The organism is Proteus sp. G2674, from assembly GCF_009915195.1.
GTDB classification, from domain to species: domain Bacteria; phylum Pseudomonadota; class Gammaproteobacteria; order Enterobacterales; family Enterobacteriaceae; genus Proteus; species Proteus mirabilis.
Window position 1 is genome coordinate 1 of record NZ_JAABLS010000031.1, and the last position, 57,671, is coordinate 57,671.

The window sequence follows — 57,671 nt, forward strand, 5'->3', positions numbered from 1 at the left end:
TTTGCGGTAAGAGAGGGAGACTTCGATAAGTTGCGTGAAGTCGGCTTTAGCCGGATCTTGGCAATGAGGCATTTGGCAATCGATGTTCACGATAGTCGCGTCAGTCAGTGTCGTGGTAAAGAAGTGCTCTTGTTTACCTTCTACCGAGGTGCGATACCATTTTAGCTCAACTTTTGGCAACATTTCGCCGGAAGCCAATGCGTTATATAGCAGGGGAACTGCTTTATTTAATGCCACGGTAAAACGAAATGGTTTATGCGCACGTTGGCCGGAAGGTTGTCCTGATTGCGGATCGGTCGGTACTGTCACCACATGAGAAAATGCTTGTACCAACATTTGGTCTTCATGACCTTGTACATAAATGTTGCCGACAGAATCTGCAGTAAACGCGCCTGCAGTGATGTTGCCCTGAGTTTTTCCTTCAATGGAAATATAGCAAGGAGTTGGCATAACAATATCCTTTTATCAAAAACGACAAATTAAATTAAATGATTGTCTTAAAAACAATCCGTTAGTCATGTCTGTCATCTTAGCCAGTGCGCACGGTAAGACTTCGGTAAAGGATAATAAAATCTTATCAATATGCTGTAAACAGCCCGTTTTTTTGTATCTCTCTAGGATAAGTCACTTAGCGTAAACTGGTTGAAATATCGCTATATCATGCTGTAAAAACAGTCATAAAAAGTGTTTATTAGCATAAAATATGATGAATAAATAGACAAATTGCTCGCAGCCCAAGAAACACTATGTACATAAAAATATATTTTGTAACAGAAATGTTAAATTAAAGATAGCAAATATAATCCATTGATTTTAAAGTATTAAAAATCAATTACATTGAATTATACTGTCCTTTTTCCATGAGCAGTCCAAATTGGTCAATATATTTAGCTGTTAAGCTCAATTTAATTAAAATATCATGCTAATTAAGCCACTATTTTTATTTAACACACTCGATATGCGTATATTTCAGTCTTATTTTTACGTACCAATACTCATTTTATGGAGGCTAATTATAAAACTATACAATGAACAAGTAGAAAATAAGGATAGGGAGACACAAAAGTTTTAGTTTAACTATCTTGGTCTTTACTTATTGATGATAAAGATATGCTGTTATTCCAGTATAAATTAAGAAGCGATGCTCATTACAGTAGCAATATTGAGAGAAGATTTTTCATATCATATTAGGGTAAAGATCTATTTGAGCCATATTAGTATTTATCCTTGATTGGAATAGGTCATTCTCTTATTTGATAACAATAAAGATATCTCTATAGTTATTTAGCTATTTATGGTTAGTCTTTTTTGGCTTATAGCACCATCTTCTTACTCACTATAAGAGATACATCGTACTAAAAAATTAAAAATCCATTTATTAAAGCAGAATATTTTTCAGATCATACCCTTAAGTTAAACCAAATATAGCTGTATTATGTTTGCAATTCTGTTGCCATAAAAAACTAATTCACACATAAATAGTTTCATTGCGTTTTTATTTTTTATCATATACTCGTTATATATATGTTATTTTTAATATATCAATATGTAGCGTCACAAAGGGCTTGAAAACCTATTATTCCCTCTGATTTTCTAACACGTTATGTTCCTATGAATAAATTGATATCCCAAAAAAACCTCTTTATTACTCCTAAATCAAGATTAACGCCTTAACTCAAAACACTATAACGCATTGAAAATAAAACAAAATATAAAATCATCGCCAATATCCTAAAAGGCTTGTTTAATATGTATCCATCATCGTGCTACAAATATAATGAGTAAAAGCTAACTTATCCTAAAATTGAAATAACCTTTCAAGCAAAATAGATAAAATAAGTAATTATGCTAGAAAAAGATGAAATTATATTACTAATTTTAAAATATGAACTTAGCTCACAGAATTTTATAAATCAATATATTCTATATTTATTAAATTGAGTTTAATTAATATTGCAATTAGCTGTAGCATTTAGATACTCATTATTAGAGTAACCACCGAATAAGTTAGCTTTCATAATTATAGTCAAACTTATTTCTTATCCCGATAAGGTGCCCTATCGATACTGCTCTCAGCTTATTTAATATAAAAATAAGAGCTCATATAATAAATTACCTATTGACCCTAAGTTAATTTTGTATATCATGACCAAAACTAAAAAATAAATTTTGTACAATATTAAACATATTTAAACACCTTACTGGGAAAAGAATTCTTAACGCAGAGCCTGTTTTGTTCTGTGTAGGGAAGTGCATGCTCTAAATTTATTATTAATTTTTAATTTAGGCATTTTATTTATGGAATTAAGAAGTTATTGCATACTCATACAAGGAGCTTAACTTAAATGAGTAAGAAAAATCTCGGTAGTGTTGCCCCTAAAGAAAGGATTAATATTAAATATACGCCAAATACTGGCGGAGCTCAGGCTGAAGTCGAACTTCCATTGAATATGTTGATTGTTGGGGATATGAAAGGTAAAACGGAAGAGACCCCCATTGAAGATCGCAAAGCGATTTCAGTCAATCAAAACAACTTCAATTCTGTTATGGAAAGTGCTGGCATTAATTTAAATATTAATGTTCGCAATACCTTAGAAGAAAGCAGTGATTCAGAGCTTAATGTTAATCTTGATGTGAAATCTTTACAGGATTTCTCTCCTGATAGTATCGCTCGCCAAGTGCCCGAATTAAATAAACTTCTCGAATTACGTGAAGCTTTAGTTGCATTAAAAGGTCCTCTAGGCAATGTCCCAGCTTTTAGAAAGCGTCTTCAAGAACTACTTGAAAATCAAGAAACTCGCGAACAGCTTCTAAAAGAGCTCGATATTGCTGCTAATCAAAAATAATGTTTATAGAGGATTATTTCATGTCACTAAATGCAGAAGCTCAAGAGCAACAAGCCCCCGCATCTACAGGCTCTTTACTTGATGAAATTATGGCTCAATCACGTATGTCTCCAGAAACAGAAGCATACGATATTGCCAAACAAGGTGTTGCTGCTTTTATTAGTAATATTTTCGCCAGTGAATCTGAAGACCAACAGATCAATCGATTATTAATCGATAAAATGCTTGTTGAACTTGATAATAAGCTAAGTACCCAAGTTGACGAAATTCTTCACGCGCCTAAATTTCAAGAAATTGAAGCTTCATGGCGTTCTTTAAAATTACTCGTTGATCGCACTGATTTTAGAGAAAATATTAAGATCAATATTCTTCATGCAACTAAAGAAGAGTTATTAGAAGATTTTGAATTTTCTCCAGAAATTGTTCAATCAGGCTTCTATCAACACGTCTACTCTTCAGGATATGGCCAATTTGGTGGTGAACCTGTTGCAACAGTTATTGGTAACTACGCCTTTAACAATACTGCGCCAGATATGAAGTTAATGCAGTATGTTAGTACTGTTGGTGCAATGGCTCACGCGCCATTCCTATCATCTGTTTCACCTAATTTCTTTGGTATTAATAGCTACGCTGAACTGCCGGCAATTAAAGATCTAAAATCTGTTTTTGAAGGCCCTGCACACACTAAATGGCGCTCACTGCGTGAAGCAGAAGATTCCCGTTATTTAGGGTTAACAGCACCGCGTTTCTTATTACGTTTGCCATACTCTCCAACAGAAAACCCTGTAAAAATGTTTAACTATTCAGAAAATGTTAAACAAGACCATGAGCACTATTTATGGGGTAATACCGCATTCTTATTAGCAAGCTGTATTAATGATAGTTTTGCAAAATATCGTTGGTGTCCAAACATTATTGGCCCACAAAGCGGCGGTACAGTTAATGATCTTCCTGTGCATATTTTTGAAGCGATGGGTGAATTACAAACTAAGATCCCAACTGAAGTTTTAGTTACCGATCGTAGAGAATTTGAACTAGCAGAAGAAGGCTTTATCACGCTGACCATGCGTAAAGGCAGTGATAATGCTGCATTCTTCTCAGCAAACTCGGTTCAAAAACCAAAAGTCTTCCCAAATACTCCTGAAGGCAAATTGGCAGAGACTAACTATAAGTTAGGAACTCAATTGCCATACATGTTTATTATCAATCGCTTAGCTCATTATATAAAAGTATTGCAACGTGAACAGATTGGCTCATGGAAAGAGCGTCAAGATCTGGAGCGTGAACTCAATATTTGGCTTAAGCAATATGTCGCAGATCAAGAAAACCCACCAGCAGATGTTCGTAGTAAACGTCCATTGCGTTCAGCTGAAATCAAAGTACTTGATGTTGATGGCGATCCAGGTTGGTACCAAGTCGCTATTCAAGTTCGCCCACATTTTAAATATATGGGTGCAAACTTTGAATTATCACTTGTTGGTCGTCTTGATAAAGAGTAACGGTGATGGCATCCAATTATGGCTGGCAGGCTAATGCTGGCGCCAGCTTATTTGAACGGATCCGAGGGAAAAACTTAGGTTTTTCCCATCGTTCGCGAACAAATACACTCATTGAATCAATAAAACAGAATTTAAATTACATCTTAAATGCTAGACCTGATGGTTGCCAAGGAACGCCACCCTTAGGGATCCCTGATTTAAATGATGCGACTCAATCTACGGTTGATTTTAAATCTCACCTAGAAGATAGCATTAGTAGTTGCATTATTGCGTATGAACCACGGATCAGCAAAGTTGTAGTGAAATTTATTGAAGAAGATGCAGATAGTTTATCTTTACAATTTAATATTAATGCTTTTATTGATTTAGAAAATAAGCAGCAACTTATTGAATTTAATGTGTATTTAGATAATAACCGTAGATATCAGCTTAAATAGCATTAATATGTCATCAAAATCCTACTTTACCAATGAATCAGAATACTTAAATGAGCTGACTGAGCAAGTTGCCAAAGAAAAACCGCAACTTGTTAATTTGCTTTCGCACAATGTTAAAGATCCTGATACTTCGCGGATTATGGATGGGCTATCTTATTTATCGGGTAATTTACGCCAGCAAATAGATAGACAATTTCCTGAGTTAACTAACAGTTTAGCCAATATGCTTTGGCCAAACTACGCGCGCCCTGTGCCAAGCATGACGATTGTTGAATATCATCCTAATTATGCTCAGTGCCAACACGCAACAAAAATTTCAGCAGGACAACCTTTTAGTGCCACTCCACTTTATGTGCAAAGTGAGGAAACAAACCACGAGACGTTATTTCAATGTCGATTTAGTCAAAGTCGCGACCTCTGGTTAATGCCGACAAAAATCAGTAACATTTTGCAGCAAACAACCGCCATTGAAATAACATTTGAGTTAGCAACAAAACAGCCACTTGCCAATATTGGCTTAGATAAATTGTGTTTTTACTTAAATGGTGCGCCATTTACTACAAATCAGCTCTATTTTTTATTAAGCCAGCATGTGCAGAGTGCCTCTTTAGTCACAGATGTACATACGCTACCTCTTACTCACTTTTCAGTTACGCCTGTTGGTTTTCAAAAGCAGGATGCCTTACTTCCATACCCGAAAAATAGCTATGATGGCTATCGTATACTGCAAGAGTTTTTCTGTTTTCCTGAAGCCTTTCTCTTTCTAGATATTCATGGTTTGGATGACATTCCTTTGGCTATCGAAGCAGAGCAATTCAAACTGGTGATCAATTTTGATCTAGAAATTCCTGATGGCGTTATTCTTTACGACGACAGTATTAAACTTAATTGCACCCCTATTGTGAATTTATTTCCTATTGATAGTGAAGCAATAAATTTGACGGGGAAAAGTGAGGAGTATGTTTTAAGTCCTAATTACCAACTTACTGAATGTTTTGATATTTTTTCGATTAATGAGGTTAGAGGGTTACGTTATCCTAATGATGCTAAACCTTATCCGATCACCTATACAGCATTTGAAAGTTTTTATCATCAAAACCATCAGACTCAAAATCATGGCTATTACCGTTTAAAGATAAGTCAAAATGAACAGTTATACGGCTATTCCCATCGACTTTCTTTTGTTCGTCAGCAAGAGCCTCAGTTACAACAGTGTGAAGAAACCGTTTCTGTTGCACTCAACTGTACTAACCGCTATATCGCTTCCCAGTTATCGACGCGTTCTATCGATTTAGATAGTGCATCAATTCCTTATGGGGCTTTATCTGCTAAGAATTTATTCGCACCAACACTGCCTTTATATCCATTATTAGATAAAACATTATATTGGTCTGAATTAACTAATTTATCTTTAAATTATCAGTCTTTGCTCAATCTTGATTCATTAAAAAAAATATTACAACTCTATGATTTACCGTCTGTTTATAACACACAGGTTGCAAGGCAATCACAAAAACGCCTAGATGCATTAGTTGATTTACATTCAGAGCATATTGAGCATATCTACAAAGGCCTTCCTGTTCGCGGTCTGAAGACAACGTTAGTTGTTCATCAAAATGCGTTTCTTTCCGAAGGAAGTTTATTCCTATTTTGTACCGTTATCGCTCAATTTTTCACCTTATATACCAGCATTAATATGTTTCATGAGTTGGAAGTTATTAACCTTGATAATAAGGAAGTTTATCGATGGCCAGCACAAATCAACCAGCACATACTGAAGTAATCGATCGTTGGCTGGAACAAGCTGGCTCATCGGTAACAGAGTATAATTTTTATCAACTCGTTGAATTGTTAAATAAAATAATTCATCAAGATGTCAACTCGATGGAGGATGACAGCGGTATTCTTCGCTTTAAATCTTATTCAAATATTGCATTTCCGACGCGAGATGTCATTTCCATTGAAAAAAATAATGTCGAACAATATGAATTAGAAGTCGCTTTTTTGGGCTTACAAGGAAGTCAGTCCCCCCTACCAGGCTATTATCTGGATGAGTTTGCTTGGGAAGATGCACAACAGATAGAAGGTATCTCCGCTTTTCTCGATATCTTCAATCATCGTCTGATAGCGTTACTTTATCGGATCTGGCGCAAATATCGTTACTACATTTGCTTTGAAAATGAAGGTCAGGATTCATTTTCACAATATATGTTTTCTCTCGTTGGATTAGGTAATGGAGCTAATCGCGGTCGGATCAAAATCAACCATAGCAAAATGCTTGCTTATGCTGGTCTTTTGGCGAGTCCAAGTCGCTCTTCTGATGTGATTAGTAGTCTTATATCTCACTGTTTCGACTTAGAAAATGTAAAAGTAATTGGTTGGGAGACACGCCGTGTTCCTATTCCTGAATCACAACAAAACAAGTTAGGTACGATTTCTCATCAATCCGGACAAAAATCTCGCCCACGAATGTTATTAGGGGAAAATTTTAGTCTGGGCTCACACATATATGACTGCAATGGAAAATGCACCATCGAAATCAGTGAATTAAGTTTAGAACGCTATATGCGTTTTTTACCTAACGGCAGTGATTTCGCACCATTAGTTGCCTTTGTTTCTTACATTTTTCATGAGCAATTAGCTTGGGATTTACGTCTTAGCATTGCTGAAAAGCAAGCCGAAGGGTTCCGTTTGGGTCACCAACAACACAACCAATTAGGCTGGCAAAGCTTTTTAGGTCAACCCGCAAAGAAACCGGATGTCACCATTACGGTATTGGAATAAAGAGATGGATAAATATCAGCCAACAATTTCTTTTAGCATCAAAAATAGTGAACAGCTAGAAAGTGGTTATCTGCCAAATGCGACTTTAACTCAAAGTGGCGGACAGATTGGTAGTGGCAATCAATGTGACTGGAAAATCCAAGATAATGAAGGTGCTATTGCCGATCGGCAATGCACGGTGTTTTGGAAAGATCAACACTTTTGCTTAAAAGTAAATTCAGGTCCTGTTTACATTAATAATGCGATTATTCCATTGCATCTTGATGCCGTTAGGCTGACCCAAGGTGATCAGATAAAAGTGGGTAAATTAGTTATTGCCACCAATATTAGTCTTACCGGAGAGCCGGTACAAAATATGATGGCGATGACGCCTCAGTCTATTATCGCAAAAGATCATAATCCGCTAGATTCATTATTTGATGTTGATACAACAGTCAAAAATGAGCGGAAAGAGCCTCCGTTTGTACCAACCGTTCAGGGTGCATTAACAACAGACCCACTACAGGCTTTAGAAAACGAAAATCTAAGCTTAATTTCTAAAAACACACAAGCTACTTCAGACGATCCTTTATTGAGTGACCCCCACTCGTATTCATCTGCCTTTCCGACATCAGATAATCAAGAGAATACTATGGTCCAAGAATTTATTGATTTACCTAAAATCACACCTAATGAAAACGAACATATGACCGATGTCGATCATGTGGCGGTTAACCCTCTGATGAAGGGATTAGGTATCCACCTTAATTTAACAAATACACAGCATGCTAATGATTTTCTTGTTGAACTGGGTAAAACCGTCAAAGCGGCTATTGAAGGTTTACTGATTTTGCAACAACAACAAGAAAGCTTACAAGATAAGCAATTACGCCCAATTGAAGATAATCCTCTACGTCTTAATAGTGGCTATGAAGAGACAATGAAGTTGATGTTTACCGATGAACGTAGCCCTGTACATCTTTCAGCACCAGCGGCAGTAACAGAAAGCTTGCACAACATCCAATTGCATTATCAAGCGAATCAAGAAGCTATTTCAACCGCACTATCAACCATGTTGGCAGCATTCTCTCCTGAACATTTATTAAACCGCTTTTCTCAGTATCGACGAGCTTCAGATAACACACCAATGAATGATGGCTGGGCTTGGGAAATGTACAACAACTATTACAAAGAACTCTCTTCATCTCGGCAACAGGGTTTTGAAAAATTATTCTATGAAGTATACAGCCACGCTTATGACAGAGCGCTGAGAAAAGGAATAGAGGAAGCTTAATATGCAGCTTAGAACTTTCTCAATATTACTGTTATTTAGCTCTTTTTTAATATTGAGTGGATGTAGTAAACCTTTTGAAGCCGCGGGTAAAATGGGGAAAATCTTATTAGATCCCTCAACTCCTGTTGGGCAACCGAAAGATCAGCCCTCTACCGTTGCATTAACCATCCTTGCGGAGCCCTATATTAATCCTAATCAGGAAGGTGAAGCTGCGCCGATAAATATCCAAGTTGTTTATCTTAACGAAGATTCAGTATTTGGCTCTGTTGATCATGATCAGATAGATGCAAAAGAGGGTGACTTAGAGAAAGTTCTAAAGAAAAATTATATTGACCATCAAGACTACACCATTTTACCTGGCCAATATAAACCCTTCCCTACTATGACGTTAGACCCATCTAACCGTTACATTGGCATTATTGCCTATTACTCAGATCCTGATAAAGCAGAATGGAAGAAAATAGTCAAAGCGCGTGGTAAAGGACGCCACTACTTCCTATTAGTGCACATTAGGGAAAATGAAATCGAATTTAGACAAGAAGAGGATGATTAATATGTCAACTAAAAATAGAGTGATCTGGCGTGAAGGGCTATTTATCAAACCTCAACATTTTCAACAACAACAACGTCATCAAGATTATATGACGGTGAGTATTTTAAATAACTTTTTTTCACACTTTTGGGGATTTAGTACCTTAAAATTGAGTGACGATTTATATGCTTTAGGTCGTATTGGTATTAAAGAAGCTTCTGGTGTTATGCCAGACGGCACCATTTTCTCTATACCAAACCAAGATTTACTACCACAGCCTATTGATATAACGAATATTACTGATAGTGACAGCAGTATTATTTATCTGGCTTTTCCTTTAATGAACGAGAATGTCAGTGAAATTTCCACTGAACATAACGGTAGTCGTTTACTTTCTCGCTACAGCGAAAGCACCGAAAATATTCGTGATTTACATACTGAAAATGGTGATATCAGTGCTATTCATGTTGCACAGCTCACACCAATACTCAAACAAGGTAAACATGGTTTAGATGCCTATGTTGCTTTACCTATCTGTCGTATTAGAGAGCGTAATGCTAATGGTAATTTAACGCTGGATAATGATTATATTCCTAGCCTATTAAATATCCGTGCCTCAACATTATTGAGCCAATTTCTCACCGAGCTTGAAGGAACGCTATATGAAAGAGGAAAACAAATTGCCTCTCGCATTGGTGCCCCGGGTCAGCAAGGTGTTGCGGATGTGGCAGAATTTATGATGTTACAAGTGCTTAATCGCACTTATCCACTCTATTCGCATTATGCTCAAGAGCCGGTGATCCATCCTGAAAAACTATTTCGAGATTTATTAGAGCTTTGTGGTGAACTACAGACATTCACGAATACTTCACGTTTACCTGAAAATATTGCAAAATATCAACATGCTAAATTAACAGAAAGTTATATTCCATTAATAGCCAGTATCCGCGAAGCACTCAGTGTTGTCTTAACACCAAGAGCGATCCCAATCCCGCTACAAGTTCAAGAGCATGGTATTCGTGTAGCAACCATTCATGACAAACAACTGCTACAACGAGCTGAATTTATTATTGCGGTGAAATCACAAATGCCGCAAGAGCAACTACGTCGCCAATTCCCACAACAAACTAAGGTGACAACAATCAATAACATTCGCAGCTTGGTTAGTGTGCAAATACCGGGTGTTCCTTTATCACCACTTTCGGCTGCACCAAGACAATTACCTTATCACTCGGGATATAACTATTTCCATTTTGATCAACAAGGCAATGAATGGAAAGGGATCCAGCAGGATGGCAACATCGCATTCCACGTTTCAGGAAACTTCCCCGATCTCGATATTCAGTTATGGGCAATAAGAGATGGAGCACTCTATGACTGATGATATTTTACTGAATCATGATGATGAAGAGCGCATTACAAAGAAAAATTACCAACTGCCGCTAAGAGGAAACAACATCAATCCAATGATAGATGCGGCTACACCTTTATTAGGCATGGTATTGCGCATGAAAGCGATGTCTGAAACCCCACTTTCAGAAAAGCTTTACCAACAAGTTGTCATGGATATTACCTCTATTGAGCAACAATTACAGATCCAAGGTTACGAGCCAGGTGCCATTGTTTCATTTCGTTATGTGCTATGTACTTTTATTGATGAAACCGCCCTTGGATTAGGCTGGGATCAAGATAATGGTTGGGTAAAACAATCATTACTGGTTCATTTTCATAATGAATCATGGGGTGGTGAAAAAGTCTTTGTCTTAATTGAAAGATTATTAGGTGAACCTAAACGTTACCTCGATCTGATTGAATTTATCTACCTTTGTTTATGCCTAGGATACCGCGGGCGCTACAAAGTCTCTGCGGGACAAAATGATGAATTTAATCATTTATTAAGACGCTTACAAAAACAGATCCAACAGCTAAGAGGTAACGCTAAGCCAATAGTTCTATTTGAAAAAGGTGATAACCAACAAAGCCGTTATCGTTTAGGTAAGCGTTTAGGGGCTCGCTATATTCTCATAGGTACAGCGGTATTCGCGTTGATTATTTATAGCATTTATTCATCCAGACTGAATTATCAAACACTCAGTATTGTGGAACAACTTAATACTTTACTTGGCTAGGACGCATTATGATCCAAATTGATCTCTCTACTCTCGTTAATCGATTACACCCAATAGCTAAGCATGCCTTAGAAAGTGCAGCCGCTTACTGTGTAAGCCACCAGCAACCTGAAATTACGATTGCTCAGTTTCTACAAAAACTGATAGAAACGCCATTAACTGACATTCGTATGATCAGTCAAAAAAGCGCATTAGATATTAATGCGTTATCAGAGTTATTAGATATCGACATTCCGCCACATCAAGTTATTACACAAAGTTATCCTAGTTTTTCACCCTTATTAGTTGAATGGATGAAAGATAGCTGGCTATTAGCGTCAACTGAACTAAATCACAGTGAACTTCGCTCTGGTGCATTGTTTTTAACTTTACTACAAATGCCTTTGCGTTATCTTGCGAAACCTGTTGCCGATATGCTTGCGCAGATTAACCGCGACCAATTAAAACTCAATTTTGATCAATGGACTGAAGGCTCTGCTGAATCGCCTTTTGACGAAAAAACAGTATCAGAAAAAGGTAACCTTGCTGCTGATTCATTGTTAGCGAAATTTACTCATAACATGACTGAACAAGCGCGAAATGGTGAGTTAGATCCGGTCTTATGTCGCGATAATGAAATCGACTTAATGATTGATATTCTGTGCCGTCGCCGTAAAAACAATCCTGTGGTAGTCGGAGAGCCCGGTGTGGGTAAAAGTGCGTTAATTGAAGGACTAGCACTACGTATTATTGCCGGAGAGATTCCTGATAAATTAAGAGGTTGTGAACTTCTTACTCTTGATTTAGGCGCATTACAAGCAGGTGCTGCAGTCAAAGGCGAATTTGAAAAACGCTTTAAAGGCATTATGCAAGAAGTCACTCAATCTCCTCACCCTATCATTCTATTTATTGATGAAGCACACACCCTCATTGGTGCAGGTAACCAGCAAGGTGGCTTAGATGTTTCTAATTTATTAAAACCGGCTTTGGCGCGTGGAGAACTACGAACTATCGCAGCAACGACTTGGAGCGAATACAAAAAATATTTTGAAAAAGATGCCGCATTAGCGCGCCGTTTCCAATTAGTGCAAGTTAAAGAGCCATCATCTGCAGAAGCCATTATCATTATGCGCGGCTTACGTAGTATCTATGAAAAATCCCACCATGTCTTTATTGATGATGAAGCACTACGAGCCAGTGCTGAATTAAGTGAACGTTATATCTCTGGACGTCAATTACCAGACAAAGCCATTGATGTATTAGATACAGCCTGTGCAAGAGCCGCGATTAATCTATCTTCGCCACCAAAGGCATTATCCTCTTTGAAAACAGAACTCCACCAAATCAATATGGAAATGGATGTATTACAAAGAGAACACTATTTAGGTTTAGATGATCATTCTGAGCGTCTTGAAACGTTAGCCTCACAAGCAAGTGCTATTGAACAACAAGCAACTGATTTACAGCAAGCATGGGAGCAACAAAAAGAGCTTGTATCTCAAATTATTACCTTACGAGCAACATTACTTAATAATGCTACCGAAGCGACTAATGACGATGTCGCAAATGATGTTGCAAATAATGAAGTGGTAAGTGATATAAGAACTTATAGTGAAGCAGAAGATGCTGAAGATAATGCTGAAGATAATGATGAAAAAATAGCAACACAGCCCCCCTGCTCATCTGAAGAATTAAAGCAACAGCTACAACAATTAGATAAACAACTTGCTCAGTTACACGACACGCATTTACTGGTTTCGCCTCACGTCGATAAAAAACAAATTGCGGCGGTAATTGCTGAATGGACCGGAGTACCATTAAATCGATTATCACAAGATGCATTATCAATTGTCACTGAGTTGCCTACCTACTTGGAAGAGAGTATCAAAGGCCAATCATTAGCCATTCAATGTTTACACAAACATTTACTTACAGCGCGGGCTGATTTACGTCGACCGGGTCGACCGCTGGGGGCGTTCTTATTAGCAGGTCCTAGTGGCGTGGGTAAAACAGAAACGGTTATCCAAATTGCCCAATTAATGTTCGGTGGCACACAATATCTCACGACTATTAATATGTCTGAGTTTCAAGAAAAACATACTGTTTCTCGCCTTATTGGTTCACCTCCCGGTTATGTGGGATATGGTGAAGGAGGGATCTTAACAGAAGCTATTCGTAAAAGACCTTACTCAGTTGTTTTACTCGACGAAGTAGAGAAAGCGCATCCTGATGTGCTAAATCTATTTTATCAAGCTTTTGATAAAGGAGAGATAGCCGATGGAGAAGGACGAGTCATTGATTGTAAAAATATCGCATTTTTCCTCACCTCTAATTTAGGTGACCATGTCATTACTGCTTACGCGGATAAACCGGACGAACTAGAAGATGCACTCTACCCTGAATTAACAACTTTCTTTAAACCGGCATTACTTGCTCGAATGGAAGTGATCCCTTATTTACCGTTGCCTGCCGAGGTTTTACGACAAATTGTTGATGGCAAATTAGCTCGTCTTATTAACCTGTTAAAACAGCGTTTCAACGCAGAAATCAATGTAGAAGAGAGTGTTGCTACGGAAATTTTACGCAGAGCTTCTCGTGCTGAAAATGGTGCGCGTATTTTGGAATCTATTATTGATGGTGCGTTATTGCCGCCTCTTTCTTTATTACTTCTACAATATAGTGCACGTAATGAAGCTATCTCTCATATCCGCTTAGCGACTGAAAATGATGAGTTTATTGCGGAGGTTAATTAAGCAATGAAAGCGAGACTAAAAAATGCGCTTGCACTACTAGAATGTCATGATGTAGAGACGCTAGCTGTTCAATTTCTAAAATATAGCTTTTTTCGTAGCTCACTGAGTGGGTTAATTATTTCGTTAATGAATAAAGCTGAAAATAAATTGGAAAGTTGGAATATCGACTTAACGCTTCAAGTGCAAAGCCATTTTTTAGATACCGATATTACCGATGCAGATCACCCTTTAATTCAACTGCTATTTAAGGGTGAACCTGTATTTTGGCAAAACTTACAACAAGGTAGTTATATTAATAATGCTGCTATGCGCGGTTTTATTTCACAGCTTCCGGTGAACACTGGATTGTATAGTTTGCCTATCTATGATGTTAACCATAAAGCATGCGGCACGATTATTCTTTTAGGGCAAGCTGAAGAGCTAGAAAATATCGAGCAAGGTATTTTCCCTATTTATTGTGAACTATTTAATCATCAATTAAAGCATCTTTTTGAATTATCAAATATGCAACAAAAAATCTCTTACTTGCAATATATCAATCAATTACAAAGGGAAAAAGAAACCACGCTTAATGAAACGTTAGATAAATTAACCGCATCTGTAGCGACTATTGCACTTCCTACCATACAAATCAAAGGAGTTAATGATTTAGAAGTTGCTATAGAAAATTATGAAAAAGAAATTTTATTAGATAAACAGCAAGAATTGAAAGGAGATATTAACGCCATGGCAGAACAGCTTAGTATTTCTAAACGAGCGTTAATATATAAATTGAAGAAATACGGAGTATAAAATGAACGTATTGAAAATCTTTTTCTGCACATTACTCCCTTTACTCTTCACTTCACCGGGAAAGGCCGAAAATAATCTTAATCAGAAAATGATTGAGGAATTAACTCAATGCCGTTTGGAATCATCTCAGCTAATTCGTTTAGATTGTTATGACAAAATTGCGCTTTCTTCAACATCTTCCTCCAATGCACTGCCTGATGTTACTCAAATGGGTAAAACATGGCGCCAAGCAACAGAGCATGAAATGAAACGGACGGGAAACAGTGCAGGTTTTCTCGTCTCAGTACCAGAAACCGGTGATTATCCCGTATTAATGACCATTCCAGCGATTGGCTTTCAACCGCCTCGCCCCATCTTAATGCTGAGCTGTATTGATAACATTACTCGGATGCAAATTATCCTGCCAACAAAACAAGATGCTGGCAGTGTGATGGTTTCAACGGATAAAACACAATTTACTGCAGAATGGTTTTTACGTGAAAACGGTTATGTATTGGAATCAAGCCGCGGTATACCGGGCATAGATGAAATTCAACGCTTGTTAAATGCTGAAAGATTGACATTGAAATTATCTAATAACGAAAAACTCACCTTCAATATTTCAGGTATTTCACAACAAATAATCCCTTTAAGAGCGGCTTGCCACTGGTAGAAATCATGATGAACAATACTTCTTATGCATGGAAACAACAGCTACTGACAGCGCTTGATGAACAGCAAGTCAGTAGTGCTGTCAATGATAATGATGCCGACTGGGAATATATTGACAGTGAAATGATAAAGTTCGGCTCACTTAGTCATGGTCAATTAGATATTAAAGAGATCCAGCGTCGCTGTTTACACCTATTTGAAACGCAGACTAAAGATTTTCGGATCTTAGTCCATTTATTACGTACTTTACAGCATGCTGGAGAGCCAAAAGAATTAGTATTGGCAGCACAGATCCTAACTGATTTTAATCGTCAATATTGGCAAAGTTGCTACCCAACCAATATGAAATTGAAATCACGTTTAGCCAATCAAGTTTTGAAACGTTTTGAAACAGCGAGTGAGAGTTTTTGTCATGCAGCCAACAGTACGATGCGTGATGATATTCTAGGCTCGTTCGCCTTTCTAGCGCAATTTTGGCATGAACAAAGCCCGGCACTTGCAGAACAAATTGATGATTTAAGCAGAGATTATAATCGTATTGAAAATAACGATGCGCCGATTATTGTTGCTTCACCTGTCGAGAAAGAAGAAAAAGTACAGACTCCGCCGGTTAGCGAGTCTATAGAAACACCGACAAAAAATAGCTTAACACCAACTATTAACGTTAACCATCAAGATGAAAGACAATGGAAACAAACATTACTTCAAGTAGCTGATGTTATCTGCCAACAAGCCCCTGAAAGTTCAGTAGGATATCGTATACGGCGTTATGCAATTTGGCACGCTATTACGGTCTTACCTCAAGCTAATGCTCAAGGTAAAACGCCTTTAGCCCCCGTATCAATTGACCGTGTAATGGATTACAAAGCTCAACTGACTCAAGCGTCCATTACGCTATTAAACAATATTGAACAGAGTCTCTCACTCTCTCCTTACTGGTTAGAAGGCCATATTTTAGCTGCACAAGTAGCAGCTAAATTAGGTTATGGGGAAGTAGAAAGTGGCATTATTGAAGAGTTACGTATTTTTTTAGCACGTCTTCCTGAACTTGTTAACTTGCACTTTTCGGATATGACACCCTTCTTTCCTGAAAGTGTACAACAGTGGTTAGAGCAATATAACCAAACTGAAAACGGTCAATTGCCACCATCGAATACGAATACTGCAATCCTAGAGCAAGAGGTCTTGCAATGTTATGAGCAACAAGGTCTTGAAGCAGCCCTGAAGCTTATTGAATTAAACCTTGCTAGCAGATCAGAGCCTAGAGATAGATTTTATGGACAATTATTGTCTGCACAACTATTTGAATTGTCAGGTATGGATTATATGGCTACACAGTTATACCAACAACTTAATACCTCTGCCTCACATTATTCACTTGCAGATTGGGAACCCAACTTAATACGACAACTCATGCAAAAAATAGACAAAAAGACAGAAATAACAATGACTATGGATAGGGATCAATAATAATGAAATTACCGGTTTTCTCCATTTCAAACATTACGAGTTCGGTAAAAAAACTCTTTTTTGCTGATAAATCTAAAATTGCCTCCTTTTTGCTATTTTTATTGGCATTACTTCCCGCTTTGCTCATTATTTGGATCTGGTGGTGGGGGCCAACATTTCGTTATCAAGATTCCATACCGTTTAGCGAGGTCACCACACGTTGGTTAGCAACCGTCGTTATTGTATTGCTTGTTGTGAGTTGGATTGGTCTAGCAACATGGCGTCGAGTTAAAAAATTGGAAGCATTAAAACTTGATGTCGAATTGGCTGTAGTTGATCCGGTAAGACAAGATCTTGATTTTCAAAAACGTTATTTAAACTATTGGAAATCACAATTTATTCGTCACTTAAATGGTCATACTAAAGCGGTTTATTTACGCCCTTGGTATTTTGTTTTAGGAGCTAACCAAAGTGGAAAGCATAGCTTATTAAAAAATACGGTAAACCCATTAGATATTGCGCCTAGCGACAATATTGTTAACGAACAAAATATTGCATTAAATATTCAATGTCTATTAACCGACAATGCTGTACTTTTTGTCCCTAATGGTGATCTATTAACCCAGCCGGCAAATCAGGCTGATAAGCCTCAACTTTATCACCGTTTGTGGGGCGATTTACTCAATTGGATCAAAACTAATCGCCCAAGACAACCAATGAATGGCATCGTCTTAACTGTCGATACCCTATCGTTATTAACCAATAGTAAGGAGCAAAATAGTCAGCTACTTGCTGATTTACAAATGCGTATTGAAGAAATACGCATGACATTTAATAGTCGCTTGCCTTTATATATCGTCTTAACCAAGCTAGATCTATTACGTGGTTTTGACTCAATGTATCAATCATTAGATGTTCAACAACGTAATGAAGTATTAGGTGTTTCTTTCAACCAGAAAGCAAAAAGTAATTGGAAAAAGGAATTAAATCATTTTTGGTCACAATGGGTAGGCCAAATGAACAGCGCATTACCAGAAATGATGCTACAAAGAGCAGAAGGTAACCAGCGTAGTGATCTATTTAGTTTCGTGCGCCAAATTGAAGGGTTACAACATTCTGTATGCACATTAATTGATGCATTGCTCATCAATAATGAGCAACATAATATCTGTTTAAGAGGGGTTTATTTAACTTCTGCATTGCAAATCGGTCAAATCGATGATGTGTTTAGCCAAACAGCGTCCGAACAATATCATTTACCGACAGCACCTCTTACTACATGGCCAATTAATGATAGCCACCCTTATTTTACTACCCAATTATTTAGTCAAGTGCTATTTAGTGAGCCTAATATTGCAGCAGAAAACCATTATTGGGTTAAAAAACATCGGACTCGCCTATTAGTCACCACTGCTGTTAGCTTTGTCGGCTTAATCGCAATTTGGAATGGTTGGAGCCACTATTACGACAAAAACTATCGTGCTGGAGAAAACGTTCTTAATGAGGTAAAAGCATTCCGTGCTATTGAGAACAATACTCAGAAAGATACTGATGGTAGCCTACAATTACCGGTGCTCAATCCATTACGTGAAGCAACCTTAGCTTATGGTAATCATCGTGATAAAAATGTGCTCTTTTCTGATATGGGTCTTTACCAAGGTCAAAAAGTTGGCCCACAAGTTGAACAAGTCTATTTACAACTACTCACCGATCGCTTTTTACCTGCGGTTATGTCTGGGTTGTTAAATGAACTTAACAGTGCCGACAAAGGAAGTGAAGATAAGTTAGAGATATTGCGTATTATGCGCATGTTAGAAGATAAAAGTGGCCGTAATAATGGCATGGTAGAAGATTTTATGGCCGATTATTGGAGCCAACTGTTCACTGGTCAACGTGAAAAACAACTGCAACTAAAAGCCCATTTGCGCTATGCCCTTGAGCACACAGATTGGAAACAAGAGCGTGAAAAAGGATTTATTTCAGCCACTAAAGCCTTTATGCCTTTTGCTGGACCTATAAAAAATGCACAAGCAGAGTTAAGTGTATTGTCACTTTATCAGCGTGTATATCAAGCCTTACGCTTAAAGGCTAATCAAGAGCTTTCAGCGCCTTTAAATTTACAACATCAAATTGGCCCAAGTTTTAATACGGTCTTTACGGCTATTGATGATGATAAATTAGAAATTCCACAATTCTTAACGCGCTCAGGGTTATTAAACTATTTTATCCGCCAAAATGATAAATTGGTCGAGCTAACATTACTTGATGCTTGGGTTCTTAATCTAACCACCAACACACAATATAGTGAAAGTGATCGTAAAGAAATTCAGCGTCAAATCAGTGAACAATATCTTAGTGACTATACGGCTCAATGGCGTAATGCCATGAGCAATTTAGAAATTCGTCAATTTGATTCAATACAAGATGAAATTACCGCTCTTGAGCAAATTATTAGTGGTGAACAACCATTACGCCGAGCATTACAAGTTCTACGTGATAACACGGTTATTCCAACTATTGATGAAAATTTACCACTTGATGAACAAAAAACACTGATGGCTGAGCCATCTTACCGTTTATTAACCCGCTTAGATCGCGATTTTACTCCTCAAACTGAGATATTAGTCAGTAACCAAGGGGAAAATTTACAGAATCTGAATCAAAAACTAAATGACTTACATCGTTACCTATTGGGGATCCAAAACTCTCCAGTGCCGGGGAAAGCGGCGCTTAAAGCAGTTTCGATGCGCTTAAACGATAATAATCGCGACGCTATTTTTGAGCTATCACAAATGGCGAAAACATTACCAGAGCCGCTTAACCGCTGGGTCGATGAGTTATCAGTGCAAGCATGGAATGTGGTCCAAAAAGAAGCTATTCGTTATATGGAAGTAGAATGGAATGAAAATGTTGTCAAACAATACAATACTTATATTGCCGGTCGCTATCCATTTAACCCAGCAGCTAAACAAGATGTTCCTTTAAGTGAATTTGAACGTTTCTTCAAACCAAATGGAACATTAGATAGCTTCTATCAACAAAATCTGCGTTTATTCGTTGAGAATAACTTAGTCAACGATAGTGATAGCCAATCATTGATCCGCGCTGATGTATTAGCACAAATTGAAATAGCCAATCGTATTAGAGAAACCTTCTTTAATGCCCAAGGTAATTTAGAAGCACAATATGCTATTGAGCCACTGTCATTAAGTGGTAATAAGCGTCGTAGCATCTTAAATCTTGATGGACAATTGATTGATTACGCTCATAGTCGCAGCCATGTGACACACTTGGTATGGCCAAACTCAATGCGTTCCAATATTGAAAGTAAACTGACTTTAGTGCCTCTTTCCGGTGATAAATCACCACGTTCAATCAGTTTCTCTGGGCCATGGGCACAAATGCGATTAGTTGATAATGCAAAACTCATCAATATCAAATCTAACTCATTCGATATTCGCTTCACAATCGACGGTGGTGATATGACTTATCGAGTTATAGTTGATGAATCTAATAATCCTTTCTTCGGTGGATTATTCACAAAATTCCGTTTACCTGAAACGCTTTATTAATGTGATTTCCCCCACTTTATAGTGGGGGAATAAAAGGATGTTGAGTGCGATGAAATCAGAAAGTTTAGTGATTAAAATTGGGGGATCTCCACTTGATACCCCTGAATTTATTGCCCTGAAAACCGAATTTAATAAATTGAGCCACCCTGCTCGACCAGAAATAAGTTGGACACTTATTGAGTCACTTTGCTTATCCCTATTTAAAAATCATGGTATCGACCTACAAAGCGGTGCTTACTATACCATTGCAAGATTACAACAGCATGGTTTAAGCGGTTTTACTGAAGGATGTGAGTTATTAGCAAATGTTATTGTGACTTATTGGGATAGCCTGTGGCCGGAAAAGCCAAACCAACGTACAGAGGTATTAAACTGGTTTAATACCAAAGCCAGCGCTTTATTAAGACAACAATCCTATCAAGCAAAAGATCTACGATTAATCTATCGTTCAGAGCGCGCGTTACAGTTAATAATCGATAAACTGGCTAAAACAACTTGGGAAAAACTGCCTAAAATTGAAAACTTACTGTGTTTTTTCCAAAACTTAGCCAAACAAATTGAAAAGCAAGAAAAACAGACGCAACAAGATAGTGCTGAACCCGTTAGCGTACCGCCATTAGTCTGTATTCAACAACCGTCGAAAACAACGGACAAAGCAGCCCCCACTTTTGTGATTGAAACGCCTCAACCCGCCTCTTCTTTCACTGTAGTAGCAAAAAAAATGAGTGCGACCCGAGGTTTTATATGGGGCTGTGTGCTCAGTTGCATACTGTTTTTAGCCGTTGGATTTGGTGTACATCTCTATTTAAAACAAGAGATGAATGCGATTACTTCAATACCTGAAGGTGCGGCTGCCAAATGGTTGTTTAAACCACAGTTAAATAGCTACGAGTATCATTTAGCATTATTAGAAAAACGTTCTCCTCTTTCTAATTTACGGCTAATTGATACGATGCAAGAAAAAGCCAAAAACGCTTGGCCTACAGATGCAGAGCAAATTTATTTTACACGTAATTGGCAAAATCTTTATCAAACGCGCTTAGAGAATATGCCAATTAATGATAGCTGGTCTGAAACCGCGACATTATTACAACAACTTTCTAATAAAATAGTTCAGCAAGAACGAAATAGAGGCAGTTTTACACTCTCTTATCTAAAAACGGCAATTTATGATATTCAAAAGCAGCACAATAAAGTTGAGCCAATCGAAGAAAAACTGCGACAACTCGCTGTACAAATTGAAACAGGGCAACCTATTTCTCCTGCAACTCTCAATAATATTGATAATAAAATTAATGGGTTATTAGCTCGTTATTATGATTTACAAAAACAAGCTGAACAACAAGGTTTAAAACCTGGCTCATATTCATCTTTTGGATTAGATCATGAGTGAAATTAAATATATTAAAGAAAAGCAGTACTTACAAAAACTGTTCAGTGAGTATGCAGATAAAGCGCCACATTTAGCGAGCGTACTTGATCCTCAAGATCCACAAACAAGTTATCTCTTAGAAGGCTTTGCTTTTTTATCTGCTCGTTTACAAGATAAAATTGATGATGCTTTTCCTGAGATCACATTACCCCTACTGCAACGACTAAATTCCCAAGCCATTAAAGGGCTACCATCCACAACAATTATCCAAATTGACCAAAGTGAAATTCTCCCCTATCCCATGGAGATTAATGAAAAACATTTGGTGATTGGCGACAACGGGGCACAATTTAGTTTCTGCCATAATTTCACCATCATGCCTTATAGCATTTTGGATAGAAAAATTACTCAGCATCCAAACCACTCTTGTATCTCTCTTGAAATATTATATCGTGGTGATGTGGAATTAACTCAAACAAATGCACTTAATGTTTTTTTAGGGGAAAATAAAACCACCTCAGACATTTTATTACTCGCATTTAGTCAATACTTTGAAAAAATTGAGGTGGTACATAACGGTGAACGTTATGAAGGCGATCCTCTTAATTATGCTTTTGAACCCAAAATTGGCAATGACTATAAAATCTTCCCACAGAAAAATAACTCATTTTCTGCGCCACAACGTTTATTAGAAGGTCTTTATTTACCCCATGTTCACCATTTTATTGAGTTAGATATACCACAAATAGTGACTCAATTAGATTGGAAACAACAGCAGCGGTTTGTTGTGAATATCTATTTCAGTCAGCAACTTCCTTTAACTCAAGAAGAGTGTAATCAGAGCTTTTTTTTAAACTGTGCTCCAGCGATTGATAGTGAAGCAAAACATACACTTTTAATTGATTTTAAAAAGAATAAATCAAGTTATTTACTCCCTATTCCAACCCATCACTATTTGGCTGATCTTGATAAAATTGAGTTATCACTAGAGCCTCATGAGCTAGCGCGTGGCATATACTGTCATTTTTATCCTACGACAGAATTAACCGCCGCCTCTCGTTTAATGCCCCAATTTCATAAAGCCATTTTCTATTCATTAACAATGGAGAAAAATATTACTGGGCATACACTTTATTATTTGAATTTCTTTGATAATAAAGGTGATCCTATGGTCACACCGCCTAGTTTACATTTTGCATGTGTTTATATTGGCTTTGAACAATATAAAAGAAATGAGTTAGGTCTATTAAATAAACACAGCGAAAAAATGCCTGATGCAGTAAAAACGGGAAATATCACATTATTATCATCTTGTTATCCACCTATTGTAAATAATCACCATTTTTGGAAATTGTTATCTCATTACAGTGCTAATGGTTCAATGTTAATGTCATTAGATACTATTAAACATATGATTTCTGATTATATTCTTTACCGAGATACTGATAGGCAGATCACTCGAAAATGTGAGCGATTATTAAATGGACTCGTTGAACTAAAAACACATTTATATGACTATATTTTAAAAGGTAAACCCTATCGTTGTTTATCTTTATCGCTATTCATTGACGAAACACAATATGAAAATAGAGGTGAAGCTTTTGTCTTTACTACACATCTTTACCATTTTTTCCCATTCTGTTTATCTGAAAATATGTTATTGGAAATGTCAGTTACACTCAATGATCAGAAAAACACCACTTGGTATTTATCTCCTTCACCACTAAGGGGCTATAAATCAATGATTTAATAATTAGCAGTATTAACTATGGCACATAATAAAAGTGTTTATAAAGTTGATAATATCATATGAAGAAATATCAAAAAGGAGTTATAAATAATGGCTAATTCAATATATTTAAAGATAATAGGGAAATCTCAAGGTGATATATCTAAAGGGTGCTCTACTTTAGGATCTATAGGCAATAAATATCAGCACGGACATGAAGATCAGATATTTGTGTATTCATTTGATTATGATTTAACTCGAGCACAAAATTTAAATCATTCTCCTGTGGTAATTTCAAAACCTATAGATAAATCTTCACCCTTACTTGGGGTTGCAATAACAAATAATGAATTATTAGAGTGCGAGCTAGAATTCTATAGAACAAGTTCAAACGGCAATCAAGAAAAGTTTTATACCATTAAGCTAACAAAAGCCAGCATTACCAATATATCAGCACATTACCCTAATTCACTGACGCATGCAGATGCCCAGCCTTATGAAGATATTACTATTCGATATGAAAGTATCTCTTGGAACCATATTTGTGCAGGAACATCAGGTTATAGTATCAGCAAAAATATTTAATTTTACCGACGATGAGCGATATCATTTTTAATTTTTCATCTATAAAAAAGCCCTTTAATATAAAGGGCTTAAAGAGTTTGTTTTATTTTAAATTACCAAATGGGCATTTCATCTTGTAAGAAAGGATTATATTGACGCTCATGACCTAAATTAGACATAGGGCCATGGCCGGGGATAAATAGATAATCATCACCTAGTGGTAATACTTTATTTTTGATAGAGGCAATCAGATCGGCATGATTACCACGAGGGAAATCAGTACGACCAATACTTTCACGAAATAATACATCTCCCATCGAGATAAGTTTATTTTGGTGATTAACAAAAATAATATGACCCGGTGTATGGCCCGGACAATGTAAAACCGACAAAGTAATGGTTTTACCAATAGTGACAGTATCCCCTTCATTTAACCATTGATCAGGCGTAAAAGATTTTCCACTGGGGAAGTTAAACATACGACACTGTTGTTCTAAATCTTCAATAAGGAAGTTATCATCTTTATGTGGCCCATAAACAGGCACATGAAAATGCTCAACAATTTGAGCTGTTCCTGCTACGTGATCAAAGTGACCATGAGTTAATAGCACTTTAGTCAACTTTAATTGACGTTGTTCAATTTCTGCAATTAATGTTTCGACATCACCACCGGGATCAACAATGGCCGCTTCTTTGGTATCATCACACCAGATAAGGGTGCAATTTTGCATATAATTTGTCACAGGTATAATGTGATACATCATAGCTTACTCCGCGCTTTCTTAATCTATATCTATTTATTTATTACATAGATTACCATGAGCGCACGGGTCCTGTATCGATATGAACAAAATTACTTCGTGGATAATAACCCACTCCTCCCGCTTTCATTCTTAGTGCTACTTGGCGTACTTTAGATAAATCAGTACCTACTAAACGGAAATCCATTGCTTGACCACGGGTATGATAGCTTTTTTTCGCAACACCGCTGGTGTGTTGACGTAGATGATTATTAGTCGCGAGTGAACGATAACCCGAAATAAGTTCAACGGCTTTATTGTTGTTTAACATCACCTGTAACAGATAGATTTGATCAAATAAGGCTGGATCGATAGTTTTAACTTTATTTTGACGGTGATCTCTAAAAAGATGATTTAGTCTAGCAAGCTCTTGTTTATTATAACGTTTACCATCAAAAAACTCGGCTTTAATAGTTTCACCAGTATTTAAATTATTAAAGCGAAGAATTTTCGGTCGGGGAGTTGCTAATGATGCAAATGCATGTGAGGGAAGTAAACCTAAACCAACAGCAGCCATACCAAGGCCTAACCACTTACGACGATGTGAATCAACAATATCCATGATAGCTACACTCAAAATAATGATAGAAGGAAGAACAGACCTTTATTATGACAATATTTTTCTTGAATTGTTGCTTATTGTTTGTATAGATTTGTAAACATATCATTGATATTATTTTATAAAAGTTTATGTTTTATTATTAATAATAGCCGTGTTAGCAATTAACATTTTATTAATATTAATGCTATTTCTAAAAATAGATTAAAAATAATAGCTATTTTTTAAAATTTATTAATAAAACTGAATAAAATTATTTTATCTTACTGATTTTTATAAAAAATAAAGAGCAAGCATAATGCTTACTCTTTATTGTTGTTAGCCATCTGTTCTATTACAAATATTTCTTAATATTCTCTAAAAAAGAGGTTGCATTATTAATGCTTTGGTCATAATTATAAATATCTGCTCGATATTGAGGGGCATTTTCTTCTGCTACCCAAGCTGTTTGATAATATAAATAGACAGGGATACGTTCTGGAATTGGTGCATATTGTGTTGAACCTCGTTTTAAGGCTGCATCAATTCTATCTTGTTTCCATCCTGCATCACCTAATAATATCGTCGCTAATTGCGCCGCTTTATTCACACGAATACAACCTGAACTAATTGCTCGCATATTTTTAGTAAATAAATTGTGGTTTGGTGTGTCATGCAGATAAATCGCTTCAGAGTTTGGCATATTAAATTTATATCGGCCTAGGGAGTTAGTTGGCCCAGGGGCTTGCCAAATGCGATATGGAAAATTAGCCGCAGAGATGTTTTCCCAATCTATATCATAAGGATTGATTGGATAAGCGTCATTCCCCCACCCTGAATAAATCGTATAACCTTTACGGCTAAAATAACTAGGATCAGCCTTTCCTTTTGGAACTATATCTTTACGCGTCATACTAGTAGGTACATTCCAAGGCGGATTAACCACAACATTATTAAGCGCACTACTCATAATGGGGGTTTTTCTATCTGGTCGACCAACAATCACTTTTGAATCTAAAATCAGTTGATTATTAGCATAAAAATAGAGGGAGTAATCAGGAATATTGACCCAAATTCCAGTATCACCAATAGGTGGGGTTAAACGTAACCGCTGTATATTTAATGCCATAATTCCAGCACGCTGTATTGGTGTCATATTTAACCAATTACGCGTCTGTCTACCAATAATACCGTCAGTTTCTAATCCATGGGCCGCTTGAAACGATTTCACAGCAGCAATTAAAGGCTCATCATAAATCGTTGTTGCTACTTCTTGCTCATTTTCAGCCAATTGAGGCAGTAAATTTAAGTTACGCAATATTTGTCTTAATGCAATAACTTCTTCTGCCGATTGGTTTGGCTTTAATGAATTTTTCCCTTCCATGACGGGCCAAATAACCTCTTGATGAAGCTGTTTGCGCACTTCCTCTTTCATTAATGGATAGTAAGGGTGTGAGGGTGCAAAGGAGACGACAAAGCGCCCTAAGGTATTTTGTTGTAGATTGAGTTGGAAATGCTCGACAGCTTGCACAGTTGGTGCCGGTAATGCTTGTATCGCAGCGCGATATAACAGTGTTGTTCCTGATTGATTAATCTGTTCAACAAAGCTGATATAACCTAAAAAAGCGTCAGATAAAATAATATCTCGTGCTTCTGGCGTTAATTGTGCTGTTTCTAATAGCGTTAACCAACGTCCAAATTGTGGTTGAATTCCAGTTAAGGCAACCTCTGCCAGTTGCTGCTCTAGTTGTTTTGTAATTTGTTCATCTTGCCAAATCAGTGCTAAATCATTGCTTTGATAAACATCCACGAGTTGCTTAAAGTAAAGTGGTTTATATTCGCTTGGTAACCAAGATTGTAGTTTAGTGCTAACGTCCTGCTTACTCACTGATGGTGAATTTAATGTATCTTGTGTTGCCACGTCTTCTGTGAATACGGGTACTAATGCAGGTGTTTCTGATGTGAATAGCGGTGGCGTTTCACTTTCTGAGGCAATAACATTATGCCCTGAGAGAAGTGTGCCTATTACGACCGAATATGTTATTGCTCTTTTAATTGCTTGTTGCGCCATAGTCCTCAGTGCCTCATCCCTTGTTATTATTTTGCTATCGTAAAATATTAGATGAGTTAGACAAAGAGTTTTATAGGAATAAACTAATATTTGTAAAGTTTTATAAAATCTTTTCAACAATAGGCACTTAAATCATCATAAAAAGATGTTTAATACACTTTTTATATTAAATAAGAGTATAAATACTAAACACTCACAATACCGTGCACAATAAATATTCAAATAGAAAGTATATAGATTTAATCTATCATATGGTTCTATTTTGTTTTATAAAGAAACCCAAAATAAAAAAGGCGTAGTTTCCTACGCCTAACAAATAAAGGTCAACAGCACAGAGACAGATTAGTACTCTGAATTGATAACCACTTCTTCACCAAATTGTCCCGCTTTAGGTAACGGCTGGTAAGAAGAGTTAGCAGCACGTAAGATACGGATCCCACGGATATTTAGCTCATCAGCTGCTGCGATATCAGCATCTGCATCACCGTAGTAAATTTTCAGTTTGTGATCGCGCATCCAGCTTACTTTGTTATTTGCGCCAGGTTGGTCACCGGCAAAAATAACAGGTTGCATTTTGTCTGCAGGAATATTTAAACCTTCTTGAACATATTTAGTCACAGTCTCTGTTTTAGTCTGTGTACGACCGGTAATGAAATAAACAGTATCACCGCGTTTTAAGTGCATCTGAACAAGATCGATACCGACTTGTTTAGGCATACTGAATTTATCCCATTCGTTGTTCATTTTTTCCCAGAATTCTGGGTTTTTCAGATAACTGAAATCGTTTGGAGAATATTCCAGTTTACCACGATAAAAGCCTGGGCTTGAGAACAGAACGGTGTCATCAATATCAAAACCTACCGCCATTGGTGCTTGGCCTTCTAAGCTTTTTTCAATTTCTGCAACAGAAACCCATTTAATTGGTTGCTGATGTGCAAGTTCAGTAACAGTAACCCCTGGGCTAACAACTTCTGGCATATGAACTTTTGCCATTGCTGCGCCATTTAAACTTAACGCCAACGCAATTGCACTAAGAGTAAGTGTGACTTTACGCATTCTCTTTCCTTTAATTTTTATATTAATCACAGAAGGTGATAATAATAAACATCATAATTACATTTAAATGAGATATAGCGCACGTTATTTTATTTAGGCTGGTACTCTTTTGTTAGTTTACTTTCATTTTTTGATCTATCTAACACTTTGAAAAAAAAGAAGCACTATCCACGAAAGCAGATAGTGCTGTTGTTATCTGAGATGATCAAAAATGATCACATCAATTATTCTGTTATTTTTGCAACATTTTCGGATGAGATGTTATCTTTTTCACTTTGTTGCCCAAAGCCTTTTAATCCGACCACATGAACATGCTCGCTTCCATTAAAGACTTTACGCACTAATTTATAAGTTGTGCCTTTTTCTGGACTAATATTTTCTGGTGCAGCAATGATAAGTTGCATATCAAGTCGTTCACACAGTTCAAATAGGGTTGCGATAGATTTCGCATCTAAACGTGCGGCTTCATCAAGGAAGAGCAAACGACAAGGCGAAATATCTTTTCCTCTTAAGCGTCGTGATTCTTCTTCCCAACTTTGAACCACCATCACTAAGATAGACATACCTGTACCAATGGCTTCACCCGTTGATAGCGCACCACTTTCTGCTTTTAACCAACCTTCTGGCCCACGATTAACTTCAACTTCCATCTCAAGATAGTTACGGTAATCAAGTAGCTCTTCACCCACCGTTTGTGGCATACGCTGACCAAAATCAGCCTGTGGATTTAAGCGTTGATACAGTTTTGCCATCGCTTCAGAGAAGGTTAGGTTTTGGTTTTTAAATAGATCTTGATATTGGCTATCTTCTTCTTCCGATAATACATCCAGTAAGATTTGATGGCTTTCACGAATATTAACGTTTAACCGTACACCACGAACCTGACCAAAGGAAACCGCTTGTAAGCCCTGATTTAGCATGCGAATGCGATTTTGTTCACGTTGGATAGTTTTACGAATAATATTTGCCACACTGCGAGAGCTGATCGCCAGTTTTTGTTCACGACTGGTTAGCTCTTCGGTTAAGCGAGCTAATTCAATTTCCATCTGTTCGATAGCATCAACCGGATCATCGGTTTTGATAATATCTTGTCGAATACGTTCTCTTAAATGTTGGTAAACCGCAATAAAGAATTGGACTTTGCGATCAGGGTATTTTGCATCTTCAGAGCGACGTAATGCATCCCGTAAATATTCATTATCCGCCACAGCCTGACGTAACGCACCTAGCGCCTTATCCGACATTGAACGTAACTCATCCGCTGAAAGATAGGCAAAGTCACGACGATGTAAACGGCGCTCCATACCATTTTCTTTCACTAAGCGCATAACAGCACACCAACTGGCTTTAGCGCTGACGACGTGTTCACGCATTTGGCCATAATCACGTTCTAATTTGCGAATTTTCTTCGCCATATTTTCACGTTCAGCTTCACTAAGCGCAATATCACGCTCAAGTTGGCTAATACGCGTACGGTTAGCACTCACCGCAGCATAACGTTGATCACGTAACTCTTTGGCTCGCGCTTCTGCACCCGCATCAATTTGCAAGCCAGTCTCTTTCATCTCTTGCTCAAGCTCTCTTAATAGTTCTGATTTGGTATCAAAAGAACTTTTTAGTGAGGCTAGTACTTGATTAAACTGATCACATTGTGCCTGCTGTTGACGATATAACTCTCTCGCTGTCGCTCGCTCTGTTTCAGCCATTTCTAAACGACGACGTAATTTTTCATTAAGATCGTTATTTTCACTGACAATTTCAACCGCATCGCTATAACTAAAATGTGGACGACGCTGAACCACTTCCACCAGCAAAAATGCTTGTTGTTGATAACGTTGCTGCTCTTCTTTTGCGTATTGATAATCTTGTGTTAATTGATCATGCTCTTGTGGATCGCTTTGTAAAATCGAGGCTATAGGCTCTAATGCAGTTAATGCTTTCTCATGACGCTGTAAATAACGCATTGACTCTTCTGCGTTATAAAGCTCTTCACGTAGCTCCTCAACACGATCAATTAATGTTTCGTCCAATAATAAATTGACTTGAGGAATGAGTTTATTTAATAAATTGAGCGACTCTTTGGCTTGCGCATAATGCTGACGTTGTTGCTGAGTGCCCTCTTCATATTGTGATAACTCGCGCTCTAATTCATTACGACGTTGATTTAATTGGCGAATATCTTCTTCAGGATCGGCATCAAATGCCACTGAAATATGTTGCCCAACAAATTGGCTAAATGCATGGTGTGCACGTTGAATTTTCTGCACATCAAAGGCCTGTGTAGCATACAGCTCTGACAGCTCATCTCGTTGACGGGATAATATTTCTAGCTGGTTTTCTCGTGCTGCACGGCCAAATAATGGAATTTCTGGATAACGTGAATAGCGCCACTGCCTATCTGAACTTTTAATAAGTACCGCTTTTTCCATCTCTTGGGCATTAAACACGCTATCATCAAAGGATTGTGGATCACCTTCAATAAAATAGAGATCTTCCGGGCAATCTTCTAAAGAAGCTAACTGCTCTTCGATCGCACTGAGATCTTGTACCACAATCGCATGGCGCGCAGGTCCATATAATGCTGAGAAATAAGGCGCATCATCTAAAGTGATATCATCGTAAATCTCCGATAATAAAACCCCGTTAAAGCGTTCTGCTAAAGTAATTAATCGGCCATCTTCAGCCCCACTAGGCTGACTTAATCGTTCAATTTGAGCTTCAATTTGCTGTTTGCGAGCAGCGGTTTCATCACGCAAAACCGTGGCTTCACGCTCTTTCTCAAGTAACTGTTGCATATATTCAGTAACTTGATTGCTTGTTTCAAAAGATTGATGCGTTTGTTCACACAGTTGCGTTAAAGCATCTTGTGCAGCAAACCAAACTGGCGCTTGTTTTCTTAATTTTTCAATTTGTTGTTTTAGTTGATCAAGCTCTTGGCGCATTTGCATACGCTGTTCGCCAGAATCACTAACATAATCGCTCAGCTCTTCAATCTTTGCTTCTAGCTCTTCTTGTAGAGTAAATAGATCATCAGGCTCAACATTTTTGCCATACTGTTTATTAAACTCTGCAAGTTGACGTTCAGCATTATTTCTTTGCTGTAAACGTTGCTCTAATTCAGCTAATTGCATCCGAATAGGGTGAACACGATCGGCTTGATGACGATGTGATGACCATTCACGTAATGCGCTTTTAGCCGCACTCCACGCATTTTGACGCTCAACTTCCCCAACAATCGAAGTGATAAATTTATAGGCTTGATCAAATTGTGTTTTGGCCGCATCAGAAACACCGAGTTTCTGCTCCATAGAAAGTAATGAATGCGTGATGGATTGAATTTTTGCTTGAATACGTTCAGCCCATAGCTCTGCATTGGTTTCATCTAAATCATCAATGCCACATTGTGCTTTCGCACGCTCTAATGCTTGTACCGCCTGACGATATTGAATAGCTCGGGTTTGTTGAACATCTAACGCTTGTTGATAATCTGCCAATTGACTTTTCAGTTCATCAACTTCTTCTTCCGCAGATCCAACTCGCGCTTCCAACTCTTCTTTTTTTGATGTTGCTTCTTCAACAACTTCACTTTGCTCTTCTAAACGGAATGTGATTTCTTCGACATCCGCAACATAGCGATCGATTTTTTCTTGTTGGCGTACCGCATTTTGTACGAGATTAAGTCTATCACTGGCGGCTTGATAATCTGTTTCCAAATCAGCCGATAACGCTTGTTGCTCTTCTAACTCTTTGCCCATTTCAATAAAGCGATAAGCTTCATTGTTAATCGCTTTACGCTGATCCCACAACTCTTTACGTAAAGATAGAGCCTGATCAAGGTGTACTCGTCTTTCATTAGCATGACGCATATAGTCCGCTGCAACATAAGAGGTCGCTTCGGTGACTAAATGTTTAAACAGATCACGATCGGATTGAGTGACCCGAATAGCTTCTAAGGTCATGCGGTTTTCACGTAATGCCCCTTCCATATCTTGGAAGGCTTTTCTTACTCCGCTATTTTCAGGTAATAAATAGTCGCGTAAAGAGCGAGTGATGGCACTTGAAATACCACCATATAATGAAGCTTCAATAAGACGATAGAATTTTGCCCGATCGCTTGCTGAACGTAAACGTTTCGGAATAACCCCTAAATCAAAGAGTACAGAGTGGAAATCAGTAATCGAGTTAAATTGTCTAAAAACAACGCCTTCTATCGCTTCTACTTTTTCTTTTAATTCATTAAGTGGTAGAACACGTGCTTGGCGTCCATCGACAGCTTGCGTCAAAATTTCTGTTGGATTTTCAGCAATAGGTAGCCCTTGGATCATAAAAGGTTTGATATCAACCTTTTTATCTCGTCCGGCAACTTGTTGTAAGCGTACGCCAACGACAGCTCGTAAATGGCGAGAATTAATCACATCTAAAACGGCGTAACAAACTCCCGGGCGTAATTTCCCATATAATCCTTTATCACGAGAGCCACTGGTTGAACCGGCTTCAGTGGTATTTCTAAAATGAAGTAAAGTCAGATCGGGGATCATCGCGGTAATAAAAGCCGCCATGGTGGTGGATTTACCCGCTCCGTTACCACCGGATAAAGTCGTGACTAATTCATCTAAATCAAAAGTACGAGCAAAAAACCCATTCCAGTTGATCAATGTTAATGAGCGAAATTTTCCTCGTTCAATCATTTATTTTCTTCCTCTGCATCATCATCTTCACTGGACTCTAATTGCTCATCTTCCTGTTCATCGTCATCACTTGGCTCGCTATCTTGCTCTAGTGGCATAGCTTCACCATCGCGGATCATACGCATTTGCGCTTCAAGAGGAGAGTCACCACTACGCACATCAGCACCAAAGCGAAACACCGATTCAGTAATTGAAAAACGTTGCGTATCATTGGGTAAAAACGAAATCATCCCTAAACGACGTAGTCGGTTAAGTGACGTTTTCATTTTCTCTTGCAGTTTTTGTAGGTCTAAATCCGATCCTGTCGAGCGTTGATTAACTAAGCGTAACAATTTGCTTTCATCGGCCAGTGTGCGTAATTCATCAAATAATTCTTGTACAGTGAAGATCCCCTGATTAGCTAATCGCTCAGGGCTAAGGTAGAGATAACAAAGAATTTTGCCGACCAACATATCCATTTCAGAAAGCACTGAACGAGGAATAAGCGTCGTTGAACGGGGGCGTAAGTAAAAAAAGCCTTCAGGTGCTCGAATTAATTCGACATTATAACGCGCATAAAAATCTGTTAACTCATCTTGAAAGTCCATCAAAAAAGCATGGTTATCTAGTGAGTCTATACCAATATGTCGACCTGCACGTAGCTGACTATCCAGTTCAGGAAAAAGTGAATTCGCTAATGCCTGTGCTAATTTAGCTGGTATAAATTGTTCAGTATGTATCGATGACATGCGCTTGTACCTTAGCTCCATATTCGTTAATTTCTGCCCATTTTGCTGGCAATCCTGCAAGTTCAGCTTGCGCGACACCTAATCGTACCGCTTGATCAATGACAATCCGTGCCACATCAAAATGCTTCTGTTGTGGATAACGATTAAGATACTCAACTAATACTGAACTGAGATCTAACGCTCGTTGTTCTAATTTATAAGCAGCCAGCTCTTGTTCAACCCATTGAGCAATTTGTTCATTTACTTCACTGAACATTTGATATTCCAGCTCTTCAGGCAATTCCCCGGTCACTTCTTCATCTCGCAACACAAGCTCTTCATCACGCATATCAAATAGCCTATCCGCATTAGCATAAGTTAATGCCCATGGGCTGTCGAAATAGTTTTGTACGGATTGGCGTAGGCGACGTGAAAAAATACGGTTTTTATCCATATCTATCGCCGTGCGAATAAATTTATGCACATGCCTATCGTAACCTATCCATAAATCGATAGATTGCTGTCCCCAACTAATAATACGGTCAAGTTTACTTTGTAACTCAAAGACTAAAGTATCTATTTGGTCGACATGGCCTGAACTCATATTCGCTTCTTGAATACGTAATAGATTTGCTTGTAATTTATCCCCTGCCGCTTCCAGTGTGTCTTGTAACTCTCTTAATGTCCCAGAGGTTTCAGATAGTAATTGTTCACAGTTTGAAATGGCAGCTTGCCAATCTTGGTTTAATAGTGCAGCAATATCTTCTTTAACGATATTTTGCTGTTCATCCATAATGCGTTGAGATAAATCGATGCTATCGAATATCTCAGCCACCGAATATTTTAACGGTGCAAAAACATTACGATGCCAATGGTATGCATCACCACCTTCTTCTGCAGCACTTGCTGCTGAATCTAACTCACTTGCCACAATTGACAATTGCATCGACAAGCGTAGTGATGAAAACTCACGTTGACGAATGTAGTAATCACTGATGCCAATACCTAATGGCGTTAAACGATATATCGCATTACCTTCTACCAGTTCACTGGTAAAACGGTTAAAAAGCCGCTGCTTGACCATATCATTAATGGCATTATTAGCACGAACTTGTATTGATTCTGCGGGTTGATCAAAGCCTTTACACACCTCTCGAAAGGCATCAATCAACTCCCCTTCACTCATCTCGCCATCAAGGCGTTCGCTGTTTAATACAGCAACTGCCATCAAAAAAGCTAACCTTTCCGGTGGCAGTGAAATAGAGAAATCATTTTTTCTCGCCCAAGACACTAACTCAGGAACGGTCTGGGTAAAATCACTCATAGTACATCCTTAATTTACACACTTTTGTGCCATGACATGAATGTAACGCCCCAGACTGATATAGGGCTCTTGCCGACAATAGCGTTGCTCTAAGGCAAGCAACGCTGGAAAATCTTTATTTTGCAACTGACGACTTTGCAAATAGTCATGAAAAACACGCACTCCCGTTTTTCCTAAAATCGTCATTGAAAATGACGCTAACCATTGATAAACATCCTCAGGTTGTAGCGGATTTTGTGGGGATAATGAGCGTTTTCTTCTGCGTGGTATTTCCGGATTTGCCAAATGGAAATTTCCCAAAATAGCATTTCTCATGACAATGCCATTCGCATTGTAAAACATTAACGATAGGATACCATTAGGAAGTAGCATATCGGTAAGTACATTTATGGCGTTTTTCTGATCTGTGATCCACTCTAATACGGCATGGAATAGAATTAAGTCAACACCATCATCTAGATGCTGGTTTATCTCTTGTGCTGCACAACAAATAAACGTCATTTGATTGACAACACCTTCATCAATAGCCGCTTCTTGTGCGCGGTTAAGCATCTCTTGTGATAGATCACATAAAATTATCTGGTGCCCTAATTTTGCCAGTTGTCTGGAAAAATAACCTTCACCCCCCCCCGCATCTAAAATACGCAACGGACGATCAGGGAGTTGAGTTAATAATTGTTGTAAATCATCCCAAATCACCGCTTGGCGGATTTTTCCTTTTGTTGTGCCATAGATATTGCGAGAGAATTTATCAGCAATATCGTCAAAATTACGGTCTGACATTAAAACGCCTCATGATAACAACTTGTTACTTGCGCTCTTTGCATTCTGATAAATTCAAAAATATGAGACACTGTACTGAAGGTAAACAAAGACAACAATTTTACCAGTGTTCGATGATACTGGCTGTTTTCAATCACAAAATAAGCCATGAATCAGATTATTCGCAAAGCGCAGTATAAATATAACGCTTATTAATGAAAAAATTAACGCTCAAACGTTTATCGTTTTACAATTTCTAAATTAGTGAGTATTTCTGTTCGTTAGCATTTAGTAAAAACTATACTTATACGCTATTTTGACACAATGCTTTATCAATCCCCTAGTTTTCACTAGATTTTTACTCTCAGTTGCTGACATTTCACTCAACTTAGGAAGATTTATGCTGTTTTTGCTCAAAAAATATCTTGGTAGCCTAATCATGCCACTACCGCTGTTATTAATAATTGCTTTTTTTGCGCTTATTTTACTGTGGTTTACTCGTTGGCAAAAAACAGGAAAAAGCGTACTCACTATCGTGATTGTGTTGCTTACGCTGTTAGGCATGCAACCTGTCGCAGATACTCTATTGATGCCAAGTGAAAAAGCGTATCAAGCACGTTATGAATTACGCGAAAACTCACCACAAGATGTTAACTACATTGTCGTTTTAGGGGGCGGTTTTACTTATAATCCTGAATGGGCTCCTAGTGCTAACCTGCTAAATAATAGCTTATTTCGTGTTGCTGAAGGCGTAAGGCTTTATTATCGTTATCCTAATGCCAGCTTAATTTTTACCGGTGGTGCCGGCGTCAATAAAATAAGTAGCGCCGAAGTGGCTGCACAAGTTGCACAATCATTAGGTGTTCCAGCAGAAAAAACGATCGCCCTTTCCCAACCTAAAGATACCGAAGAAGAAGCGTATGAAGTGGATAAACTTATCGGTAAACAACCTTTTTTATTGGTGACCTCAGCAAACCATTTAGCGCGAGCAGAACGTTTCTTTTTAGCTAGAGGTATGCACCCTATTGTTGCACCTGCTAATCAGCTAGCCATTACTACCCCTCTGCATCCTTGGGAAAAATATACCCCTTCCGCGTATTATTTTCAGCATAGTGAGCGAGCATGGTATGAATTTATCGGCTCGATTTGGCAAACCATAAAATCTAGCGAACCATCTAGTGTAGAGGCGGTTGTTGAGAATAAAAATGAAGCTGACAATGGCATAAAATAGTGCATAAAGAATGAGATCATTAGGTAAAAAGTAATCAATCCTCTTTTTTATCGATGGAAGAAAACAACAACGGCACTGAATACCAGTGCCGTTAAACATTAATTTGCAATATACTGCAACAAATATTAGAACTCTTGGTTTAGTGCCCGAAAAGCGGCTCTCGCGGCAATTAAGTCATCTTGAGTATCAACCCCGACACCCGGTACTTCAAGCGCTTTTGCTACATGGATTTTCTCGCCATACCACAATACACGCAGCTGCTCTAACATTTCGATAGACTCCAATGGGCTTGGCTCCCAAGTAATATAACGACGAATAAAGCCTGCACGATAAGCGTAAATACCGATATGACGTAAGTAATGCTCGCCTATTTCATCATGAGAGAGATTAAAACGATCTCTTTCCCAAGGAATAGTGGCTCGAGAAAAATACAGTGCAAAACCTTTCGCATCCATAACCACTTTTACAGCGTTAGGATTAAAGGCTTCTTTTGAGTCGACGATAGGCACAGCAAGAGTTGCCATACCTGCACCACAATTAGCTAAATTTTCCGCCACTTGCGTAATAATTGCGGGTGGAATGAGTGGTTCATCGCCTTGTACATTAACGATTATCTCATCATCTGCGAATTGATATTTTTCGATAACCTCAGCTAAACGCTCTGTACCTGAGTGGTGGTCTTCACGGGTCATACACGCTTCTCCACCCGCTTGTTCAACAGCGCGAACCACATCTAAGTTATCAGTTGCAACAATGACACGTTTAGCACCTGAACGCTTTGCTTGTTCCATAACACGAACAATCATCGGTTTACCATGAATATCAGCAAGTGGCTTACCGGGTAACCGAGTCGACGCATATCGACCTGGGATAATGACCGTAAACATTAGGTTATTTTTCCTCTTCTAATGACAACTCTCTGGCTTCATTCTCTAGTAGAACCGGAATATTGTCACGAACAGGATAAGCGAGATGATCAATTTTGCAGATAAGCTCTGAATTTTCTTTATCAAAGATAAGTTTGCCATGGCAAACTGGGCAAGCAATAATTTCGAGTAAGCGGTGATCCATTTTGTCCCTCACAAGGGTTAATCATGTTATAGGATAAAAGGATATCATAAGGAAGGATCAGCGTTAATACTCTACACCACGGGTTTGGTAATTATTCGCTAAATATTTTCTCTATTAATAAATTTACTATTTTCTTTTTCACTATAAGCAACAAAAAAGCCACAATAATGTGGCCTTTTATCGTTTTGTCTGCAACATCATTAATAAAGAATTACATTCCGCTTTTATTGATAATAATTTAACCTTTTTATTATCTTTATTGCATTCTAATTAACGTGGCAACCATTTTATATTACCTTGAGCAATCAGTGATAACGTCTTATTTTATCCTTTTTGCATCAACGTAATGATAGATTTTAATTAAATCAATAGGTTAAAACATGGTCTTGCCCATTTATTATAGGTGTCGACTATTTAGAACCCGATAACATCAGCGGCTTCTAGACCTGCTGCTGTTTTGATAACAGAAAACTCAACGTCTTGGCCTTCGGTTAGTGCTTTATTTTTTGTATTGGCAATCGCTTTTTTATTGACGTAAATATCTTGTTCAAGATCTTTTGCAACAATAAGACCATATCCTTTATTATTGTCAAACCATTTTACGCGACCCATTCTTAATTGTAATGTCATGATAGATAAACTCCTTTTGTTCTTTGTATAGTTTTTATCTTCTATACACATGCATTCTACTTTTTATTAAGTCTTCTTATATAAAACCCCATTAAATTCTGAACACATTAATTTAAGTAGTGCATTTTATTATTCAATATAAATGTTCAAAATCGTGATAGCTAAATTAGATAACTATTTATTGAACAGACACTAAACTACAAAATATTCATGACAAATATATGACATGTTCTATATTGGAGCCTGTACCTATCAATAAACTTGCTTGATATAAATGATAAAGTAATTTCTATTCGAAAGCATTTTAACTATCAAGCACGAATAATATCCACAGCATAACAATATTAACTCTACAATAAAGATCTAAAAACTCTCCACACAAGGCTTTTGAGTAGATAGGGTATTAGCGAGTTAAATTGAACTACGACAAAAGCGGTATGCGATTAGTGGGTAGGTAATCTTTATGTAACGCTATCCTGATTTCCATTATAAATATCATTGTTTCAGATCATATACAAGTTTTTTTCGCGTTGTCACTAATTGGCTGACTTGATTTAGCACAGATAGATCTTCCAATACCGCACTGACAGGCAAATACCACCAGTTGTTTTGCGCAAAGTGCTGGCATTTAACTGCGTCTTTTTCTGTCATAATCAGCGGCTCTTGGTGAGGCGTCAGTATTTGTAATTCTTGTAGGGTATATTCGCTATGATCATTAAAGGCTTTAGTCGCAATTAACTTAACCCCTTTATCTTGCAAGGAATTAAAAAAACGAGGAGGATGACCAATCCCTGCCATAGCAACTGCATTACCCAACTCAGTAATAGCTTTTTTCTCACCTGTCTTTAGATTTACCGCGATTTCTCCCTCTAAACTCATCGCTATTTCATTCGCTTGACAATCACCACCATTGACAATAACCGCATCAACAGAATCAAGACGATGAGCGCGCTCTCTCATCGGCCCTGCGGGCAACCACCAGCCATTACCAAAACGCCGTTGTCCATCAATAACGACGATTTCATAATCCCGCTGTAGGGCATAATGCTGTAATCCATCATCAGTAATAATAATATCAAGATCATATTGCGCTAATAGCGCTTTGACCGCATCACTGCGAGAAGGTGCAACGGCAACAGGTACGCCAGTGCGATGATAAATTAAAACCGGTTCATCTCCTGCGACGGCCGGCTGTGTTTCTGGCGACAATAATAAAGGATATTGGTCTGATTTCCCGCCATAACCACGAGAAACAACCGCAGGTTTAAAGCCTTGTGCTTTTAATTGCTCAACAAGCCAAATCACCACTGGTGTTTTACCATTACCTCCCGCCGTTAAGTTACCTACCACAACAACAGGTACGGGGGATTTCCATGAGGATAACCAGCCTTGTTTATAGGCAAAACGCCTAAAAAGGCTGATCGCTCCATAGAGCCATGAAAAAGGCAATAAAAGAAGGTAACACCACGATTTACCAGACCAAATCCGCTCAATCATTTGCCAAATTGCATCCTGTGTAGCTGAGCATAAACGCCTTTTCGCTCAATTAAATCAAGATGAGCACCACGTTCAACAATTTCCCCATCTTCAATCACTAAAATTTCATCTGCTTTTTCAATGGTTGATAGACGGTGAGCAATCACTAATGATGTTCTATTTTTTTGCAGTTCATCAAGTGCAGCTTGAATTGCCCGCTCTGATTCAGTATCTAATGCTGAAGTTGCCTCATCTAAGATAAGAATAGGCGCATCACGCAATAGTGCCCTTGCAATGGCAATACGTTGACGCTGACCACCTGATAACAACACGCCATTTTCACCAATTTCAGTATCGAGACCATTATCTAATTTTTGGATAAAGTCCATAGCATGAGCCATTTTAGCCGCTTTCTCGATATCCTCACGGGTATATTGGTCTTCACAAGCATAAACAATATTGTTTGCTACCGTTTCATTAAACAGATGCACATTTTGTGAAACTAACGCAACCTGATTACGTAGTGATCTTAATGTGTAATCACGAATATCGTGACCATTGATCAAAATCTCCCCTTCATTAACGTCATAAAAACGAGTGAGGAGGTTTGCAATAGTAGATTTACCAGAGCCTGAACGCCCTACTAGTGCCACTGTTTTCCCTTCAGGAATAGTGAAGGACAGATTTTTCAAAGCAGGTGTATCTTTGGTGATATATTGGAAAGTGACATTACGGAACTCAATATCACCTGTTGGTTTTTTCAGCTCAAGGGTGCCGGTATCTTTCTCTTGTTCCATATCAAGGATAGCAAATAATGTTTGGCAAGCAGCCATGCCTCGTTGGAATTGAGCATTAACGTTAGTTAATGATTTTAATGGGCGCATTAAAGCGACCATTGAGGAGAAGACCACCGTAATTGTCCCTGCAGTCAGGGTATCCATAATCTCAGGAAAACTGGCTGCATATAAAACAAAGGCTAAAGCAAAAGAAGCAATAAGCTGGATAATGGGATCTGATATAGAAGATGCCACCACCATACGCATACCTTGGCGGCGAATATGGTTACTGACATGATTAAAGCGCTTATTCTCAACTTCTTGACCATTAAAAATTAAGACTTCTTTATGGCCTTTAAGCATTTGTTCAGCACTTGTTGTCACCTGCCCCATACTATTTTGGATACGCTTACTGATGGTTCTAAAGCGTGTTGATACCATTCTGATCACCACCGCCACAATAGGTGCGATCACAATCAAGATAAGTGATAACTGCCAGCTATAGTAGAACATCAAGCCAAATAAGCCGATGATATAAGCTCCTTCACGGACAACAGTGATCAAAGCCCCTGATGAAGATGAAGCGACCTGTTCTGAATCATAGGTAATACGTGATAATAACGTACCTGTAGATTGCTGATCAAAAAAGCTCACCGGCATTCCCATAATATGAGAAAACAGCCGACGGCGCATATTCATCACGACTTTTCCTGATACCCAAGAAAGGCAGTAACTAGAAATAAAGTTAGATATACCACGCAGAACTATCAGGCCAATAACGGCTAAAGGCATCCATTTTAATACATCATTACTTGCTTTACCGAAACCTTCATCAAGCAGAGGTTTCAATAAAGAGATCATAAATGCATCAACACCCGCATTTATGATTAATGCGCCTGCTGCAGCAAACAACCCCGCTTTAAAGATCCGAATCATCGGCCATAAGCGTCGGAATGTTTGCCACGTTGATAGGTCTATATCATTCATATATATTACCAAACTTTTAATAAATAGCGGGCTATTCTACTCGGGAAACGTCAAAACACCAAACCACTGATGATACCAACGAGGTAAAATATCTCGTCTATAGGTGTATACATCAATCTTTCCGTGTTTAAACTCGATAGAAATTTGCCCATTTATCGATGTTGTTAGCCAATCAATGGCCTCTTTTTTATAACGGTTATGTACTTTATCAGAAGGTAAACGCCAAGGGCTATAACGTGCAGCAGAAACTAGTGCATATTTTGGTGATATTGCTTGAATAAACGCCAATGTGGATGATGTTTGGCTACCATGATGAGGAACTTGTAAAATATCCGCTTTTAAATAGGCTTTTTTCCTTCTCAGTAATTGTGCTTCCCCCTCTTTTTCCAGATCGCCTGTTAATAAAATAACACTGTTACCATCCGTTAATGAAATCACACAAGAATCATTATTTTTAGGTGAACGAGATAATGTCAGCGGCCAGAGCGCGTTGAAAGTAAGGTTTTTCCATTGCCATACTCCCCCTTGTAAACACGGTAAATGTTGGTGATTGTCAAAGCTACTACGGATAGTTAACTTGGGATAAGCACGTAATAAGTCGTCAATACCACCGGTATGATCAAGGTGATCATGGCTAATTATCATGGCAACAGGTTGTAATCGATGATGCGTTAGATAGGGAATAATGACATTTTTAGCAATAGTGCCACCACTTTTCCAACGTATCCCTGTGTCATAGATAACCGCTTCTCCCTCTTTTTCAATAATAATAGCTAAACCATGTCCAACATCTAACATGGTTATTCGCCAATCATAACGTTTAGAGAAAGACAGTTCACAATATAAAAAAGTAGCAATAGTGATCAAAATAATCACATGATGACGCCACCAGCTCATTTTGATAACTAAAAGAGTCATAATACCGCTTAATGCAAATAACCAGGGGACAGCGCCACAGGGTTGCCAATACGCAAGAAAATAAGGCGCACAGAAAAATGCCCAATTGATAGACTGATCAACCCATGACCAAATAATAGGTTGTAGAACAGGTAAAAAGGCAGTAAATAGCCCACACATAATAAGTGGTACGGTAATAAACGAAATAATAGGCACAGCCCATAAATTAACAAGCAAGCTAAAAAGATTACCACCACCAAATAAGTAGTATTGAAAAGGTAATAAGATGATCAATAGCCCTAGTTGCAAATGAATGAGTCTAATAACAAACCAACGTTTTTGCTGGCTAAATCTTTTATTTAATGGATAGAGCCAATACCAAACAATGATGGCAAATACCGCAGAAAAGGATAACCAAAAACTAGCGGATAATATGGCAAGCGGATCAAGCAATAAAATCACTGCTGCACTCCAAATCGCCCACTGCCAAGGTAAAAAAAGTCTACTACGCCAATGGAGTAAAACCCAAATAGTTAGGCCTATTATCGCTCTGGTTGCGGGGATCCCCCATCCTGATAAAGCCGCATAAAAAACACCACAACCTAAACTAATAACCAAAGGAAATTGTGGGTTAATCCATTGCGTTGGGAAAAGATATTGTACTCCTCTCGCCATCAGCCAACCAAACAGAGCAGCAAGGCCAATATGAAGTCCTGAAATCACAATAAGGTGCGAAATACCTGTTTTCATATAAAGTATTTTATTTTCGGCAGAAATACTTCGTTTATCACCTAACACTAATGCTGTGATTTCGCCACTATTTTTTGTGGCTTGCCAATAAGATGAAAGATACTGAATAAATTGAGTATAAATAGGAAGGTGAGAATTCGTTAATGTGGCTGATAATATTTTTCCTGACAATGTTTCTCTTACTGAAACGGCATATTTTTGGCTGTCAAATCCTCCCTCATTTAAATAACCATGTACTGCACGAAAGTGAATTTTAAACAGCCATGTTTGCCCGACTACGACATTTTTAGGCGGATGACGCCAATATATATTGGCATAGAGCTTAGCAGAAAAGAGATGCTGTTTAGGAATAGCAACTTTAATCATTATATTGCTATCCGGCAATCGACGATATTCTAGAATTGTACTTTCTATTGTGGCAATGGTGTCAGCAAGTTGAGAGGTTTTGGCCATCAAAGAAGAGGCAGTACTGTTTGCATAGCACCAAAAACAGAGTAATAGCAACAAAAAACGTAAGTATGAAAAAGGAATTAAATATAATAATACCCCTACGATAATCAGTGTATAACTCAGAGATAAACTCAGTGTTTCACGTTGAATAAGTAAAGGTAAGCAACTTAATATAATGATAACGGCAAGATAATCTATATTAAGAGGTTTTAGCCCTAGCATTGCAATATATTTAGCATATAGATAATGCCATTTTATTAACGCTATTTTATTTCTATAAATATATTTTATCTTGGCTAATAAAATCATATCTTACATCCATATAATTAATTTTTCCTTGTAATATCATGCTGTTAAATTGTTACCTAAGATAGTTAAAATCGTATTTTTTTCGAACTCTCTTTTAATAAAAACTTTCGTTTTAAGCGCATACACTATTTTTTGCGAAGTTGTTCTAAAAAGTGATGGAATAACGGCAAATATCAAAATTAACTCAAGCCAAATAGATAAAGATCACGTAAGGTAAGCCCAATGTCTTACAACAATCGCTAATAAAGAGAATATAGAGAATAGAGAATAGAGAATAGAGAATAGAGAATAGAGAATAGAGAATAGAGAATAGTAGAACGTAACTTAATACCAACCGATAACCCAATAAAAAACGGCACCGAAGCACCGTTTTTGAAAAAGTTTACTAACTTTATGCCTATTTGATAGGAAACTATTATTCCGTATAAATATTTACACGGTCACGTAACTCTTTACCTGGCTTAAAGTGTGGAACGTATTTACCTTCCAGCTCTACCTTATCACCAGTTTTCGGGTTACGACCCGTACGCGGCGCACGGTAGTGTAGAGAAAAACTGCCGAATCCGCGGACTTCGATACGCTCACCATCAGCCAAAGTATCAGCCATATGATCAAGCATTTCTTTTACAGCTTCTTCAACCGTCTTAGCCGAAAGATGAGATTGTAGGCCTGCAAGTCTCTCGATTAACTCAGACTTGGTCATATTACCTCCCTAGACTACCGATAAATAGGCAACGACTCTCGTTGCCTTCCGTTAATAACTTAAATTATTCGCCTTTAGCTGCTTTGAAAGCTTCAGCCATAGCGTTGTTTGAAAAACCAGCTTCTTCTTTGTTGTTTACAGAAGCGATAGCGTCTTTCTCATCTGCTTCGTCTTTAGCACGAACAGACAGGTTGATAACGCGGTTTTTACGGTCAACACCAGTGTATTTAGCTTCTACAGCATCGCCAACATTCAGAACCAGAGTTGCATCTTCAACGCGGTCACGTGAAGCTTCTGAAGCACGTAGGTAACCTTCAACGCCGTCAGCTAATTCTACAGTTGCGCCTTTAGCATCAACAGCAGTTACTTTACCAGAAACAATAGCACCTTTTTTGTGAGCAGACAGGTAATTATTGAATGGATCTTCTGATAATTGTTTAACGCCCAGAGAGATACGCTCACGCTCAGCGTCAACTTGCAGTACTACTGCAGCGATTTCGTCGCCTTTTTTGTACTCACGAACAGCTTCTTCACCTGCAACATTCCAAGAAATGTCAGATAAGTGAACCAGACCGTCAATACCACCGTCTAAGCCGATGAAGATACCGAAGTCAGTGATAGACTTGATTTTACCTTCAACACGGTCGTTTTTGTTGTGAGTTTCTGCGAATTGCTGCCATGGATTTGCTTTACACTGTTTCAGACCCAGTGAAATACGACGACGTTCTTCATCGATGTCAAGAACCATAACTTCAACAACATCACCAACGTTAACAACTTTAGATGGGTGAATGTTTTTGTTAGTCCAATCCATTTCAGAAACGTGTACCAGACCTTCAACGCCTTCTTCGATTTCTACGAAGCAACCATAGTCAGTCAGGTTAGTTACACGACCAGTCAGTTTAGTACCTTCTGGATAACGTTTAGCGATAGCTACCCATGGATCTTCGCCCAGTTGTTTCAGACCTAATGATACGCGAGTACGCTCACGGTCGAATTTCAGGACTTTAACAGTGATTTCGTCGCCAACATTGACAATTTCGCTTGGGTGTTTAACACGTTTCCAAGCCATATCAGTGATGTGCAGTAAGCCGTCAACACCGCCCAGATCAACGAATGCACCGTAGTCAGTAAGGTTCTTAACGATACCTTTAACTTCCATGCCTTCTTGCAGGTTTTCTAACAGTTGATCACGTTCTGCGCTGTTCTCAGATTCGATAACCGCACGACGAGACACAACAACGTTGTTACGTTTTTGGTCTAATTTGATGACTTTGAACTCAAGCTCTTTGTTTTCCAGATGAGTTGTATCGCGAACTGGGCGAACGTCTACCAGTGAACCCGGTAAGAACGCACGGATGCCGTTCAGTTCAACAGTGAAACCACCTTTAACTTTACCGTTGATGATACCAACAACAGTTTCGTTTTCTTCGTAAGCTTTTTCCAGCATCAGCCACGCTTCGTGACGTTTAGCTTTCTCACGAGACAGAACGGTTTCACCGAAGCCATCTTCAACCGCGTCCAGAGCAACGTCAATTTCGTCACCCACTTGGATTTCTAATTCGCCTTGCGCGTTTTTGAATTGTTCTACAGGAATCGCAGATTCTGATTTCAGACCTGCATCAACCAGAACAACGTCTTTATCGATAGCAACAACAACGCCACGAACAATTGCACCTGGACGAGTTTCGATTGTTTTTAGGGATTCTTCAAAGAGTTGAGCAAAAGATTCTGTCATGTTAATGATCTTCAAGTAAATTTAATTAACGTCCATTTAGCATCCGGCCGAATGGGGTTGTTTCACATACCTCGTTACATCCTTTGTGACAAGGTCATCGGGCATTATTGTGTATTCATTAACACGTCAACCCGATTTTAATAATTACCTAGTATAAACGAAATAAAAACGAATTACGCTGTTAATTGCAGATTTTTTTTCGCATAAGCTAACGATTTTTCAATAACTTCATCAATAGATAAGCTTGTTGAATCGAGAATTAATGCATCTTTTGCCGCAACCAAAGGCGCTACTGCGCGATTTCTATCACGATAATCACGCTCTTTTATCTCGGATAAAAGGCGTTCAAAGTTAACATTAAAGCCTTTCTCCTGCAACTGTAACATGCGGCGACGTGCACGCTCTTGCGCACTGGCATCAAGAAATATTTTTACTTGCGCATCAGGAAAAACGATTGTGCCCATATCTCGGCCATCAGCAATTAATCCCGGTGCAGTACGAAATGCACGCTGACGGCGTAATAATGCTTCTCTTACGCGAGGAAACGTTGCTGCTTGTGACGCTGTGTTGCCAACGGTTTCAGTACGAATTTCGGTTGAAACATCTTCACCTTCAAGAATAACACTTAAACCATTTTCATTAGGAATAAAGCGCACATCCAAATTCGCCGCTAAAGGCACTAATGCATCTTCTGATGTAATGTCCACATGATGATGTAATGCTGCTAATGCTAATACACGGTAAATAGCACCGGAATCAAGTAAATGCCAACCAAAGGCTTTTGCTAATGCTTGACACAATGTTCCTTTACCTGCTCCGCTAGGCCCATCAACAGTAATTACAGGGACGATAACCGCCATGAGTTTCTCCTTTTCATGGGCACTGTTTTTCTATATTTACTGCCGTGAACCTATGGCGTTCTACAACATAAGCTCTAAACAGAGAAAAACAGTATTAATATATTGCGCGTCATTATACGCATACTCTCTAGAGGAGGAAACAAGCAGTTAAAAACAAGCTGTGCTTTTTAAAGATAATTTTTTATTAATCTACTTATTTTATAGAATAAAAACACGCTTAAATTAAGAAAATCGATAGTATCGTACTAGAGAAAAGCCAATACTATCGATTTAATTGATGCTATTTTAATTAAACTTTTGCATGAGAAATACTTGCTAGTTTTTCAAAATAGTCAGGGAATGTTTTTGCCGTACAGCCAGGATCAAGAATAGTAATCGGCGTGTTAGACAATGCCACCAGTGAAAAACACATAGCTATCCGGTGATCATTATAGGTTTTTATTTCAGCCGTCGTTAACTGTTTAGGCGGTATCACAGTTAAGTAGTCGCGACCTTCATCAACCATCGCACCAACTTTACGTAATTCTGTCGCCATGGCAGATAGACGGTCAGTCTCTTTTACCCGCCAGTTATAGATATTACGGATAGTCGTTTCACCCTCAGCAAAGAGCGCTGTCGTAGCAATTGTCATTGCCGCATCAGGAATAGTATTCATATCCATATCTATCCCTTTTAACTTGCCACGTTCACACTCTATATAATCGTCGCCCCAACGTATTGTTGCCCCCATTTTTTCAAGCACAGACGCAAAATGGATATCACCTTGCAAGCTATTTTTACCAATTCCTGTTACTCGCACAACCCCTCCTTTAATGGCGGCTGCCGCCAAAAAATAAGAGGCAGAGGATGCATCGCCTTCAACCAAATATTTACCTGGAGATTGATATTGTTGACCACCTTTAATCATAAAACGCTGATAGTTTTGATTTTCAATTTCTCCACCAAAAGTGGAGATCAAGGCTAACGTGATATCAATATAAGGTTTAGAGACTAATTCACCTTTAATGGTAATAGTGGTGTCTTGCTGAGCTAAAGGCGCCATCATTAGTAATGCGGTCAGAAATTGGCTGGAAACGGTGCCATCAACATCAACACTCCCGCCCGAAAATCCCCCACAAACACGTAGCGGCGGATAGTCCGTTTGTTCAAGATAATCAATCTTTGCCCCCCCTTGACGTAACGCATCCACTAAATGACCAATAGGACGCTCTTTCATGCGAGGCTCACCCGTAAGAACAATATCGTGCTCTCCGAGGCTTAAAGCTGCCGCCAATGGGCGCATCGCTGTTCCTGCATTGCCTAAAAAAAGCTCAAGTGGCTGCTGGGGATGAAAAGAACCTGCTAACCCTTCAATATCACATACCGTATTATTATTTGATAATTGATATTGTACCCCTAAGGCGGTTAGCGCATTGAGCATATGACGAATATCATCACTATCTAATAAATTAGTTAAACGCGTTTTTCCCTTGGCTAAGGCCGCCAATAAAAGTGCACGGTTAGAGACACTTTTTGATCCGGGTAAATTGATAGTGCCTTCAATATGTACGATGGGTTGTAATGTCAACGATTCCATAAACAGGTAAAAGCTCCGCTAGATAAGTCAAAATAGGTAGAGACGCTGTGTAATAATGTCAAATAGTATGATTATCGTAATTAATATTTATCTATTTGCCATATTGGCACAGAGATAACAGTTGTTGGCTCTCTGTGCTTTAATTATCAGAAAACCTGCCAATAAGACAGGTTTTGCAGCAGTAAAAAGGTAACCATTAAGCGTGGCGACGCTCAAAATCAGCCATAAAATCAACTAATGCTTGTACACCAGCAAAAGGCATTGCGTTATAAATAGATGCGCGCATACCACCTGAAACACGGTGCCCTTTCAGCGCAACTAATCCTTGCTCTTCAGCTTCTTTTAAGAAAACCGCATCTAAAGCAGGAGAAGACATTTGAAAAGGTACGTTCATCAAAGAGCGGTTTTCTGTTGCAATACGGTTGATATAGAAGTCACTGTTATCAATCGCACTATAAAGCAGTGTCGCTTTCTCATAATTGCGTTTTGCTATCTCTTGCAAGCCACCTTGCTCTTTTAACCATTTAAACACCATGCCTGATAAGTACCAAGCAAAAGTCGGCGGTGTATTAAACATGGAGTCATTTTCAGCCAGTACTGTGTAATCAAACACTGAAGGGGTTTCTTTACGTGCTTTACCCAGTAAATCTTCGCGAATAATTACCAGTGTTAACCCCGCAGGACCAATATTTTTTTGTGCTCCAGCGTAAATCATGCCAAAACGGCTAACATCAAGTGGCTGAGATAAAATAGCGGAAGAGTAGTCGGCAATAACAATTTTTTTATCATCAAAATCCGGCTCTTCGTGGATAGCAATCCCATCGATAGTCTCATTTGGGCAATAATGCACATAGGCTGCATTATCACTTAATTGCCACTCTTTCATTGGCTTAACCGCGATTTTACCGTCAATTTCTGTCTTTATTTTAATGATATTAGGTGAACAATATTTTTCCGCTTCATCGGCAGCACTTTTAGCCCAATATCCTCCATCGATATAATCAGCGGTGGTTTTCTCACCTAATAAATTAAGCGGTAATGCCGCAAAATGACCACGAGCGCCACCATGACAGAACAGAATTTTATAATTTTCTGGTACATTGAGTAGATCCCGTAGATCTTGCTCTGCCTGATGGGCAACCTCCAAAAATTCTTTACTGCGGTGGCTGATCTCCATAACAGAACGCCCTAATCCGTGCCAGTTGCATAATTCTAATTCTGCACGACGAAGAACTTCTGCCGGTAACATGGCCGGACCTGCACTAAAGTTATATACCTGACTCATTCAAATTCACCCTATCTGAATATGTTTTGACAAAACGACCTCTATCGGTTGTATCATTCTCCTCTAATTGGCGCAATGACTTTTGTAAACTTACGTATTATGTGTAGCATACAAAAATAATCGTTAGGAGTATTTTATGTCGGGGAGTCAGTATAAAAAGGAAGATGCGAGCTGGGGAATGCTACTTAAAGGACGAAATAGTCTAAAATCACTCGCTTTAGCAGGGGGAGTGGCATTACATGCTATTAATGTCTATATCACCATTACCACCCTACCTTCTATTGTTCGTGATATCGGTGGGCTTAATTTATATGCATGGAATACCACCGTTTTTATTTTGGCATCCATTCTCTCTTCAGCGTTGACTTCTCGTTTATTAATTTTGCTCGCGCCACGTAATAGCTACTTATTTGCCACACTCTGCTTTTTAGCAGGCTCTATTATCTGTGCTACCGCCCCTTCAATGCCAATCTTGTTGGTTGGCCGATTTATTCAAGGTGTGGGGGGCGGAATGTTACTGGCTTTAGCTTATTCATTGGTCAGGGTGATGTTTCCGCAACCATTATGGTCTCGAGCTATGGCGTTAATGTCCAGTATGTGGGGAATATCAACGTTGCTGGGTCCCGCATTAGGAGGAATATTTGCAGAATATAATATTTGGCGAGGTGCTTTTTGGTCTATTCTTTGTGTAGGCATTCCTTATGCTATTCTATTGTTTACTATCCTTCCTAAGGAAAACAGTGCTGATATTGCTAACAAAAAAACATCACTTCCCTACCTACAACTTACCTTATTAATATTAGCAGTGTTATCTATCTCAATCGGTAGCTTGTATCAAGTTACGCTATATCATATTTTATCTTTTCTATTAGCAATTATTTTTATCTTATTATTAATTTATATCGATAAGAGATCTCATGATGGGCTTTTTCCTAAAGGAACATTCTCTTTTTCAGCCCCACTATCCCCTATTTATCTGACTATGGCATTGCTAGGAATAAGTGTTCAGACAGAAGTATTTGTGCCCTATTTTTTACAAATGATCCATGGTATTACTCCATTACTTTCCGGTTATTTAGCTGCTTTAGTCGGTGCTGGTTGGTCTTTTTCGGCTATTATCTCTTCATCTCAACCAAGCAGTATTGCTCAGCGTCTTATGCGTATCGGCCCTGCCATTAACTTTACTGCCATAATTGTTCTTGGCTTATTAATTTCAAATTATCTCCTTTTACCTTATGGGCAAGTGATTATTATTTGTCTAGCCCTCTTTTTTACAGGTGCAGGAATTGGCATGGCTTGGCCTCATTATCTCACTCGTGTATTACAGGTTTCTCAAGGGGAAGAAGCGCAAAAAGCGGCGACGTCAATCACCACTATTCAGCTATTTTCAACCGCTGTAGGTGCTGCCATTTCAGGTACTGTTGTAAATATGGCAGGATTAACCAACCCCGGAGGTATTGCTGGTGCACAAAATGCAGCCCATTGGTTATTTATTGTATTTTCTATTACCCCACTGATTGCATTTATTACTGCAAAAATCGTTGTTTCCAATATAAGAAAACATTAATAACATATAACCCAAAAGGCTATTAAAAAAATAGCCTTTTGGTTTTTTATAAATAAACGCCTTTTAAACCTGACTATCTTTATTTGTGTTTTTAATATCGATAAATTAGCCCTAAATAATATACAAGGGTAAACATATGAAATTAAGAAATGCAATAATAATTGGCATAATATACACACCATCAATATGCCAAGCCGTAGTACAGCCTAACTATGAATATAATAAACATTATTCTAATCTTGTTTTTATTAATAAAGATTCTTCAACAACAATTAAACCCAATGAAACCAATCATAATCAAGCAGAAATATTAATAGCACCCAAAAATACCAAAGGTATTTCTTATAATAAATATGATGCATTCCAAGTGAATGACGCCGGCGCTATCTTAAATAATAAAAAAGTTGGCGCTGAGCTTATTATTAATGAAGTGGTCGATGGTGCAACGTCATTCTTAACGGGGAATATCGCGGTAGTTGGCAATGCAGCTCATGTTGTTATAGCCAACCCAAATGGTATTGAATGTCATAATTGTAGTTTTTCGAATACCTTACAAGAAACGTTAGTAACCGGAAAACCTATTATCGATAATGAAGAGTTAATCGGCTACCGCTTAGAAAAAGCTATCGCTCCGACAAATAAAGGATATGGGGATGGAAAATCAATTGATCATATTGGAAAAATTGTATTCAGTAACAAAAATGACCGTAGTTCTAGTCATTCTTTTAATAAACTTAATATCATATCTAATAACATTAAGTTAGAAAACGGCTTTATATCCTCTAAAGGAGATATAAATATTTATTCAGGTAAAAGAGATATAATAATTAAAGAAGGTGAAAGTATCTTAAAACAAGAATACGCCATGCGCTCACATATAAAAAGAAATAATCTCCCCAATCAGATAATATTAGGTGATAAAAATGGTGATCCTAAAAAACAAGGTTTAATCTCTTCTAAAAATATCATTATTAATGCTTCTGATACTACTATTTATAATTATGGTAGTTTAGAAAGTAATAACCGTAGTAAAAATGCCATACAACTTAATCTAAATAAAACAACATTTAATAACCATGGATATATTCTCGCCAGAGGCGGATATTTAGATCTGAAAAATGGGTCTTTCTTCCACAATATGGAAAATGGAACTCTTGGTATGCAATATGGGCTTAATACTGATAACAATACTATTAGCCAAATAAAAAACTTAACTTTAGATATTAGTGAGGATAGCCAACTGATAAATAATGGTGTTATCAACACTGAACGATTATACACTCGCGATAAAAATATGAATAATATTCAAAACAATAGAGAAGATATCAAAATTTATACTAAATTACGCAAAATTAAATAATATTTAACAAAGAAAACCATCTACTATTTATCAGCGGATGGTTTTCTGATTTAACTAAAAAACAAAAAATCTAATTAATATTTTTCAAAGTTTTCTTGGATCGTGGCGGGATCTTGTGTTTCTGTCAAAGATAACTGTAATAACACTCTTGCTTTCTGTGGATTTAAACGTTCTGAAGCAATAAAGCCATATTTTGCATCATCTACTTCACCATTTTGTGTGGTAAATCCAACCGGAACACGACTTGAACGAACCACAACAACACCTTTTTTTACACCATCTGCTAAAGTATTTAAGATGTCAGAATATAAGTTACCATTGCCGACACCTGCACTAACAATACCTTTAAAGTGGTTATCTATAAACGCTTTAGCCGGTAAATCAGATGCATTAGCATAGTTATAAACAATACCTACTTTTGGTAATTCGGTTAATTTGCTGACATCAAAGGCAACTTTCTCAGCGCGTGGTGTTGCAGCAGTGTAATAGTGTACTTTACCATCATGAACATAACCTTGAGCACCTGCATTAATCGGCTGGAATGCTTGCACTTCTGTCGTATTCATTTTGACAACATCTTTACCACTGATCACTGAATTATTCATGGTAACTAATACACCACGATTTTCAGATGCTTTATCACTCGCCACCACCACGGCATTATAGAGGTTTAATGGACCATCAGCACCTAATGCTGTTGCTGGGCGCATAGCCCCTACCATCACCACTGGTTTTTTACATGCTGTGGTTAAGTCAAGAAAATAGGCGGTCTCTTCCATCGTATCTGTACCATGGGTTATCACAAAGCCGTCTGTTTTATCACAATCCGTATTAATTTTATTCGCCAGTTTTAACCACACTTGGTCGTTCATATCTTGCGAACCAATATTAACCACTTGCTCGCCTGTTAAGTTAGCCACTTTTTTTGCCTCAGGTACGGCATTAATCAATGTATCAATGCCTAATTTTCCTGCTGTGTAGCTTGAAGAAGTGGTAGAGTCTCCCCCCCCTGCGATGGTTCCCCCAGTTGCGAGGATTGTCACATTAGGTAAAGCAAAAACAGTACCACTAATTACGGTTAATAAGCTGGCTAGCAATGTTTTTCTTATCATTTTTTAATCCTTATGAGTCTATAAAATCGCGTCTAATTATGATGATTTATTATCAGTAATTCCGTGATAAATAGAACGAATTTATCAAAAGAACTAATATATTAGTGCATTAATGATAAGGAATGTTATTTAAAATCAACCGACACGAGAAATAATTAGTGCATTAGCGACGATTTCAGTATCATGTGCCCCTAACTATCACTCGTAAAATATTGATGAAACCTGCCATGTCACAAACATTTATTCCCGGCAAAGATGCCGCACTGGAAGACTCTATCGCTAGCTTTCAGCAAAAATTAACTCAGTTAGGTTTTAACATTGAAGAAGCTTCATGGTTAAATCCTGTTCCTAACGTTTGGTCTGTTCATATTCGTGATAAAGATTGTCCGTTATGTTTTACTAATGGCAAAGGTGCTACTAAAAAAGCAGCATTGGCTTCAGCATTAGGCGAATATTTTGAACGTCTCTCAACCAATTATTTCTTTTCTGATTTCTGGCTAGGCGCTGATATTGCAGAAGGTGAGTTTGTTCATTACCCAAATGAAAAGTGGTTTCCACTGGCAGATGATGATGCTGTACCTGAAGGCTTATTAGATGCACGTTTACGTCAATTTTACGATCCTGAAGGTGAGCTATGTGGCAGTGAACTGGTTGATTTACAATCAAGTAATTCAGAACGTGGTATTTGTGCCTTACCGTTTATTCGCCAATCAGATAAAACACCTGTATATATACCTGTTAATATCATTGCAAATCTTTACGCATCTAATGGTATGTCAGCAGGAAATACGCAAAATGAAGCTCGAGTACAAGGGCTTTCTGAAGTGTTTGAACGCTACGTCAAAAATAGAATTATCAGCGAAAGAATTAGCTTGCCTAAAATTCCCCATGAAGTTTTAGCTCGTTATCCTGCTGTTATTGAAGCTATTACGACATTAGAAAAAGAAGGCTTCCCGATTTTTAGTTTTGATGCTTCTTTAGGGGGACAATTCCCCGTTATTTGCGTCGTGCTGTTTAACCCACAAAATGGGACTTGTTTCGCTTCTTTTGGTGCTCACCCCGATTTTGGTGTGGCATTAGAGCGTACTGTTACTGAGTTATTGCAAGGCCGTAGCCTTAAAGATCTCGATGTTTTCAATCCACCGAGTTTTGATGATGAAGAAGTCGGTGACCACACTAATCTTGAAACCCACTTTATCGACTCTAGTGGTTTAATTAGTTGGGATCTGTTTAAAAAAGATGCAGACTATCCATTTGTGGATTGGGATTTCAGTGGTTCAACCGAAGAAGAATTCCACACATTAATGTCACTGTGCCAGCAATGTGATGCGGAAGTGTATATTATGGATTATGACCATTTAGGGGTTTATGCTTGCCGTATTTTAGTCCCTGGCTTATCCGATATTTATCCTGCTGAAGATCTGCAACTAGCCAATAACATTATGGGTGTCCATTGGCGTGACACCATTCTTTCTTTACCAACAAGTCATGGCACAAAAGAAGAGTACCTCTCACTTATTGGCCAATTTGATGAAGATGGCTTAGATGACTTTACTCGTATCAGAGAAATGATTGGTATTGCACCGGGTAAAGATAATGGCTGGAGTCATTTACGTGTAGGTGAATTAAAATCAATGTTAGCACTCGCTGGTGGCGATTTAGAACAAGCATTAGTTTGGGTTGAGTGGACACAAGATTTCAACGCATCATTATTTACACCAGCGCGTCAAAATTATTATCGTTGCCTGCATAATCTTTTACTACTACGTGAAGAGCATGAGCGTGAGCCTGCACAATATATGGAGGCTTTTTCTCGTATGTATGGCGAGGAAACACTGCAAGCTGCATTAAATGCAATTAAAGGTAAACAACCTTTTTATGGCTTGCAACCCATTGATCCATCATTAGCGAATTTGCCTGTTCATCAATCTTTATTAGCCGCGTATGAAAAATTACAACAAGCAAAACGTCAATCGAATAAATAACGTTATTTTATTTAAGGTTATTTATTAAATAATTATTTTTAACTGATTAATAATCGCTTTGTTTAAAATCAAAACACTCTACTAATAAGTAGAGTGTTTTATTATATATAAAAAATATAACGACAATTTTGCCACCATGACAATTATGTCAAATGACAAAAGTGTCAAATATGTCAAAAGTGACGATTTTAAGTTTTAAATACGACATAAAAAGATAAGGTTAACTTTTTAATCTAAAAAAACCACAAAAATATAGTTTAAATTGCTAATTGTTTACCTAGATCTCAAAAATTTAAAAACCGTATTTTTATAATGGTTTTAAGGCTGGCGTAATCAATTAGATTACCCACAAATAAAGTAATGTTTATATTTAGCGCAAAAGTAAATGGAGCGTTAAATTTTATTTTTATCTGTTAACGCTAATAAAAATAAATAATACGTTATATTTACTTTTTACTTTGTTTATCCAGCCAGGCTAAAATTTTTTGATAAAATTTAAAAAATTTTTTCTTATTATTAATCAAATAATTATAGCTAATTTAGCCGGTTTTTACGTACTAAAATTGCGTCTCTCATAAGCGACTATGATCCATATCAACTT

The 57,671-nt window shown here is 37.9% G+C and carries 42 protein-coding genes; 21 read left to right on the forward strand and 21 right to left on the reverse strand.

Going from position 1 to position 57,671, the window contains the following annotated elements; all coding sequences use genetic code 11:
* A partial coding sequence (locus tag GWI58_RS13325) for an Hcp family type VI secretion system effector (protein WP_049255377.1) occupies positions 1-450 on the reverse strand: 450 nt, incomplete at its 3' end.
* 1,895 nt (positions 451-2,345) lie between these two features.
* Between GWI58_RS13325 and tssB the strand changes: the two genes are divergently transcribed.
* The 17 genes from tssB (at position 2,346) to GWI58_RS13410 (ending at position 24,382) form a co-directional block, all read left to right on the forward strand.
* Positions 2,346-2,846, forward strand: a complete 501-nt coding sequence (tssB, locus tag GWI58_RS13330) for a type VI secretion system contractile sheath small subunit (protein ID WP_004247653.1) — start codon at positions 2,346-2,348, stop codon at positions 2,844-2,846.
* A 20-nt stretch (positions 2,847-2,866) separates the two neighbouring features.
* Positions 2,867-4,345 (forward strand): type VI secretion system contractile sheath large subunit, encoded by a 1,479-nt coding sequence (gene tssC, locus GWI58_RS13335; protein ID WP_004247652.1) that lies wholly within the window; start codon positions 2,867-2,869, stop codon positions 4,343-4,345.
* Between the two features lie 5 nt (positions 4,346-4,350).
* A complete protein-coding gene (gene tssE / locus GWI58_RS13340) occupies positions 4,351-4,782 on the forward strand; it encodes a type VI secretion system baseplate subunit TssE (protein ID WP_060557104.1) in 432 nt (143 codons plus the stop codon).
* A gap of 7 nt (positions 4,783-4,789) precedes the next feature.
* Entirely contained in the window at positions 4,790-6,565 is a 1,776-nt protein-coding gene (gene tssF / locus GWI58_RS13345; RefSeq protein WP_017628432.1) for a type VI secretion system baseplate subunit TssF, read from the forward strand.
* A complete protein-coding gene (gene tssG / locus GWI58_RS13350; RefSeq protein WP_004244621.1) occupies positions 6,529-7,566 on the forward strand; it encodes a type VI secretion system baseplate subunit TssG in 1,038 nt (345 codons plus the stop codon). The genes tssF and tssG overlap by 37 nt, the downstream gene beginning before the upstream one ends.
* Positions 7,567-7,570: 4 nt before the next feature.
* Positions 7,571-8,839, forward strand: coding sequence for a type VI secretion system-associated FHA domain protein TagH (gene tagH, locus GWI58_RS13355; RefSeq protein ID WP_004247648.1), 1,269 nt, complete (start codon positions 7,571-7,573; stop codon positions 8,837-8,839).
* Position 8,840: 1 nt separating this feature from the next.
* Positions 8,841-9,392 (forward strand): type VI secretion system lipoprotein TssJ, encoded by a 552-nt coding sequence (gene tssJ / locus GWI58_RS13360; protein WP_004244619.1) that lies wholly within the window; start codon positions 8,841-8,843, stop codon positions 9,390-9,392.
* Position 9,393: 1 nt separating this feature from the next.
* Positions 9,394-10,752, forward strand: a complete 1,359-nt coding sequence (tssK, locus tag GWI58_RS13365; RefSeq protein ID WP_004247647.1) for a type VI secretion system baseplate subunit TssK — start codon at positions 9,394-9,396, stop codon at positions 10,750-10,752.
* The gene (gene icmH, locus GWI58_RS13370) at positions 10,745-11,500 is read left to right on the forward strand and encodes a type IVB secretion system protein IcmH/DotU (RefSeq protein WP_004244617.1); all 756 of its coding nucleotides are present in this window, start codon (positions 10,745-10,747) and stop codon (positions 11,498-11,500) included. The genes tssK and icmH overlap by 8 nt, the downstream gene beginning before the upstream one ends.
* Positions 11,501-11,508: 8 nt before the next feature.
* The gene (tssH, locus tag GWI58_RS13375) at positions 11,509-14,232 is read left to right on the forward strand and encodes a type VI secretion system ATPase TssH (RefSeq protein WP_094959732.1); all 2,724 of its coding nucleotides are present in this window, start codon (positions 11,509-11,511) and stop codon (positions 14,230-14,232) included.
* A gap of 3 nt (positions 14,233-14,235) precedes the next feature.
* Entirely contained in the window at positions 14,236-15,024 is a 789-nt protein-coding gene (locus tag GWI58_RS13380; protein ID WP_004244614.1) for a helix-turn-helix domain-containing protein, read from the forward strand.
* A 1-nt stretch (position 15,025) separates the two neighbouring features.
* The gene (vasI, locus tag GWI58_RS13385) at positions 15,026-15,676 is read left to right on the forward strand and encodes a type VI secretion system-associated protein VasI (protein WP_094959733.1); all 651 of its coding nucleotides are present in this window, start codon (positions 15,026-15,028) and stop codon (positions 15,674-15,676) included.
* 5 nt (positions 15,677-15,681) lie between these two features.
* Complete coding sequence (gene tssA / locus GWI58_RS13390; protein WP_094959734.1) at positions 15,682-17,145, forward strand: type VI secretion system protein TssA; 1,464 nt, start codon at positions 15,682-15,684, stop codon at positions 17,143-17,145.
* A gap of 2 nt (positions 17,146-17,147) precedes the next feature.
* A complete protein-coding gene (gene tssM / locus GWI58_RS13395) occupies positions 17,148-20,696 on the forward strand; it encodes a type VI secretion system membrane subunit TssM (RefSeq protein ID WP_094959735.1) in 3,549 nt (1,182 codons plus the stop codon).
* Between the two features lie 49 nt (positions 20,697-20,745).
* Positions 20,746-22,089 carry a VasL domain-containing protein gene (locus GWI58_RS13400; protein ID WP_237611706.1) on the forward strand — a complete coding sequence of 448 codons (1,344 nt, stop codon included), beginning with the start codon at positions 20,746-20,748 and terminating at the stop codon, positions 22,087-22,089.
* The gene (locus GWI58_RS13405) at positions 22,082-23,818 is read left to right on the forward strand and encodes a type VI secretion system baseplate subunit TssF (protein WP_004244608.1); all 1,737 of its coding nucleotides are present in this window, start codon (positions 22,082-22,084) and stop codon (positions 23,816-23,818) included. Before GWI58_RS13400 ends, GWI58_RS13405 begins: the two co-directional genes overlap by 8 nt.
* A 90-nt stretch (positions 23,819-23,908) precedes the next feature.
* Positions 23,909-24,382, forward strand: coding sequence for an Hcp family type VI secretion system effector (locus GWI58_RS13410; protein ID WP_004244607.1), 474 nt, complete (start codon positions 23,909-23,911; stop codon positions 24,380-24,382).
* Between the two features lie 92 nt (positions 24,383-24,474).
* On the opposite strand, the gene GWI58_RS13415 is transcribed toward GWI58_RS13410, so the two are convergent.
* The 8 genes from GWI58_RS13415 to cmoM all read right to left on the reverse strand — a co-directional run bounded on the left by GWI58_RS13415 (position 24,475) and on the right by cmoM (position 36,328).
* Positions 24,475-25,125 carry an MBL fold metallo-hydrolase gene (locus tag GWI58_RS13415; RefSeq protein ID WP_004247640.1) on the reverse strand — a complete coding sequence of 217 codons (651 nt, stop codon included), beginning with the start codon at positions 25,123-25,125 and terminating at the stop codon, positions 24,475-24,477.
* 49 nt (positions 25,126-25,174) lie between these two features.
* The gene (locus GWI58_RS13420) at positions 25,175-25,723 is read right to left on the reverse strand and encodes a YcbK family protein (RefSeq protein WP_004244605.1); all 549 of its coding nucleotides are present in this window, start codon (positions 25,721-25,723) and stop codon (positions 25,175-25,177) included.
* Positions 25,724-26,054: 331 nt separating this feature from the next.
* A complete protein-coding gene (gene ldtD / locus GWI58_RS13425) occupies positions 26,055-27,770 on the reverse strand; it encodes a L,D-transpeptidase (RefSeq protein ID WP_110144417.1) in 1,716 nt (571 codons plus the stop codon).
* A 342-nt stretch (positions 27,771-28,112) separates the two neighbouring features.
* A complete protein-coding gene (gene aphA, locus GWI58_RS13430; protein WP_004247637.1) occupies positions 28,113-28,826 on the reverse strand; it encodes an acid phosphatase AphA in 714 nt (237 codons plus the stop codon).
* A 224-nt stretch (positions 28,827-29,050) separates the two neighbouring features.
* Positions 29,051-33,514 (reverse strand): chromosome partition protein MukB, encoded by a 4,464-nt coding sequence (mukB, locus tag GWI58_RS13435; protein ID WP_104836338.1) that lies wholly within the window; start codon positions 33,512-33,514, stop codon positions 29,051-29,053.
* Entirely contained in the window at positions 33,511-34,242 is a 732-nt protein-coding gene (gene mukE, locus GWI58_RS13440; RefSeq protein ID WP_026164598.1) for a chromosome partition protein MukE, read from the reverse strand. Before mukE ends, mukB begins: the two co-directional genes overlap by 4 nt.
* Positions 34,223-35,545, reverse strand: coding sequence for a chromosome partition protein MukF (mukF, locus tag GWI58_RS13445; RefSeq protein WP_004244597.1), 1,323 nt, complete (start codon positions 35,543-35,545; stop codon positions 34,223-34,225). The genes mukE and mukF overlap by 20 nt, the downstream gene beginning before the upstream one ends.
* A gap of 9 nt (positions 35,546-35,554) precedes the next feature.
* Positions 35,555-36,328 (reverse strand): tRNA uridine 5-oxyacetic acid(34) methyltransferase CmoM, encoded by a 774-nt coding sequence (cmoM, locus tag GWI58_RS13450; protein ID WP_004244596.1) that lies wholly within the window; start codon positions 36,326-36,328, stop codon positions 35,555-35,557.
* Between the two features lie 379 nt (positions 36,329-36,707).
* Here cmoM and elyC point away from each other — a divergent pair, with 379 nt between their 5' ends.
* Positions 36,708-37,538 carry an envelope biogenesis factor ElyC gene (gene elyC / locus GWI58_RS13455; RefSeq protein ID WP_104836337.1) on the forward strand — a complete coding sequence of 277 codons (831 nt, stop codon included), beginning with the start codon at positions 36,708-36,710 and terminating at the stop codon, positions 37,536-37,538.
* A gap of 125 nt (positions 37,539-37,663) precedes the next feature.
* Here the strand turns inward: elyC and kdsB are convergent, their stop codons facing one another.
* From kdsB to serC, 11 genes are all read right to left on the reverse strand, one after another.
* A complete protein-coding gene (gene kdsB, locus GWI58_RS13460; RefSeq protein ID WP_004244594.1) occupies positions 37,664-38,425 on the reverse strand; it encodes a 3-deoxy-manno-octulosonate cytidylyltransferase in 762 nt (253 codons plus the stop codon).
* A 4-nt stretch (positions 38,426-38,429) separates the two neighbouring features.
* Positions 38,430-38,609, reverse strand: a complete 180-nt coding sequence (locus tag GWI58_RS13465) for a Trm112 family protein (protein WP_004244593.1) — start codon at positions 38,607-38,609, stop codon at positions 38,430-38,432.
* Positions 38,610-39,023: 414 nt separating this feature from the next.
* The gene (locus GWI58_RS13470) at positions 39,024-39,239 is read right to left on the reverse strand and encodes a cold-shock protein (protein ID WP_004247631.1); all 216 of its coding nucleotides are present in this window, start codon (positions 39,237-39,239) and stop codon (positions 39,024-39,026) included.
* A 495-nt stretch (positions 39,240-39,734) separates the two neighbouring features.
* On the reverse strand, positions 39,735-40,736 hold the full coding sequence (gene lpxK / locus GWI58_RS13475) for a tetraacyldisaccharide 4'-kinase (protein WP_046335154.1): 1,002 nt from the start codon (positions 40,734-40,736) through the stop codon (positions 39,735-39,737).
* Positions 40,733-42,478, reverse strand: coding sequence for a lipid A ABC transporter ATP-binding protein/permease MsbA (msbA, locus tag GWI58_RS13480; protein ID WP_004244589.1), 1,746 nt, complete (start codon positions 42,476-42,478; stop codon positions 40,733-40,735). Before msbA ends, lpxK begins: the two co-directional genes overlap by 4 nt.
* 36 nt (positions 42,479-42,514) lie before the next feature.
* The gene (locus GWI58_RS13485) at positions 42,515-44,884 is read right to left on the reverse strand and encodes a DNA internalization-related competence protein ComEC/Rec2 (RefSeq protein WP_161769277.1); all 2,370 of its coding nucleotides are present in this window, start codon (positions 44,882-44,884) and stop codon (positions 42,515-42,517) included.
* 415 nt (positions 44,885-45,299) lie between these two features.
* Positions 45,300-45,587 carry an integration host factor subunit beta gene (ihfB, locus tag GWI58_RS13490; protein ID WP_004244587.1) on the reverse strand — a complete coding sequence of 96 codons (288 nt, stop codon included), beginning with the start codon at positions 45,585-45,587 and terminating at the stop codon, positions 45,300-45,302.
* Positions 45,588-45,651: 64 nt separating this feature from the next.
* The gene (gene rpsA, locus GWI58_RS13495) at positions 45,652-47,325 is read right to left on the reverse strand and encodes a 30S ribosomal protein S1 (RefSeq protein WP_004244586.1); all 1,674 of its coding nucleotides are present in this window, start codon (positions 47,323-47,325) and stop codon (positions 45,652-45,654) included.
* A gap of 173 nt (positions 47,326-47,498) precedes the next feature.
* Positions 47,499-48,185 (reverse strand): (d)CMP kinase, encoded by a 687-nt coding sequence (gene cmk, locus GWI58_RS13500; RefSeq protein WP_104836335.1) that lies wholly within the window; start codon positions 48,183-48,185, stop codon positions 47,499-47,501.
* A gap of 289 nt (positions 48,186-48,474) precedes the next feature.
* Entirely contained in the window at positions 48,475-49,761 is a 1,287-nt protein-coding gene (aroA, locus tag GWI58_RS13505) for a 3-phosphoshikimate 1-carboxyvinyltransferase (RefSeq protein WP_004252010.1), read from the reverse strand.
* A 196-nt stretch (positions 49,762-49,957) separates the two neighbouring features.
* The gene (serC, locus tag GWI58_RS13510) at positions 49,958-51,046 is read right to left on the reverse strand and encodes a 3-phosphoserine/phosphohydroxythreonine transaminase (protein ID WP_004244582.1); all 1,089 of its coding nucleotides are present in this window, start codon (positions 51,044-51,046) and stop codon (positions 49,958-49,960) included.
* Positions 51,047-51,182: 136 nt separating this feature from the next.
* On the opposite strand from serC, the gene GWI58_RS13515 reads away from it, so the two are divergent.
* On the forward strand, positions 51,183-52,613 hold the full coding sequence (locus tag GWI58_RS13515) for an MFS transporter (RefSeq protein ID WP_161769278.1): 1,431 nt from the start codon (positions 51,183-51,185) through the stop codon (positions 52,611-52,613).
* 136 nt (positions 52,614-52,749) lie between these two features.
* Positions 52,750-53,973, forward strand: a complete 1,224-nt coding sequence (locus GWI58_RS13520; protein WP_104836333.1) for a two-partner secretion domain-containing protein — start codon at positions 52,750-52,752, stop codon at positions 53,971-53,973.
* A gap of 74 nt (positions 53,974-54,047) precedes the next feature.
* Here GWI58_RS13520 and ansB read toward each other — a convergent pair whose 3' ends face one another.
* On the reverse strand, positions 54,048-55,085 hold the full coding sequence (gene ansB, locus GWI58_RS13525) for an L-asparaginase 2 (RefSeq protein WP_104836332.1): 1,038 nt from the start codon (positions 55,083-55,085) through the stop codon (positions 54,048-54,050).
* Positions 55,086-55,312: 227 nt separating this feature from the next.
* Here ansB and ycaO point away from each other — a divergent pair, with 227 nt between their 5' ends.
* Positions 55,313-57,070 (forward strand): 30S ribosomal protein S12 methylthiotransferase accessory factor YcaO, encoded by a 1,758-nt coding sequence (gene ycaO, locus GWI58_RS13530; protein WP_094959744.1) that lies wholly within the window; start codon positions 55,313-55,315, stop codon positions 57,068-57,070.
* The last annotated feature ends 601 nt before the right edge of the window (positions 57,071-57,671 follow it).

Coding starts and splice junctions, on each gene's coding strand:
- tssE (WP_060557104.1), top strand. CDS start 4,351: ATGGCATCCAATTATGGCTGGCAGGCTAATGCTGGCGCCAGCTTATTT.
- tssJ (WP_004244619.1), top strand. CDS start 8,841: ATGCAGCTTAGAACTTTCTCAATATTACTGTTATTTAGCTCTTTTTTA.
- GWI58_RS13465 (WP_004244593.1), bottom strand. CDS start 38,609: ATGGATCACCGCTTACTCGAAATTATTGCTTGCCCAGTTTGCCATGGC.
- GWI58_RS13470 (WP_004247631.1), bottom strand. CDS start 39,239: ATGACATTACAATTAAGAATGGGTCGCGTAAAATGGTTTGACAATAAT.
- kdsB (WP_004244594.1), bottom strand. CDS start 38,425: ATGTTTACGGTCATTATCCCAGGTCGATATGCGTCGACTCGGTTACCC.
- cmoM (WP_004244596.1), bottom strand. CDS start 36,328: ATGTCAGACCGTAATTTTGACGATATTGCTGATAAATTCTCTCGCAAT.
- rpsA (WP_004244586.1), bottom strand. CDS start 47,325: ATGACAGAATCTTTTGCTCAACTCTTTGAAGAATCCCTAAAAACAATC.
- tssC (WP_004247652.1), top strand. CDS start 2,867: ATGTCACTAAATGCAGAAGCTCAAGAGCAACAAGCCCCCGCATCTACA.
- aroA (WP_004252010.1), bottom strand. CDS start 49,761: ATGGAATCGTTGACATTACAACCCATCGTACATATTGAAGGCACTATC.
- ldtD (WP_110144417.1), bottom strand. CDS start 27,770: ATGGCGCAACAAGCAATTAAAAGAGCAATAACATATTCGGTCGTAATA.
- msbA (WP_004244589.1), bottom strand. CDS start 42,478: ATGAATGATATAGACCTATCAACGTGGCAAACATTCCGACGCTTATGG.
- tssH (WP_094959732.1), top strand. CDS start 11,509: ATGATCCAAATTGATCTCTCTACTCTCGTTAATCGATTACACCCAATA.
- GWI58_RS13410 (WP_004244607.1), top strand. CDS start 23,909: ATGGCTAATTCAATATATTTAAAGATAATAGGGAAATCTCAAGGTGAT.
- lpxK (WP_046335154.1), bottom strand. CDS start 40,736: ATGATTGAGCGGATTTGGTCTGGTAAATCGTGGTGTTACCTTCTTTTA.
- ycaO (WP_094959744.1), top strand. CDS start 55,313: ATGTCACAAACATTTATTCCCGGCAAAGATGCCGCACTGGAAGACTCT.
- tssK (WP_004247647.1), top strand. CDS start 9,394: ATGTCAACTAAAAATAGAGTGATCTGGCGTGAAGGGCTATTTATCAAA.
- mukE (WP_026164598.1), bottom strand. CDS start 34,242: ATGTCATCGATACATACTGAACAATTTATACCAGCTAAATTAGCACAG.
- GWI58_RS13380 (WP_004244614.1), top strand. CDS start 14,236: ATGAAAGCGAGACTAAAAAATGCGCTTGCACTACTAGAATGTCATGAT.
- cmk (WP_104836335.1), bottom strand. CDS start 48,185: ATGGCGGTTATCGTCCCTGTAATTACTGTTGATGGGCCTAGCGGAGCA.
- tagH (WP_004247648.1), top strand. CDS start 7,571: ATGGATAAATATCAGCCAACAATTTCTTTTAGCATCAAAAATAGTGAA.
- tssA (WP_094959734.1), top strand. CDS start 15,682: ATGATGAACAATACTTCTTATGCATGGAAACAACAGCTACTGACAGCG.
- GWI58_RS13485 (WP_161769277.1), bottom strand. CDS start 44,884: ATGATTTTATTAGCCAAGATAAAATATATTTATAGAAATAAAATAGCG.
- ansB (WP_104836332.1), bottom strand. CDS start 55,085: ATGATAAGAAAAACATTGCTAGCCAGCTTATTAACCGTAATTAGTGGT.
- mukF (WP_004244597.1), bottom strand. CDS start 35,545: ATGAGTGATTTTACCCAGACCGTTCCTGAGTTAGTGTCTTGGGCGAGA.
- GWI58_RS13405 (WP_004244608.1), top strand. CDS start 22,082: ATGAGTGAAATTAAATATATTAAAGAAAAGCAGTACTTACAAAAACTG.
- serC (WP_004244582.1), bottom strand. CDS start 51,046: ATGAGTCAGGTATATAACTTTAGTGCAGGTCCGGCCATGTTACCGGCA.
- GWI58_RS13415 (WP_004247640.1), bottom strand. CDS start 25,125: ATGATGTATCACATTATACCTGTGACAAATTATATGCAAAATTGCACC.
- tssB (WP_004247653.1), top strand. CDS start 2,346: ATGAGTAAGAAAAATCTCGGTAGTGTTGCCCCTAAAGAAAGGATTAAT.
- tssM (WP_094959735.1), top strand. CDS start 17,148: ATGAAATTACCGGTTTTCTCCATTTCAAACATTACGAGTTCGGTAAAA.
- GWI58_RS13515 (WP_161769278.1), top strand. CDS start 51,183: ATGTCGGGGAGTCAGTATAAAAAGGAAGATGCGAGCTGGGGAATGCTA.
- elyC (WP_104836337.1), top strand. CDS start 36,708: ATGCTGTTTTTGCTCAAAAAATATCTTGGTAGCCTAATCATGCCACTA.
- GWI58_RS13420 (WP_004244605.1), bottom strand. CDS start 25,723: ATGGATATTGTTGATTCACATCGTCGTAAGTGGTTAGGCCTTGGTATG.
- GWI58_RS13520 (WP_104836333.1), top strand. CDS start 52,750: ATGAAATTAAGAAATGCAATAATAATTGGCATAATATACACACCATCA.
- icmH (WP_004244617.1), top strand. CDS start 10,745: ATGACTGATGATATTTTACTGAATCATGATGATGAAGAGCGCATTACA.
- GWI58_RS13400 (WP_237611706.1), top strand. CDS start 20,746: ATGAAATCAGAAAGTTTAGTGATTAAAATTGGGGGATCTCCACTTGAT.
- tssF (WP_017628432.1), top strand. CDS start 4,790: ATGTCATCAAAATCCTACTTTACCAATGAATCAGAATACTTAAATGAG.
- vasI (WP_094959733.1), top strand. CDS start 15,026: ATGAACGTATTGAAAATCTTTTTCTGCACATTACTCCCTTTACTCTTC.
- tssG (WP_004244621.1), top strand. CDS start 6,529: ATGGCCAGCACAAATCAACCAGCACATACTGAAGTAATCGATCGTTGG.
- mukB (WP_104836338.1), bottom strand. CDS start 33,514: ATGATTGAACGAGGAAAATTTCGCTCATTAACATTGATCAACTGGAAT.
- aphA (WP_004247637.1), bottom strand. CDS start 28,826: ATGCGTAAAGTCACACTTACTCTTAGTGCAATTGCGTTGGCGTTAAGT.
- ihfB (WP_004244587.1), bottom strand. CDS start 45,587: ATGACCAAGTCTGAGTTAATCGAGAGACTTGCAGGCCTACAATCTCAT.